The organism is Ferrimonas aestuarii (genome assembly GCF_005116665.1).
Taxonomy (GTDB): domain Bacteria; phylum Pseudomonadota; class Gammaproteobacteria; order Enterobacterales; family Shewanellaceae; genus Ferrimonas; species Ferrimonas aestuarii.
Window position 1 is genome coordinate 1 of sequence record NZ_SWCJ01000004.1, and the last position, 57,477, is coordinate 57,477.

Consider the following 57,477-nt stretch of genomic DNA (forward strand, 5'->3'; position numbering starts at 1 on the left):
CGGTCCGTAGGACTCGAAGCGTAATATTAACGCTTGGAGAACTGTGGACGACGACGTGCTTTACGCAGACCAACTTTCTTACGCTCAACCTCACGGGCGTCACGAGTAACGAAGCCAGCTTTACGCAGAACAGGACGCAGAGTCTCATCGTACTCCATCAGAGCACGAGTGATGCCGTGACGGATTGCACCAGCTTGGCCGGTAGTACCGCCGCCAGTTACAGTCACGTAGATGTCCAGCTTTTCTAGCATCTCAACCAGTTCAAGCGGCTGACGAACTACCATACGAGCAGTCTCACGACCAAAGTAGGTGTCCAGAGTACGCTTGTTTACGGTAATGTTACCGGAACCAGCTTTGATGAATACACGAGCGGTAGAGCTCTTGCGACGGCCAGTGCCGTAGTATTGAGTTTGTGCCATTGCCAAAATCTCCGTATTAGATGTCTAGTACTTGAGGCTGCTGAGCTGCGTGAGCATGCTCTGCACCTGCGTACACTTTCAGCTTACGGAACATGGCGCGACCCAGAGGGCCCTTCGGCAACATGCCCTTAACCGCTTTTTCGATGATCATTTCAGGCTTACGCGCTTGCAGATCAGCGAAGTTGATCTCTTTGATACCGCCAGGGTAACCAGAGTGGCTGTAGTACATCTTGTTCTGAGCCTTGTTACCGGTAACGGTAACTTTCTCAGCGTTGATGATTACGATGTAGTCACCGGTATCAACGTGAGGAGTGTATTCTGGCTTATGCTTGCCGCGCAGGCGACGAGCAACTTCAGTGGCCAGACGACCCAGAGTTTTGCCATCGGCATCGATGACGAACCAGTCGCGTTGTACGCTTTCTGGTTTTGCAGTAAAAGTTTTCATCAAACTAATAACCCAAATTAGCTGTTACACATCAGTATGAATGTCGGGGCCGACATCATACCCTATGATGGTTTATTCCGTGCCCCTTCGAACACGTCGAAACCGAGTGTTTGGTTGAATAATCAACCATACGTAACGTGGGCAGGGCGCGAATTATAGAGGAAGGTGAGGTAAAAATCACCCGTTTTTTGCGCTTTGGGCAAATTTTAGCGCTAACGGGGGATATCCAAAGTTTACGGCAGGTGCGGCCTCGCCAGATAGTCGTGACTTTGCATCTCCTGAAGTCGGCTTAGGCAGCGCTTAAACTCAAACTCCAATCCGCCATTTTGGTACAACTCCAGTAAAGGCACTTCGCTCGAGATAATCAATTTTACCCCTCGCTCATAGAACTCATCCACCAATGCCAGAAAACGTCTGGCGATATCGTCTCCGGTCAGCTGAGCTCCCATGGATTTCACGCCACTCAGCAGCACCGTATGGTAACAGCGAGCCAGCTCAATGTAGTCGCGCTGGCTGCGAGGACCATCACACAGAGCCAGAAAATCCACCAGCAGTACGCCATCAGCACAGCGGCGCACGGCAATCTCACGGCCTTCAATCTCAATACTACCGCCACAACTGCCCTCTTCTGGAGCCAGTTGCGCAAAGTAGCGATTTAAATTTTGGTCTGCTTGGTCATCCAAAGGCGAATGAAAAATCTCCGCCTGCTCCAGCGTGCGCAACCGATAGTCAATGCCACTGTCCACATTCACCACGCGACAATTCGCTTCGATAAGTTCAATGGCCGGTAAAAATCTGGCTCGTTGCAGACCATTTCGGTACAGGTTATGGGGCTCAATATTACTGGTAGCCACCAATACCACGCCCCGCTCAAACAAGGCTTCCATCAGCCCGCCGAGAATCATGGCATCGGTAATGTCAGAAACAAAAAACTCATCAAAGCAGATCACTTCCGCTTCTTCCGCTAGCCGGTCAGCCACTTTCAATAGCGGGTTTGTTTCCCCTTTAAGGTCATTGAGCTCGGCATGCACACGGTGCATAAAGCGGTGAAAGTGAGTACGTAATTTACGTTTCAAGGGCAGCAGTTCGAAAAAGGTATCGACCAGGTATGTTTTCCCTCGGCCAACACCGCCCCAAAAGTAGAGGCCTTCAACGTGAGGCTTTTGTGGCTGTTTACCCAAAAGCATCGCCGCCTTGTCCAGTAGGCCCGGCTGCCACTCATTGCGCTCAATCAAGGCCACAAACAGCTCTTGCAAACGCTTTACCGCCTGCTCTTGTGCTGAGTCATGGTGAAAATCATCTCGAGTCAGATCTTGGCGATAACGCTCTATGGGGGATAACTGCGGCACTTCCTTGGCCCTCACAACTGGTCTTAACTGAAGCAGGATTCGGCGGAGAATAGTACCACGACCGCCGCAGGCGAGGTATAGTTGGTATACACTAAAATCAGCAGCACCCTCTGGGATTAATAACAATTTAGTGGGTTAACTCAATCGGATAGCAGAAGCTGCCCTTATTGTGTATGGAGTGAGTATGAATGAAGTTTGGATCCTAGTGGCCTTTATTGGTGGTGTGGCAGCAGGTTATGCAATTCGTTGGTTCACCAGCAAACCGGGGAACGACAGCCAACAACTGCAGCAGAAGTTGGAAAAGACCCAATTTCAGTTGGAGCAACAGCGGCAAGATGCTGCCGACTACTTAGAGCAAGCACACGAAGCCCTGCTGCAGATCAGCCAGGGCGTTGATAAAGCCAGTCGCCTTTGGAATGAATCAGCAAAACAGTTAGCTGGCGAGCAGGTAAGTTGTGGTGAGCTACCAACCCAAGCCCCGGTGCTGGAAGCGGTCATCGAAGATGAGCGTCAACCCATGGACTATGCCCATGGCCCTCACGGCATCATCACGCCGACAAAGAAAGCGAGCTAAACTGACTCCATATTGATGACTTCAGGCGCCCAAGTGGCGCCTGTTTTATATCCGGCACTGAGAGAATCAATTCAAAAAGCGGAACTAAATCACATTGGCGAAGTCCGAAAGATACACAAGAAATTAGCTGAATTACGGAGCGTTTTTTAAATGAAAAAATCAGTAGCTTTGTTGTCCGCTGCATTAGTTTCAGCTGGACTTACGCTATTTCCCGCCACCTCTCAGGCGGCATTGCCATTGGCCGTCGATGGCCAAGCTCTGCCTAGCCTGGCGCCAATGATTAGTGAAGTAGGCCCTGCGGTGGTGTCGGTTTCGGTTAAGGGTACTCAGGTATCTAAGCAGCAATTGCCTGATGCGTTTCGTTACTTTTTTGGTCCAAACGCTCCCCGTGAACGGGTACAAGAGCGCCCATTCCAAGGTTTGGGCAGCGGCGTGATCATCGATGCCGATGACGGTTACATCGTCACTAACCACCATGTAATTGATGGCGCAGACGAGATTCTCGTCAGCCTTAACGATGGCAGAGAGTTCGAAGCCAAACTGATCGGCTCGGATCGCGGTAGCGACATCGCCCTACTTCAGATCGAAGCCGATGATCTGACCGAAGTGAAACTGGCCAGCTCCGACAATCTGCGCGTTGGCGATTTTGCCGTTGCCATTGGTAACCCATTTGGCCTAGGCCAAACGGTCACCTCCGGCATCGTATCGGCGCTAGGCAGAAGCGGCCTAAATATTGAAAGTCTCGAGAACTTCATCCAAACCGACGCCGCCATTAACAGTGGTAACTCCGGCGGTGCACTGGTTAACCTCAAAGGGGAGCTCATCGGCATCAATACCGCCATTCTGGCGCCCAGTGGCGGTAACGTTGGTATCGGCTTTGCGATTCCATCCAATATGGTCAAAGGGCTGACACAGCAGATCATTGAGTTTGGTGAAGTGCGCCGTGGCGTCTTAGGCGTACTAGGCCGCGAGCTGGACAACGAAACGGCCAAGCTGTTTGGACTAGAGTCCCAGCACGGCGCGTTTATAAGCCAGGTGGTGCCAGATTCTGCCGCCGACAAAGCTGGCCTAAAAGCGGGCGACATCATCGTTAGTGTCAACGGCAAGAAGATCAAAACCTTCTCCGAACTGCGGGCGAAAGTGGCGACCCTAGGCGCTGGAACCACAGTTAAGCTAGGCATCATTCGTGATGGTGACGAAGACACCTATAAAGTGACCCTCAGTGAAGCGGAGGGTGAAAATGTCCAAGCGTCGGTAGTGCACCCGGCTCTGGAAGGTGCCAAGCTGTCCACCTACAACCAAGACGGCATCAAAGGGGTGGTCATCTCTGAGATCGCTGAGCGCTCGCCGGCCGCGCGCCAAGGGCTGGAAGAGGGTGACGTCATTGTCGGCGTCAATCGCAAACGAATCGAAAGCCTTAAAGAGCTTCGTAACCTACTCGAAGACTATGAAGGTGCCTTAGCACTGAACATTCGTCGAGATGGAAGCAGCATGTACCTTATCGTACGATAAGCCTCATCTGTTACTAGAGAGCCAGCATTCGCTGGCTCTTTTCATTGTTCACTGTGATACCCTTTCGGTTTTAATCTGGTGCCACTATAAATGACTAAAGTACTGCTTTATTTAGTAAAACCTGTCATCGCCGGATTGGTGTTAGCCATCGCCATTGTGGCGCTGTCGCCCAATCTTCGCCAACAACTGCCAAACTTGCACCTATTTACCAGTCAAGTAGAGCGTAATAGCTTCGCCCATGCCGTGCAGAAAGCTGGGCCGGCGGTGGTGAATATCTATACCCGAAGCCAGATAAATAACGCGCCCAATCAGTTTCAAGATGCAGGCTTAGGTTCCGGCATTATTATGCATGAAGATGGCTACGTGCTGACTAACTATCACGTGGTTGCCAATGCCGATCTCATCTTTATCGCATTGCAAGATGGGCGCTTAGGTTCAGCTGTGATGATTGGTGCCGATCCGTGGACCGATCTGGCAGTGCTTTATATCGATACCGAAGGGCAAAAACTGCCAACCATTAAGTATGACCTAAACCGCAACACTCAGGTCGGCGATGCCGTGCTGGCCATTGGTAACCCATACAATCTTGGACAAACCATCACTCAGGGCATTATCAGCGCAACCGGTCGAACTGGATTAAGCTCTGGATATCAAGATTTTATCCAGACCGATGCCGCCATTAATCAGGGCAACTCTGGGGGCGCGCTTGTGGATGCCGATGGTTACCTAGTAGGGATTAATACCGCCAACTTCAGTATTGGCAACGACAATAACGTCGGTGTGGGAATCAACTTTGCCATTCCACTTCAGCTCGCGCATCAGGTGATGCAAAAGCTGATCAAGGACGGTCGAGTCATTCGGGGACATCTTGGCGTTACCGCCCGTCCAATCGACCCTACCCAAGCTCGCCTGATGGGAATAAACACCGGCGCCCTTATCTCCGACGTTGATCTCAATGGGCCTGCAGCCCGCAGTGGTATTCGACCCAATGACGTAATATTGATGCTAAACGGTGAACCCATTGCCAGCGTGAATTCATTAATGGATAACATTGCAGAGACGCCCCCAGGAACCGAGGTCAACATTACCCTGTATCGCAATGGCAAAGCATTACAGATTCCAGTTACGGTTGGTGAGCAACCTCCATACCGAGGCCAAAGACGCTGAGCCTCGCTCTCAAGACAAGGTTCCCCTCAGAAATGAAGGGAACCTTACCCCATCGTGATGATTTGCCCCCCAGCATCACCTATCTTGCCCCTGTTGCCACTGAATCAGTTTAGTGGCCATTACTGCCAACATAAGCTAAATGGCCCATTGAGCTCTTTTGTCGCCAGCAGTAATCTAGTCTATGACTACCATTGCATTGAGAATCAGGACTCTAACAGTGAATGCTCCCTTCATCGTTGCAGACATCGGTGGGACCAATGGTCGCTTTGCCATCGCTACCCCGTCTAATGGCGGCCACCAATTCAGCGAAATTCGCTACTTAGATAGCCCCAGCTATCCAAGTTTGGTCGCCATCCTTAAGGCCTATATGGAGTCTTTAGAAGACAATGTGCCTTTTCGCGCCTGCGTCGCCATCGCAGGTCCGGTTACGGGCAATTATGTCAAAGGCACCAATTTAGGTTGGTATGTCGATATTGAAGCGGATCGCAGGGCGCTAGGGTTGTCTCAGCTTAAGGTCATCAATGATTTTCAGGCTGCTGCGTTGGGGTTAACTCAGCTTAAAAAAGGCGAGCGTCGGATTATCAAAAAGGGCAACCCTCTGCCGGATGCGCCTATTGCCGTTCTGGGGCCAGGAACCGGTCTAGGCGTCGCCTGCTTAATGCCTGACAGCAACGGCTACCAAGCGGTTGCTTGCGAAGGTGGCCACGCCACTCTTGCCGCCAACACCGAACTGCAACTGCAGATCTTAACTCAGCTCAAATCCACCAACCCTAATGACCATCTGTGTGCGGAAACTCTGCTGTGCGGCTCAGGTATCCCGCTGCTTTACCAAAGTTACTGCGCCATCAAAAAGCTCCCTCACAGCCAACTGTCGGCAGCGGAGATCAACGTCAAGGCCCACAATGGTGATCCCGCGGCGCTGGCCTGCCTGACTCTATTTTGCGAATGGCTGGGCAGTTTCGCCAGCGACATGGCGCTGGCTCAAGGAGCCCGAGGCGGGGTGTGGTTGGCTGGAGGCGTTTTGCCTAAGATTGAATCCATCTTACATCGGAGCCAATTTAATCACGCTTTCGTAAACAAAGGCGCGGTGAAAGAGTTGCTGTGGGAGACCCCAATCACCCTGGCGCTAAATACCGATGTGGCGCTCCAAGGCGCAGCCTATCACATGATGCGTTCGTGACGCAGTAATTGCTGCTTCACCTCCAACCCACCCGCGTAACCCGTCAAACTGCCATCTTTACCTATTACCCGGTGGCAAGGAACAATGATGGCAATGGGGTTACGACCGTTAGCCGCGCCAACCGCCCGCATTGATTTGGGTCGACCGATGTCATGGGCGATATCAGCATAGCTTCGAGATTCACCGTAGGGGATCGCCGCAAGGGCTTGCCATACCTGACATTGGAATTCAGTACCTTGAGGATCCAGAGGCAAGGTAAACTGCTGCCGCTTACCCTCATAATATTCCTGCAGTTGCCGCTTCAGTTCGCTAACGGCATCGATGTCTCTTTCCCACGTGTCTGGAATCGACACAGGGTGGTCTCCCTGCTGATAAGTCACCTGGGTCACGCCCTTGTCACTTACCGCCAGCAATAACTCGCCCCACGGGCTCTGCCATAGATCGTATTTCATCGTTTCCTCTACTCATTTGTTGGCGTTGACGCCAAACTGTGCCACAGCGCCATCACCCCATAGCTTCGCCAAGGACGCCACTCCTGCGCCACCCGCAACGTTTGCGCTGGCGTGCCCTTTTCCAGCTGTAAGCCATGATAAAGCCCAAGATCAGATGCTGGAAACGCGTCAGTTTCTCGCAACGCTCGCATACACACGTAGTTCGCAGTCCAATCCCCAACCCCTGTAAGCTGGCACAGGCGCTTCACCCGTTGTTCCAGATCCCCCTCTCCGGCACCAAACCCGTTGGCGTACTCGCTAGCAATGCCATCAAGCCACGCCGCTCGGGTTTTGGTCAGGCCCAAACCAGCAAGGTCCTGCTGTGAAAGTTGCGCCGGCGTTGGAAACCAGCGCCGGCAGGAAGCTGTTTCGGATTCACGGCCACCAACTTCACTATGACCATAGCACTGTGCCAATCGCCCTAAGATGGTTCGTGCCGCAGAGACACTGATCTGCTGGCCCACAAGCCCTCGAACCACCGCCTCAAATTCACTCCAGATGCCAGCGATTCGAAGCCCAGGGTGGTTCTGAATCGTCTTATCAAGGTGAGGGCAGCGGCTAAGGTGATCCAGCGCTTGGGGATCAAAATCCAGATCAAACATCTGCCGAATTCTCTGCATAACGGACAACAAGGTTTTGGGCTCAGACCAACTTAGGGTGAGATGAAGAAGGGGCTTAGTGGCATCGGGCTCAACCTCGAACCAACCGCGAACTCCCAACCAATCTATGGTTCGACCGTACTTACTGCCTTCGACCCACTCCACACCAGCAACCGCCCGCAGACGTAAAAACGCCAACATCGCCTCCCAATCCAGAGGCGGTCGGTAGTTAAGTTTTAGCTTGAGAGTTGGGCCAGTCTCGCCGCTGCCTCGGCGTATGTCCGAAGGCGTTAACGAAAACTGAGAGATAAATGCATCATTAAAACGTCGGCGTGATTGGAAACCAGAGGCAAAAGCCACATCAAGCACTGGCAGTGTGGTTTCCGCGAGCAACTGCTTGGCAAACAGTAAACGGTGATTGAGTGCATAAGCCAAAGGTGCCACGCCAACGTGCTCTAGAAACAGACGTCTCAAGTGGCGATCGCTCACTCCGAGGCGCTCAGAAAACTCGGCGATGCCAGAGGTAAGTTCACCAGCATGAATCAAGGCCAATGCCCGCTTCACCGTGGTTTGGGTGCCTTGCCATGCTGGGCTCAGAGGCGCTGTCTCAGGGCGACAGCGCAGACAAGGCCGATATCCCGCTTCAGCGGCGGCGGCCGCGTGCTCAAAGTACTCAACGTTAGCTTCTTTCGGCGGCGGCGCTGGGCACACGGGGCGGCAATAGATGCCGGTCGTTTTTACCGCGGTAAAAAAGCGGCCATCAAACCGATGGTCGCGGGCTAATCTGGCTTGATGGCAATGGTCGATGTTCAGTTTCATCGTGGCAGAGTAACACAGACAAACACCGCCATAAGCCAGATCCGGACCTCAATAGCGACGATTAACGGCCGAGCATTCGAGTTAGAGTGCGATCCTTATCAATCCAGTGATGCTTCAGGGCACCAGCAACATGCAACACAACCACAGCAATCAACATGTAGCCCGCAAGCTCATGGAGAATGTGGCCCCATTCGGCAACGGTGGCATTAAGTGGAATCACTTCGCCAGGGTTAGCTGGATCTGGATTCATGGCCAATAACTGCCATCCGAAAATGGGTAATCCGTGCCCACCTGCGCCAGACATCATCATGCCTGAGATCGGCATAAGCAGGGTGCCGATGAGTAACATCCAATGCACCAAATGAGCCACTAATCGCATCCCTGGGCCGCTGTTGCCCACCGGCTTAGGCCAGCCGTTGCGCGAGCGCCAAAATACTCTAGCGAGTGCCACCAACACCAGTAGGATGCCAACGGACTTGTGTATTGGATACAGGGCATAAATCCCCGCCTCCTTCATCACCACGCCAGTAATCAACAGGGCGATAAAAGTTATGCCGACTAACCAGTGCAGACCGATAGTCCACTTCGAAAATTGTTGTTCTGAGTCTCTCATACGTCGTTCCTTTTACTTCTAGCTGTCAGGCCACAACTGCACACATTCAGCAAACACCTTGACCCATTCATTCCAGCACGAGTTATATCGCAGCAACGGTTAACAACGAGTTAACGCCAGTAAGGTATGACGTCACAAAAACAAAAATGCCAGTCATTGAGACTGGCATTTAACAACAATTCGGTGGCCGTTATTTCACTCGCACCACATTGGCGCCGAGGCCAGCCATCTTATCTTCGATGTGCTCATAGCCGCGGTCCAAATGATAGATGCGATCCACCGTGGTCACACCGTCAGCAACCAAACCCGCAATCACCAAGCAAGCCGATGCTCGAAGGTCCGTTGCCATCACCTGAGCACCCGTTAGGTTAGCACCGCCTTTGATGAGCGCGGTGTTCCCCTCCAAATCCACATTGGCGCCCATGCGCTGCAGTTCGGGGATGTGCATGAAGCGGTTCTCAAAAATGGTTTCTGTTACCTTACTCACCCCTTCTGCCACCACATTCAAGGTACAGAACTGGGCTTGCATGTCGGTTGGGAACGCTGGGTGAGGGGCGGTTTTGATGTCGACCGCTTTTGGCGCCTGACCTTGCATGTCCAAGCTGATCCAATCTGGGCCGCACTCGATGTTGGCGCCGGCTTCTTCCAGTTTCATCAACACCGCATCCATGGTATCTGGAGCCGCCTTACGACAAACAATGCTGCCACCGGTAACGGCCGCAGCCACCAGGTAAGTGCCGGTTTCGATACGATCTGGCATGACGTCGTAATAGATGCCCGACAGACGCTCTACGCCTTCAATCACCAGCGTATCGGTACCTGCACCCTTAACGTTTGCCCCCATGGCGTTGAGGCAATTTGCAAGATCCACCACTTCAGGTTCACGAGCCGCGTTTTCGATGGTAGTGGTACCTTCCGCCAGTGCCGCCGCCATCATCAGGTTCTCAGTGCCGGTCACCGACACCATGTCCATCAGAATGCGAGCACCTTGCAAACGACCGTCGATACGAGCCTTCACATAGCCCTCTTCCACCGTCACCGTTGCCCCCATGGCCTGCAGGCCCTGGATATGCAGATTGACTGGGCGAGCGCCAATGGCACAACCACCTGGAAGAGACACGTCTGCTTGACCGTATTTAGCCAGCAGCGGCCCCAAGATCATGATGGAAGCGCGCATGGTTTTCACCAGCTCGTAAGGGGCCACCTGATGATTGATGTGCTGAGGCTCGATGGCCACTACGCCCTGCTTGAGCTCACTGACTTTAGCACCTAGCTGACGAAGCAGTTCGCAGCTGGTATTCACGTCTCGCAGTGCAGGCATGTTACCGATGCGCATTTCGTCATCAGCCAACACCGATGCCATCAAGATAGGCAGCGCCGCATTTTTAGCACCAGAGATGGTGACTTCGCCGGAGAGAGGGCCGGCCGCCCGAATTTGTAATTTATCCACGCTAACTCTGTCGATTACAGGTTGAACATTTTTTCGCGGCGCCATTCCTCTGGCGTGAACGCTTTAATCGTTAAAGCGTGTAACGTTCCATCTGTAATGTGGGGCATCAATGGCCCATAGATCGCCTGCTGACGCTTGACTCGGCTCTGACCCTCAAAGCACTCACCCACGGCGATCACTTTGTAGTGGGTACCTTCCGAGGTCACTTTAACCTCATCCAAGGTCATGGCCTGTTTCAACAGGTCGGCAACTTCATTGTTTTGCATGCGATTCCCCTTTCAACGCCTTAGGATAGCGTTAAAAATTCAATATCATAAAGTTCGATCAGAGCCTGCATCCCTTTAGGAGGCGACACCAGATTGATTGTCTGACCCTGAGATTGTGCCTGCCCAATCCAGCGCAGCAACAGTGCTAAGCCGGCACTGTCGCAACGACTCACAGCGGCAAGGTCAATTTCAGTCACTTCCGCAGGCACGGTAAAACTCTTGGTAAGCTCAGGAACGGTATCCAAGGTCAACACCCCAGATAGCGTCATTCGCTCCCCTTGCTGGACATGGGTTAATGTCATTGGCTCTGCCCTGTGGTCGCCACAATACCTTTTCGATTGCGATCCGCCAACTGTTCTGTCACCGACTCAATGCCCTGCTGACGAATCAAACCGCCCAGCTCCGCCTGTTGAGATGCCAACAAACTGATGCCTTCTGCAACTAAATCAAACACCTTCCAATGGCCTTTCTTGTTGCGGCGCGATTTGAATTGCAGGTCGATGGGATCTCGACCTGGCTCCAACAATTTCACGTTGACCGCCACAATTTTAGCGTCGGCGAATGGCGTGTCGTTACCAAACTGCAGGGTTTGATCGGTGTACTTATCGAAAGCGCTGGCGAACGTGGCTAACATGTATTCTTTAAACTCTGCGGTAAAGGCCGCGCGCTGCTCTTTGGTGGCCCTACGAGCTTGCTGCCCCATCACTTTAAGGGCGGCGTACTTGTAATCGATGTAAGGCAAAAGCTCTTCATCAATCAACTGGCGAACCTTGGCCTTGTCGTGCTCTAGGGCGTCTCGCTCGGCACTGATACGCATCAGCGAGCGTTCAGTGACCTGCTTAAGCATCTCGTTTGGATCGCTGAACTGGGTAGGCTCAGCCACCACAGAAAAACAGGTCAAAACTAACAGTGCGGTTAACCAACGTTTGAACATCGTCTTAGCCCTCTTTACCCATGCTATACAGGAACTGACCAATCAGCTCTTCCAAAACAACGGCGCTGCGAGTGTCTTCCAGACGATCCCCATCGGCCAACAGTTCAGACTCGTCATCCATAAAGCCTGGGGTGATGCCAATGTACTGCTCACCCAATAATCCTGAAGTCAAAATTGACGCGCTGGAGCTGTCAGTAAACTGATCGAAACGGCTCTCAATCGCCATGGTAACCACAGGGAGCAGCAGTTCAGGATCAAGATCAATGGCGGTAACTCGACCCACAACCACGCCGCCCACTTTCACCGGAGAGCGCTCTTTCAGGCTGCCGATGTTGTCGAACTGTGCCGTTAACTTGTACACATTGGTGTGGGCACTCGGATCGATATCCGCCACTTTAAACACCAACACTAGGAAGGCGATCATGCCCGCCAACAGGAAGCCACCAACGGCCAATTCCGTATTTCGTTTAATCATCTTAATTTCCAAACATCATTGCCGTAAGTAAGAAATCCAGCCCCAACACCGCTAGGGACGCGTGCACCACAGTGTTGGTTGTGGCTTTGCCCAACCCCTCAGCTGTTGGTACCGCGTTGTAACCTTTGTAGGTTGCAATCCAGGTCACCACCACCGCAAAGACCACAGATTTAATCATGCAATTTACAATATCCTGACGCCACTCCACCTGAGAGTTCAGAATTGACCAGAATGCCCCGCTGTCGATGCCTTTCCATTCAACACCAACCAGATGACCACCCCATACGCCCAGCGCACAGAACATCAAGGTTAATAATGGCATGCTGATTACGCCCGCCCAGAACCGCGGTGCAATCACTCGGCGAAGCGGGTCCACCGCCATCATCTCTAAACTGGCTAACTGTTCCGTGGCCTTCATCAAGCCGATCTCAGCAGTTAAGGCAGAGCCTGCTCGGCCGGCAAACAGCAGCGCCGTCACTACCGGCCCGAGCTCACGCAGCAGCGATAGGGCAACCATGGGCCCTAAGCTCTCTTCGGTGCCAAAATCCACCAAAATGGTGTAACCCTGCAATCCCAGCACCAGACCGATAAACAAGCCAGAAATCAGGATAATCAACATGGAACGAACGCCCACGTTATATAGCTGAGCCACCAACAGTGGCGCCATCTTCTTGGGCTCTGGGCGATGGATTAGCGCCCCAGTCAGCATCAGGCCAGCTCGGCCTAATGAGGCCACCTTACCGATGCCGGTTTGTCCCAAAGATTGAATTTTATCGACGATCATTCTTCCAACAACTCCTTCTGGTAATCCTCAGCTGGGTAGTGGAATGCCACCGGACCATCCGCCTGCCCTTGAAGGAATTGCTGCAACATTGGCGAGGGGGCAGACAGCAACTCTTGGCTGTCTCCAGCCCCAATGACTCGTCCTTCGGCGATCACATAGGCGTAATCCGCAATAGACAGCACCTCTTGGACGTCATGACTAACCACCACGGACGTTAACGAGAGCGCTTGGCCCAACTCTTTGATCAATTTAACCAATACCGCCATAGAGATGGGATCTTGCCCCGCAAAGGGTTCGTCGTACATCACCAACTCGGGTTCCAGTGCGATGGCTCGTGCCAAGGCGGCGCGGCGCTGCATACCACCGGAAAGTTCCGATGGCATCAATTTATGCGCACCTCTAAGCCCCACAGCTTCCAGCTTCATCAGCACCAAGCGGCGAATTAGGCCTTCATCAAGGTCAGTGTGTTCACGCAGGGGAAACGCAACATTATCGAATACCGACATGTCGGTAAAAAGTGCACCGGATTGAAACAGCATGCTCATGCGCCGTCTCGAACGGAATAGGTCTTGGCGAGACAATTGATTCAGATCTCGACCATCAAACAGCACCTCACCAGAATCTGGCGTCAGTTGCGCTCCGATGAGCTTCAAAAGTGTTGTTTTACCGATGCCGGATGGCCCCATGATGGCGGTCACTTTGCCCTTGGGAATCACCAAGTCAAGGCCATCAAAAATTTTACGAGAGCCCCGACTGAAGGTTAGCCCTTTGACCTCAATGAGGTTGTTTTGAGATTCCACGTCGAATTATCTTCCCATTACTTTAGTCTGCCCAAAGCAGCCCAATAGATTAACAGTTCTGCTGCAGTGATTTAAGCATCTAACTGTTAAATATGATTTCTATGCTGAAATCCCAAGGGGGAGAATTTTCCCTTTCCATTGTCTTTTTGTCCCCAACAGCAATAGTAAGGTTCCCCTTGTGGACTCATTGTTAACATCACCGCCTATTGCCCTTTTCTTTTCAGCCACTTCGGGCGACAATGCAGGTTTTAACCGTTTTTACCCTCAAGGCCATGCTAATTAATCTCTTGATGCTGTTTGCCGGACTCGCCCTGCTAGTCTGGAGTGCAGACCGATTTGTTTACGGTGCCGCCGCCGTGGCTCGTAATTTTGGCCTTCCGTCAATGATCATCGGCTTAACCATCGTTTCCATGGGCTCATCGGCGCCAGAGATGATGGTCTCCGCGACCGCCGCTTTAGATGGCAAAGTTGATACCGCCATCGGTAACGTCATCGGCTCTAACATCGCCAACATCACCCTGATTCTCGGCGCCACCGCCCTGCTGCGCTCGTTAGCGGTCAATAGCCTGACATTAAAACGAGAGATGCCACTGATGATGGCCGCCAGTTTGTTGGCTGGCTATCTGCTGCATGATCTTGAGCTTAGCTTCCTCGATGGCATCCTGCTGCTGGTAGCGTTTGTCGGCGTGTTAACGTATTTAAGCGTCAGCGCCTATCGCAATCGCGATACCGATCCGTTGGCTCACGCCAATGATGATGACATCCCAGATAACCTTCCGACCTGGCAAGCGTTTGCTTGGTTGATTGTCGGCATGGCACTGCTTCCTTTGGCCTCGAACTGGATGGTGGATGGTGCAGTCGGCATTGCCAAATGGTTTGGCATGAGCGATCTGGTGATCGGCCTGACCATCATCGCCATCGGTACCAGCTTGCCTGAATTAGCGGCCTGCGTTGCCGGTGTACTCAAAGGCGAGTCCGACCTTGCCATCGGCAATGTGGTGGGGTCGAACCTGTTTAACATTCTGGCCGTGTTGGCCATTCCAGCACTGATCGCACCGGGAACAATCGACGCCAATGCGGCAGGTCGAGATCTCTACATTATGTTAGGCACCAGCCTGGCACCATTGGCGATACTGTGGATGAAGAAAAACCAACAGTTAGGACGACGAGAAGGCATCGCCCTGTTGGCGGTGTTCATCGCATACCAAAGCCTACTATTTGTGCAAGCTAGCTAAAGGATCAACGTAATACCATGGCTACCCCAAACGAGCTGTGCCAGTGGGCACGAGACGTTATCGACACTGAAATTGGCGCACTGAATGGCTTGAAACAGCAGATTAACCAAGCCTTTGTTGACGCCTGTGAACTAATTCAATCCTGCCGTGGCAAAGTCATCGTGATGGGCATGGGAAAGTCTGGCCACATTGGCCACAAGATTGCCGCTACATTGGCCAGCACTGGCACTCCCTCATTCTTTGTCCACCCAGGTGAAGCCAGTCATGGCGACCTTGGGATGATTAGCGATTCGGATGTGGTCATCGCCATCTCCAACTCAGGTGAAGCCAGCGAGATCATGACGCTGATGCCAGTAATTCGCCGCCATGACATCCAAGTAATCGCCATGACCGGCAACCCAGAATCCAGTCTCGCTAAGGTAGCCCAAATTCACCTGAACATTGCGGTAGAGAAAGAGGCCTGTCCTCTGGGATTAGCCCCCACCTCTTCCACCACGGCCACACTGGCGATGGGCGATGCCCTAGCCGTTGCTCTGCTTCAGGCGAAAGGCTTTACTGCCGATGATTTTGCCCTGTCTCACCCAGGAGGCGCATTGGGCCGTAAACTACTATTACGGGTAGACGACATCACCCACACAGGGGAACAATTGCCGGTCGTTGGCACCCAAGTGAGTATCTCCACCGCCCTACTTGAAGTTTCTGCCAAAGGGCTTGGCATGACCTGCATCGTCGATGACTATGGTGTCATGCAAGGGCTATTCACCGATGGCGACCTACGTCGAGTGCTCGATGCCCGCATCGACATCCACAGCACCAGCATTGGTGAGGTGATGACAAAAAAACCCATCGTCATTAGCGATAACCTGCTTGCGGCAGAAGCACTAAAGTTGATGGAGCAGAAAAACATTAATGGTTTGATTCGCGTGGATACTCAAGGCGCTCCCTTAGGCGCACTCAATATGATGGACATGCTAAAAGCCGGAGTACTCTAAATGAACCAAGTGGATACCGTTTACGGCCCTGTTTCAGAGACCGTGTTCCAAGCCGCCAAGCAGATTAGACTACTGATCTGCGATGTCGATGGTGTGTTCTCCGATGGCCGCATCTATTTAGGTAACGACGGTGAGGAGTTAAAGGCATTTCACACCAAAGATGGCTTTGGCATTAAGGCGCTTCAGAATAGCGGCGTTGCCGTCGCCATCATCACCGGCAGAAAGTCAGCCATCGTCGAAAATCGAATGACCAACCTTGGGGTGAAGCACATCTACCAAGGAGTGGACAACAAGCTCACCGCCTACGAGCAATTGAAGCGTGATCTCAACGTGGATGACTCTCAATGTGCCTACATTGGCGATGACATGGTGGACGCGCCAGTAATGCAACTCACCGGCTTAGGGGTTGCCGTCGAAGACGCCCACCCGATGCTGTTAAAAACCGCAGATCTTCGCACCTTTACCGCCGGTGGTTTTGGCGCCGTCCGCGAAGTGTGCGACCTTATCATGGCGGCTCAGGGAAACCTTGAGTCGGCACAGGGCATGAGTGTATGAAGCGAGAAGGGATCGCCATCGTCGTTCTGTTTGCTGCCGCGCTGTTTTTGACCTGGCGTTCCATGCAATTGAAGGACGAAGAGGTCGATAGCAGCTCCGGCTTGTATCAGCCTGACTTTACCGCCGAAAACCTAAGTAGCAGAATCTACTCAGACAAAGGTCACCTCAATGCGGAAGTCGAAGCGGAATACATGGAGCATTATCAGTCGCTAGCACTGACTCGGCTCAAACAACCCGTCTACCTGCTGTATCCAGAAAACAGCGATGGACAGTGGCAAATACAAGCCCGAGCGGGGCAATTGAGCGATGGGCGTCATGTGGTGCTTGAGAATGATGTTATCATCACAGCCATTGAGCCAAATGAGCCATTGAAAACATTAACCACCAGCTATTTAGAGTTGGACTTAGAAACCATGATCATGACCTCGAATAGGCGGATTGACGGCCAGGGAGAAGATTTCGAGATTCATGCAACAGGGTTGTGGGCTGACCTCAACCTAAATCAAATTGAACTGAAAAGTCAGGTAAATGCCATCTATGAAACCCGTTAAGCACCTACTGACCTCTTTGTTACTGGCAACCAGCCTAGGCGTATCGGCACTGGACAGCGACATCAACCAACCTGTTGATGTGAAATCTGACCACAGTAACGCCGACATTCAAAAGGGCGTATTGGTTTACTCAGGTCGCGTTCGGATCTCTCAGGGCACCATGTTGATTAAAGCCGATGAACTGCAGGCCAAGACCAACGACAAAAAGGTGCTAAAGGTACTCATTGCCACAGGCAATCCAGCCACCTATGAGCAGATGATGGAAAACGGCAAGCTCGCCAAGGCAGAAGCCAATGAGATTCGCTACGATGTGGCCCAGCGCACCCTGACCCTTTCCGGAGGGGCTCAGATGAGCCAAGCGGGTAGCTTGGTAACCGGTGACATCATCCGTTACGACCTCGATAAACAGCAACTGGATGCACAGGGCACCAAGGATCAACAGATCACCACCACCTTCCAGCCTGCTGCCGCAGAAAAGAAGTCGTCTGAATCTGAGAACGAGCCACAATGATGCACTCTACATTAACCGCCCTTCACTTAGCCAAAGCCTATAAGGGCCGTGAAGTAGTTAAGAACGTGAGCCTGCAGGTAAGTACCGGTCAGATCGTCGGTCTTCTTGGCCCTAACGGCGCTGGAAAAACCACCACGTTCTACATGGTGGTTGGCCTAGTTCAGAACGACCGCGGCTCAATTCAGATCGACAACGAAGAGATCACCCTGCTGCCAATGCACAGTCGCGCTCGCAAAGGGATCGGTTATCTGCCCCAAGAGTCATCCATCTTCCGTAAGCTGAGTGTGCACGACAACCTGATGGCAGTGCTTCAAACCCGTAAGCACCTGAGTAAAGGCCAGCGACAGCAAAAACTGGAGCAGCTACTGGAAGAGTTCAACATTACCCACATCCGCGACAGCTTAGGCATGAGCTTGTCCGGTGGTGAACGACGCCGAGTGGAGATCGCCCGCGCCTTGGCCGCCGACCCTAAGTTCATTCTGCTGGATGAGCCTTTTGCTGGGGTTGACCCGATTTCCGTTATCGACATTAAGAAGATCATCCAGCATCTGCGCGACCGTGGCCTTGGTGTATTGATCACCGACCACAACGTTCGCGAAACACTGGACGTCTGTGAACACGCCTACATCGTGTCTCACGGAGAGCTCATTGCTCAAGGTGAGCCCCAGGCCATTTTGAACAACAAGTTAGTGCGCTCTGTGTACCTGGGTGACCAGTTCAAGCTATAGTAATTCTTCTAATAACTATGCGAATGCAACGGGATAAAAAGGAAAATCGGATGGGTTGCAGTAAATGAAAGCCTCTCTACAGCTCAAATTAGGGCAACAGCTGACCATGACACCTCAGCTGCAACAAGCCATCAAGCTGTTGCAGTTGTCCACTTTGGATCTACAACAGGAGATCCAAGAAGCCTTGGAAGCGAACCCTTTACTGGAAGCTGACGAAGAGTACCAATCCGCCACCTCCGAGAGTACCAATTCTGAGGCAACCACCGCCAATGAACTGGATGCAGCCCCAGAGCCTGCTAGCTTGGATACCAGCGAAGCATTAAGCCAAACCGACATGCCAGAGGATCTGCAAGTGGATACCTCTTGGGATGAGTACTACACCTCGGCGCCTGTCTCCTCTTCGATGCCATCCCGTGATGACGATATGCCCTATCAAGGCAGCACCAGCGATTCACTGCAAGATCATCTTCTGTGGCAGATGGAACTGACCCCGATGAGCGATACCGATCGCGCCATCGCCATCGCCATCATTGATGCTACCGATGAGCGCGGCTACCTAACTCAAAGCGCTGACGACATCCTAGAAGCCTTGGGTGATGAAGAGGTAGAGCTCGACGAGATAGAAGCCGTCCTAAAGCGCGTACAACGGTTTGATCCCGTCGGCGTCTGTGCACGAGATCTGAGTGAGTGCCTACTGGTACAGCTAAGTCAATTCGCTAAAGAAACCCCTTGGAAAGCCGAAGCTGAGATGCTGATTCGTGAACACATGGATCTGCTTGCCAACCGTGACTTTCGCGGCTTGATGCGAAAAACCCGCCTAAAGGAAGATGAACTAAAAGCGGCGATGGACTTGATTCAAACCCTGAACCCTCGTCCTGGCAGTGCGCTGATCTCGGAAAACGATCAGTACGTGATTCCTGATGTGGCCGTCAGCAAACAGAAAGGTCGCTGGGTGGTTGAACTCAACCCAGACGCCATGCCGAAGATTCGCATTAACGAACAGTACGCCGCCCTTAGTCGTAATCGCTCCAACCAAGCAGACAGCCAATTTATTCGTGGCCACCTGCAGGAAGCAAAATGGTTCATTAAAAGCTTAGAAAGCCGCAATGAAACCCTACTGAAGGTATCGAACTGTATCGTGCAGTATCAACAGGGCTTTTTGGAGTATGGCGAAGAGGCGATGAAGCCAATGGTACTCAATGATGTTGCCGAAGCCGTCGACATGCATGAATCCACCATCTCCCGCGTAACCACCCAAAAGTACATGCACACCCCCCGTGGCATCTTCGAACTGAAGTACTTCTTCTCTAGCCACGTAGCAACGGAAAGCGGCGGCGAGTGCTCTTCGACCGCAATTCGTGCTTTAATTAAAAAGTTAGTTGCCGCTGAGAACCCAAGGAAACCTCTCAGCGACAGTAAAATGGCGGAGCTGCTTGCAGAGCAGGGCATCAAAGTCGCACGGCGAACCATCGCCAAGTACCGCGAGGCCCTCTCTATTGCTCCTTCCAACCAGAGGAAGAGCCTGTAACAGGCTGACAAAGGAGGAACCCTATGCAGATCAATCTTACCGGCCATCATGTCGACATTACTGAATCGCTACGGGACTATGTACATACGAAATTCGATAAGCTTGAACGGCATTTTGATCACATATCTAATGTGCACGTAGTACTCAATGTTGAGAAACTTCAGCAAACCGCCGAAGCCAAACTCCACCTCAGTGGCCGGGAAGTATTCGCCACCCACCAGCACGACAACATGTACGCAGCCATCGACGGTCTAATTGACAAGTTAGATAGGCAAGTCATTAAACACAAAGAGAAAATGTCACGTCACTAACATGGACATATCGAGCATACTAAGCCCGGAGTGCGCCACCATCGCCGCTCCGGGCATGAGTAAGAAACGGGCGTTGGAGTTGATTTCCCAACTGGCAAACCAGCGTCATCCTCAGTTGGATCAGCAGCAACTTTTTGAGAGCCTGCTCGCCCGTGAAAAAATGGGCAGCACAGGCATTGGTCAAGGTATTGCGCTTCCGCATGGACGTTTGCAAGAGGTGGACCAAGCCTTTGCCGTGTTCGTGAAGTGCGATGAAGCGATCCCTTACGATGCCATCGATGGCCAACCGGTTGATCTGCTGTTCGCTCTCTTTGTTCCAGAGGACAGTTGCAAACAACACCTGTCAACGCTGGCCTCAATGGCCGAGCGACTGAATAACAAAGAGACCTGCCGTTCACTCAGGAAAGCCCACAGCGAAGATGAGCTTTATCAATTGGTGACCGCGTGAAACTGATTATTCTGTCTGGCCGCTCCGGAGCAGGAAAATCCGTAGCCTTACGAGTCTTGGAAGATCTTGGCTGCTACTGCGTCGATAACCTCCCCGCAACTATGCTGGGAGATCTAGTTCAAGAGATGCGTCACAGCTGTGATACTCTGGCCGTCAGCCTCGACATCCGTAACCTTCCAGGCCACTCAGAGCGTATCCCGGAACTGCTCAAGGCGCTACCGCCTGAAGTGGAACAGCAGGTCTACTTCCTTGACGCCAAAGATGACACCCTAATTCGCCGCTACAGCGAAACTCGCCGTCTGCATCCGCTTTCGGTCAATGGCCGCTCACTGGCAGATGCCATTGCTGCAGAAGTTGAGATGCTAAAGCCTCTCAAAGCCATTGCCGACCATAGCTTCCTGACCGATCAACTTTCCGTCCATCAGTTAGCAGATGAAATTCGCACTCGATTGCTGGGGCAAACGGAACGCGAACTGCTGATGGTTTTCGAATCCTTCGGCTTTAAACACGGCATCGCCAACGACGCCGACTTCGTGTTTGATGTTCGCTTTCTGCCAAACCCTCACTGGGACCCAAAACTCAGGCCATTAACCGGTTTGGATAAGCCGGTACAAGAATACTTTGAGTCCGAATCGGAAGTGGCACGATTTATCGATCACACCCAAGCCTTTATCAACAACTGGCTACCCATGCTGCAACGCAACAACCGCGCTTACCTAACCATTGCCATCGGCTGTACCGGTGGTCAGCACCGCAGTGTCTACATTGCCCAGCAGTTGGCCAAACGCTTTAGCCAAAGCCAGCATCAAACGTCGGTACGTCACCGTGAACTCAATCAGCCTGACTAGGCGGCTCAAGGTCGTTAACCGCCTGGGGCTTCATGCCCGAGCCGCCACTCGGCTGGCACAGGTCGCCAACAGCTTCGATGCGGAGATTGAGGTCAGCCACGGAGATCAGCAAGCCAGTGCCAACAGCGTGCTAGCCCTATTAATGCTGCAAACCTGTCAAGGGGAAGAGGTCGAAGTACACTGCAGCGGCGAACAAGCGGAGCAGGCCATGGACGCGATAACTACCCTGTTCAGCAGCCGATTCGACGAAGAGGACTAAGCCGATTAGCCTCAGACGTATGATTTAACGCCGAATTGTTGGTACAACAAAAAAGGACGCATCGGCGTCCTTTTTTCCATATGCAGTCAACCCTGCTAGCTGCCCGCCACCTTCATCTCGCTGAGCAGTACCGAACCAATACCGATACTGGAACGAGGGTCACGGTCGGTGCCCACCATCACCAACTCTTGGTACATCTGCTTTAGATTGCCAGCAATGGTGATCTCATGCACCGGGTACTGAATCACGCCATTCTCAACCCAGAAACCGGCGGCGCCGCGGCTATAGTTGCCCGTTACCGTATTCACTCCCTGGCCCATCAACTCGGTCACATACAGCCCGGTGCCCAGCTGTTTAAGCATCGACTCCAAGTCACCACCATTGGCCTCAACCTGCCAGTTGTAGATGCCGCCAGCATGCCCTGTGGTGGTCATGCCAAGGCGCCGTGACGAATACGCGGTTAACAGGTAGCTCTGCAAAATACCGTCGGCGACGATATCGCGCTTGGAGGTCGCTACCCCTTCACCATCGAATGGTGCGCTGGATAAGCCACCCATCATATGAGGGTTTTCTTGGATATTGAACCAACTTGGTAGAATCTGAGTCCCTAAGCTGTTCATCAAGAACGATGACTCTCGGTACAACGCCGAGCCACTGATGGCGCCAACTAGGTGCCCGATCAGCCCAGTGGCGGTTTCCGCAGAAAACAGCACCGGCACTTTGCAGGTATTGATCTTACGCGCCCCTAAACGAGCTGCCACTTTGTCTGCGGCTTTGAGGCCTAGGCTTTCTGGAGTGTTAAGCTTGCTGAAATAGCGAGAGACGCTGTAATCGTAATCGCGCTCCATGCCCAGCTCGTCCTTACCGATTAGTACTACCGATAAGCTGTGACGAGAGGAGGCGTAGCTGCCCAAAAAACCATGACTGTTGCCATATACCTTAATGCCGCTGTGGCTGTTGCAACTGGCACCATCGGACATGGAAACTTTGCCACTGTCCAGTGCCGCCTGCTCACACGCTGCCGCCAACTCGATGCCATGCTCAGGGCTCAGTTCATGGGGATGATAGAGATCCAAATCCGGCAAGGTTTTCGCCATCAACTCAGCGTCGGCCAAGCCGTTGAATTTATCGGCAGTGGTGTATTTGGCAATGCCATCAGCGGCGCGCACCGCATCGACGATCGCCTGCTCACTGAGATCCGACGTTGAGGCATTGCCTTTGCGTCCCTCGCGGTAGAGAGAGATCCCTAGAGCACCATCTTTGTTAAACTCAACCGTCTCAACCTCACCCATGCGGGTCGAGACCGACAATCCCTGCTGCTTACTAATGGCCACTTCGGCGGCAGACACACCCAACTTGTTGGCTTCCTCTAGTGCAATGGAAACCGCTTGTTCAAGTTGTGCGCGCTGCTGTTCAATACTGAGTTGAGTCACGAAAACATCCCAAAAAACTGTGTTGCCTCAAAGGATAGCAAAGACCACCTAGGCTTCGATAGGGGCTTATCCGCCTCCGTTGAGCGATGGAGTTGCTAGTGACAAGCTCTGGGGGCTGGTAGAATAGGCAGATTAACCAATAGCGGAGAGAGACTATGGCGGCATCACGCCCATCCGATGAAGAACAACAGGAATGGATCAGCAAATCCGAGCTGAAGCGAGAAGCCGAAGAGCTACAGAAGATCGGCAATGAGATCGTGGCCTTAGGCAAAGGCGATCTGGCCAAAATCCCAATGGACGAAGAACTTGAGCTCGCCGTTGCTCTGGCACTGCGCCTCAAAGGCAAAAACGAGGCCCATCGCCGTCAGCTGCAATTTATCGGCAAGCTGCTGCGTTTTCGCGACGTTGAGCCCATTCGTGAAGCTCTGGATAAGATCCGCAACAAACATAACCAAGCCAGCCAGCATTTCCACAAAATGGAGCAATGGCGTGACCGCCTGATTGCTGAGGGAGACGACGCCATTCAAGCGCTGTTTGCAGAGTGCCCAGAGATGGAATCGGAGCGGCAGCGGGTTCGCCAGTTGGTACGTCAAGCCAACAAAGAAGCCAAGACCAGTAAGCTACCTAAGGCCAGTCGAGAGCTGTTTAAGCTGATCCGAGAGCATTTGGAAGACAAACTGTAGACTGCTCAATCAAATGCAAAAAAGGCGCCTGACGGCGCCTTTTTGATTTAGAACGTGAAGGTGGCTGACAAGCCTAATGCACTCTCTGCATCCACATCCAACTTACGGTTCTGCTGGCCGTGGTATTCCAAGTCACCATCGTCGCGGTAACCTAAGAACGCCGATAGGTGCCAATTTGTCTGCATGAAACTGGCTCGCAAGAAACTAATTGGCTGGCTGATTTCGACCGTGCCTTCGTCAATGGCAAATCGTTGCTGACGATAAGCACTACCAAACCCGAACTGCCACTCCGGCGACAGCTGATAGCTCAGCTCAAGTCCAGCTCGGCCGCTAAAGCCCGGCTCAAATGGGTTGTCCAGCGTCCAACGGTCATTGATCTCCCAGCGAATAAACAATACGGGAATCATCGATACCGCATAGGGATCATTGAAGTAGCCAAGGCCACCACCCAACACCAGGTTTTTCTTAACGGGATAGCTCGCTCCCGCCAGCAAACCGTAACCAAAACCATCACTAGCATCGGCAGTGTTGGCCCAAGCCCAATGGACACGAGGTCCAACAAACCAAGTCCAACTGTCTTTACTTGGCTTAACAAAGTTCAGGCCAAAGCCGAGGTCTTGCTGGTTATCCCAGTCCCGATAGCCCGCTAAGTTATACCCTTGGCCATCGAAATTGGTGTAATAGTAATCCATTGAGGTGGTCATCACCCACCCCTGCTGCACCGGCATGGTAAAGCTTAAGTCGAAGCCATAGTTGGCTTGTTCTAACTTACCATCAGGCTGTACCGATGTTTCCGGCATCTGCACGCCGTATACCGTTAACTCCCACGGTGTGAATGATGGCCGTTCCGAGGCCGATGTTGGCAGTGCCGTGATTGAGGCTGACACAACAAACGCGGCCAGTAAGCTACGTTGATTCATCCTGTTGTCCTTTTCTCTATCTCATTAATAAAACGAGCTAATTAAATAAACTACCTCAGCACTACGGGAATAAAAAGTGCTCAGTTCAATTTGGCAAAAAATAACAAAGCGAGCCGAAGCTCGCTTTGGGGCGCGGAATTTATCACTAAATAAACGTTCGAGCTATCGAATTTTACTCAGTGCCACCCACAGTCAGTCGATCCAGTTTTAGCGTCGGCTGGCCAACCCCAACCGGTACACTCTGGCCCTCTTTACCACATACGCCGACACCTTGGTCAAGGGAGAGATCGTTACCCACCATGCTGATGGTTTGCATCGCCTCAGGACCATTGCCAATCAAGGTGGCTCCTTTGACTGGCGTCGTCAGTTTGCCGTTTTCAATCAGATAAGCCTCACTGGCGGAGAACACAAATTTGCCGGACGTGATGTCCACTTGACCACCGCCAAAGTTGGGAGCGTAGATCCCCTGTTTCACCGACGCGATGATCTCCTCCGGGCAGTGCTCACCACCCAACATATAAGTGTTGGTCATCCGAGGCATTGGCATGTGGGCGTAGGACTCACGACGACCATTGCCCGTAGGGGCCATCCCCATCAGGCGCGCATTGAGCTTATCCTGCATGTACCCTTTCAAAATGCCATTTTCAATCAGCATGGTGTTCTGCGCTGGCGTGCCCTCATCGTCAATGGTTATGGAACCACGACGACCACTTAGGGTGCCGTCATCCACCACGGTGCACAATTCACTAGCAACCTTCTCGCCGATTCGGCCAGCAAACGCACTGGAGCCTTTACGGTTAAAGTCCCCTTCAAGTCCATGACCTACCGCTTCGTGAAGCAGAACCCCTGGCCAACCAGCCCCAAGCACCACCGGCATCTCACCCGCAGGGGCGTCCACCGCACGTAAGTTCACTTCCGCCATCTTGACCGCCTGCTGACATAACTGCAGCGCTTTGCGACGGTCTTGGTCATCGGTGACATCCAGCTGGGCATAATCGTAACGACCGCCCATGCCAGCACTGCCTCGTTCGCGGCGATCGCCATCCACCATGATCACCGAACAGTTCAGGCGCACCAAGGGGCGAATGTCACTGGCCAAGGTGCCATCGGATGCGGCGACCAGCACCTCTTCATACACCGCCGATAAGCTGGCCACCACCTGAGTAACCCGCGAGTCTAAAGAGCGTGCGTAAGCGTCCATCTCCTGCAGTAGCGACAACTTCTGCTGTTGTTCCCAGCTACCGATGGGGTCCAAAGCGCCATATCGCTCGGTTGCCGATACCGCCGAGAGGGCTTTCACGCGGCCCTCTCCGCCACTGGCAGCGATGCCTCGGGCAGCATCCGCGGATTGGAGCAACGCGTCTAAGGTAATCTCATCCGCATAGGCAAAACCGGTTTTCTCGCCATCAATGGCGCGGATACCAACGCCCTGCTCGATGTTGAAGCTGCCCTCTTTAACAATGCCATCTTCCAACACCCATGACTCATGACGAGCGGACTGAAGATAGATATCGGAATAATCCAGCTTATGCTGATGAATGCGGCCTAACGTTTCATGCAGATGATGCTGCTCTAAGCCTTGAGGTGCCAACAAGCTGTTGCTTACCGTCTTTAATGTCATAAGTTCACTTCTTTAACTGAGCCGCCGTAATCGGCATCCGAATATGCTGTTGAGTCGGCATCTGTTGCCGAATCTGATGAATTTTATCTGCGTCAAAGCTTGCCATGACCATCGAAGGAGATTGCTGTGCCTGGGCCAATACCTCTCCCCATGGACTTACAATCATCGACTGACCCCAGGTCATTCTGCCGTGGTCATGAGTGCCGCCCTGATTCGCCGCAATCAGATAACACTGATTTTCTATCGCCCTTGCCTGCAAAAGCGGTTGCCAGTGTGCCTCTCCGGTCACCTGGGTAAACGCCGATGGCAACGCGATGATCTGCGCTCCATTGGCAACCATTGCGCGAAACAGCTCTGGAAATCTTACGTCATAACAGACGGCAATTCCCAATTTTCCAAGCGGCGTATCAATGACTTCCACATGCTGACCCGGTGCGGTCGTGTCACTTTCACGATATCGACCCACCCCATCGGCAACATCCACATCAAACAGATGCAGCTTGTTGTAATGGCCAATGCGCCGCCCTGTGTCGTCGAACACCAAACAAGAAGCATAGAAACGACCATCGGGGGCATGAATGGGAATGGTGCCAGCAACCAAGGTGCAGCGGTGCTCCTGTGCCAGCTGCGACAAGGCCCGTTGCATGGAGCCCTCACCCAGAGGCTCACTCAGAGTCGCCATGGCGTCAGGTTCGCCATCGAAGCTCATGACGCACTCAGGCAGAACCACCAATTTGGGGCCAGACACCTCAGACAACGGTGCCATGACCTGCCGCAGCATCGCCAAGTTGGTCTCTAGCGAAGATGAGGAACACAACTGCACTGCATATAGCTTCATGATGACGGGTGACTCCTTGTCTGCATCTTTGATGATCGAAACCAATGAACGGCGTCCGCGCCGAATGGCTAATGACGCCAAAGCACTATTGGCCGACGCTCTGCCCTTGGGTATCCGGCAACGGCTCTGGCAACACCTCCATTGCTGGAGATTCTGTGGCCGACTCACCGGTTGTCGGCACAGAATCAGGCAATGGCTCGGGAAGCTCAGGCTCATAGGGGGTGCCGTTCACCGATGAGGTATCGGAACCCGGAATCGGTTTTTGCTCAGGCTGAGGTTGCACATCCGATGCGGCCTCCTCCTCAATACGAATCTCTTTCTTATCCCGTTCAAGCTCTTCAAGAATCGGCTCATCAAAGGTGCCGGTGAGTCGGAAATTAAGCTGAGTGATCACCTCGATAACCGGCTCTAGAATTTTCGACACCGCAAACGCGCCAACCCCAACGGTCAACGACGCCCCTGAGAGCAGCGCAACCGCTGGCACACTGGCGGTCAACGCTGGGGAGAAACTGATGTCATAATCCAGCTGCCTTGAGACCAAATTACTGGAGCCGCTGATCTTCATCACCCCAGCATCACCTTCAAGGCGAGTATTGTCGGTGGTCGCGATGCCGTCGTTAAAGCGAACATCCCCGCTAAACTCTTGATAATAGAAACCTTGGCCAAACACGTCGGTAAAGTCCAGCGACAACTTTCGAAGCAACGAGTCAAAACTGAAGATCGACAGTAACCGAACTCCTTTGTCGGATACCTCGCTCAGGTGGCCCTTCCCAAACTCGAACTGCAGCTCACCATTTAAGCTCTTGCTCTCATAGGCCCAAGGCGCGTTTTGCCAACTCACGTCGAAGTGGGTCTCCAGCGGTGACTCTTTTAAGCCGATGGGCCTATCTATCACCTGCTCCAGCGCCCCGAAATCGTCGGAGGTAAACTGCCCCTTCATATCAAACTGAGTCCCCTCACCTTTGGGGTACCACAAGCCAGAGCTCTTAAATTGGTGTACGCCCTTGGTCAGATCGAAGGTTTGTAAACGATAGCCTTCGGGTGTTTGCTGCAGAGCCAGATTAAGCTCACCAAGATCGTACTCTTGGATAAAGAAATTTTTCACCTTCGCAGACAGGGGCGGCATCGCCTCAATCAACTGGGCACCGGCGCGCTCCTGTTCACCACTATCCTTCTCTAGCCACTGCAGAGAAAGGTAGTCCGCCTGGATTCCTATGCCTTGGTTTTCCCAATCACTGTGGATAGTCAATGCCCCTTGGGCTTGGTCTGACTCCACATCAAACTGCCAACCGCCCTCCACGGGATAGCCGTTTAGGAAAGTTTGATCAAACAACAGATCGTAAATATCCAAGCGAGATAGGGAGCCTTTAACCTGAGTCAACGGCGGCACCACGCTACTGCCACTGGATTCAGAGCCGCTGTCAATAAAACGGGTAATCAGTGGAAGCCAATCGGTTAAGACCGCTTCCGACATGGCCAAATCGATGGAGCCTGAATCAACCCCAATCAAATTAGGCCGCTTCCCTAATGCCAATTGGTACCGTGTCCAATCAAAATCCCCTTGGCTGAAATCAAACTCGGCACGATATCCAAGGCGCCCCCCTTGGGTTGCAACAAGCTCAGCACCATCTTGGTCACCGCTGATCTCCAGTTGGCTACGTCGCCGCGCTTGAGCGGTTTTGCCAACCGGCTTGGGAAGGTCAATATGTAGGCCAACAAGGTCGGTATTCACCTTGGCAGCAAACTGATATTGGTTGTCTGGCGCAAAATTCAGATTCACTGAACCCTGCCAGTCCGCCGCCCCATCCAGATAGGCAAACAACGGGAAATTGTGCTCTGGCGTGAAATGCTCCGTACTCCAATGACCACCTAGAGTCAGATCGACCTGATAACCTTCAGGCTGTTGATCGCCATTGATCGACAGATCCGTAAACTGATTAAACAGTGTGGCCGACAGCATGGGCGCCTCGATGCGAGCGCTGTCGAAGGTCAGCAAACCGTTAAGATCCGTCAGCTCAACCCCTAAGGTCTTAAGAAATACTGGGTTGTCTTTAAAATTAACCGCCCCCAAAACCGATGGCGACTCGTCCGCCACGCCCTCTCCCAGAGGAAACATCAGATCCAACTCCACATCCACCGGGCCGGTAATCTGCACCTGCTCGAGGGTAGAGCCAACGGAATCTTTCAGAGAGGATTGCAGCATCAACTCGGTAGCCGCTTGTGCATCAGCGCCCAGCTTAGCAACCACGCCCAAGGTGGCATCGCGATTCAAGGTAGGAATAAACACTTGGGCGTTGCTGACTGGCACCGAGCCTAAGTTGCCCCTATCCAGCCACAAGTCCATGCGCTGATTTTCAAACAGGGCTCGTAAGGACAAATCCGTGACCGCTGGCCAAGACTCCAAAAACTGAAACTGCCCTTGCTCTAAAGTGAAGCCAGCCTGAAACACCCCTTCATTGGCTAGGTAGGGATACTGATTGAGGTCCCCATGCCACAAAAGCTGGACATTGTCGGCATGGCCCCCTTGAAGGGAGCGCTCTAGGTAGTTAGACAAACCGATGCCCATCGCCTGCCTTGGAAACAGCAGCCCAGCCTTATCAGCCTGCTTCAAACTGGCGTCGCCATATAGCTGCAGTCGAACCGGCCCTTCAGAAGGTAATCCTAGCGCCCACTGCAGGTCCGCATCGATGATGTCGCCTGCTAGGGTTAAGTTGTCACTGGTTAGCACTAAGCCGTCATCAAGGCGCAGATCAATGTCGGCACCAAATTGCTCCAGTTGCAGGGTCTCTCGAAACTGCCACGGCCAGTAGAATCGCAGTGGTTTGCGGTCAATGTGCAATCGGCCATGATCTTGATGCCAACGAAATTCCCCATTAAGCCCCGTTAGACCAGGCAGATCGCCACTCATGTCCCAGCCCAGATCACTGAATGAAACCGATGCAAGCCAGTTCTGCTGAGTTTGCTGAAGTTTCAGGTCGGTCAGATGACCACGACCGTTCACCTCCAGCAGTTGAACTAAGGTGTCATCGTCCAGACTTGGCACCAGCCCCAATAGTGGTTTGAGCTTATCCAGAGACAGCTGCTCCAACCACAGGTTAAAGCCGTTACCCTGCTTACGCAGCGCCAAACGGGTGTCGCTCCAAGGTTCACCATTACTAAACAGCTTAAGGTCATGGCTAACCAACTGGCCGCCATCTACCCGAGGTGACCAAGACAAACTGCCGCTCTCCAACGTCATGCGCTGGGATTGTGGCGTCTGCCAACTGAACTCACTGTGGCCAAACTCAACCTGAACCGTTCGCAGCCCAGCGTCATCGAAACTGCTCCAAGCCTTCAGATCTAAGGTGCCCTTGAACTGGCGACTGCCGTCTCCGAATTGACGAGCCAGCCAATCGCCGATATCCAGTTGATCCGCATGAACATAGGTACGGCCAAAAATATGGTCGTTATCGGAGCTCATCTCCACCGACAGCGTCAGTAGCTCATCCTCTTTTTGAGCCTGATCCAGATACAACAACCCCTGCCCAAGATGACGACGCCCTTGGTTGACCCACTGCAAACTGGCGATATGCACGGGCTCTGGCTGCTCATTAAGCTGATGAAAATAGATGCTGGCTTCATTCAGCTTAAGCTGCTTTAGGCCGTGTAGAAAGGTACTCTTAAATGCCTCGAGACCGCCGCCTCGATTCGAGTCAGCATTGTTATTCTGAGCGCCCAATGGTCCCAGAACATGGACCTCAACACCGTTAAAGGTGACGTCCTCAAAGCGCGGGTATTGATCGACAACCGAACGCCAAAAGTCCAGCTGTGCTACCGCCTCTTCGACGTCCACCGTGAGATTCAGATCTCCCTGGGGAGGCAGCTTAAACCCTCGAATGACCAACTGGGGGCCTTTGGGCTCCCAGCTGGCTCCCAATTCAGCAAAGCTCATCTCCAGTTGAGTGCGCTGCTGAATCTGAGCCACAAGATCGTCGCGGATGCTGTCCAATTTGGGCAGCAGAGTACGCACCGCACTCACAAGGAGTGCCAGCAAAACAATACAGGTTGCTAATGCATACCAGCAGACCCGAGCAATCCGCCAGAGGTGGCCCTTTAAGGTCACATCATCACCACGTCGAACTTATCTTGTTTGTACAGTGGTTCTGGTTGCAGTCGTACGCGTTTGCCAATGAATACCTCCAGCTCAGCTAAGCTATGGGCCTCATCGCCAATCAGCGCATCGTAAACTGACGGCGACACGTACACGGAGAACGAATCCGCATCGTATTGACGGTCAACTCGAATGATCTCTCGATACATTTCGTAGCAAACGGTCTCCACCGTTTTCATGTAACCGGTGCCCTTACAACTAGGACACTCGCCACACAGAACATGTTCCAAACTTTCGCGGGTACGCTTGCGAGTTACCTCAACGAGGCCCAAACGCGAGAAGCCGCTGATGCTGGTTTTGACTCGGTCTTGTGCCAACGCTTGCTCAAAGGTCGCCAACACACGCTTGCGGTGCTCTTCCGAGGCCATGTCGATGAAATCAACAATGATGATGCCGCCAAGGTTACGCAGCCTCAGTTGGTGGGCGATGGCTCGGCAAGCTTCAAGATTGGTATTGAAGATGGTCTCTTCCAGATTCCGGTGACCCACAAACGCACCGGTGTTGATGTCGATGGTGGTCATGGCTTCGGTTTGATCGATGATCAGGTAACCGCCATTTTTCAGCTCGACCTTGCGCTCAAGGGAGCGCTGGATGTCGCTTTCCACGTCAAACTGGTCAAACAGTGGAGATGGGCCATGATAGTGCTCCAGCACAGGTGCCACATCAGGAACAAACTCCTCAGCGAACTCCTTAAGTTCGTTGATGGCCATGCGAGAATCAACCTGAACGCGCTCAATGTTGAAGATCGCCAAGTCTCGCAGAATGCGTCGAGGTAAGGTCAAATCTTCATACAAAGGAGTCACTTTGCCTCCGGGACGGCGGCGACGTTCCGTCACTTTGCGCCAAACTCGACGCAAGAACGCGGCATCGTGGGCCAATTCGGTTTCCGTTGCGCCCTCGGCGGCAGTACGAATAATAAAGCCACCGTCGGTGTCCACAAACTGGCCAACAATGGCTTTCAAACGATCCCGCTCCTGCTCGGACTCCACCCGCTGGGATACCCCAACGTGGGCAGCCCCTGGCATAAACACCAGATAGCGTGACGGCAAGGTGATGTCTGTGGTTAGTCGAGCGCCTTTGGTGCCAATGGGATCCTTGGTCACCTGCACCATGATGTCTTGACCAGGACGCACCAAGCTGGCGATGTCCTGAGCCTGAAACTGAGCTTTTTCCCCTTCGGCCACACACTCGGTGTGAGGAATGATGTCAGAGGCGTGCAAAAACGCCGCTTTCTCCTGGCCGATGTCCACGAAAGCCGCCTGCATCCCTGGTAACACTCGGGTCACCTTGCCCCGATAGATGTTACCCACAATGCCCATCTTGCCATTACGCTCGATGTGCACCTCCTGGAGCTGGCCACGCTCTAGCAGCGCAACGCGATTCTCAGTAGGGGTAACATTAATTAATAGTTCGGTTCCAACAACGGATGAGGGATGCACACAGGCCTCCTAAATATGGGGTTCAAGCAGCTCGCGGGTCTCCACGAGCGGCAGGCCAACTACGGCAGAGTAGCTGCCATCGATGCGGCGGATAAAGGCGCCGCCCAGCCCTTGGATGCCGTAACTGCCGGCTTTATCCATCGGCTCTTGGCTGGCGACGTATTGCTGAATCTGTGCTGGGCTCATGTCACAGAAGGTCACGTCGGTCACCACCAATTTATGGGAGGTGCCCTTGTCGTGTGCACACGCGATGGCAGTCATCACTTGGTGGCTGCGGCCAGACAACCGGGCCAAGGTTGCCTTGGCATCTTCGGCATCTTTCGGCTTACCTAGAATCTGGCCGTCTAACACCACAATGGTGTCGGAGCCCAGCACCGGCCGCTTGCCATCGGTCAACCCGTGCCCAGCTTCGGCTTTGGCAATGGCCAAACGACACACGTAATCTGCCGCCAACTCTGCGGCCAGCGGCGTTTCGTCCACTTGCGGTGCCACCGCGTCAAAGCGGTAGCCCAGATGCGCGAGCAGTTCACGGCGACGGGGTGAAGTTGAAGCCAGAATGCAATCCAGTTTTTCCATCTTATTTCACCTTGTAGTGGCGTCGAGTTCGGCGCAGCAGCCAGAATACCCAAGGCCACAGCAGCGGGGTTAAAATCACGGGGCGCAGGTATTCAAAGGTCAGCTCGATACCCGTATTCAAGGTTTCAACGGCGTAGACCATCAGGTGCATCGCCAAACTTAAACTGGCAATAATGCCCATCTGCTGAACCCAAGAGTAATGGCGCAATTTCTGATACTGGATGGCCACCAGATAGATAGCCACTGACAAGGCTAACGAGCGCACACCCATGGTGGCACCTAGCAGTACATCTAGAAACAACCCCATCAGAAAGGCCGTTAACACGCCGACTCGGTTTGGTAACGCCATGGTCCAATAAGCCAGCGCCAGCAGCACCCAATCTGGGCGCCAACTGGATACCGCTTGAGGCAGTGGCATGATCTGCAAAAACAGCGCCACCAGCAGGCTGATCCAGATAACGCTATAACGATGAGCCCTATCCATTGTCGGACTCCAAAGCTTGTTGATTAACTTCTTGTTGCCACAGCAGCAGCAAGTAACGAATTCGCTCTAAATCCGCCACTGGCTCAGCGGTCACGGTGGCCCAAGTCATCCCTTCATCGCGTACCACGCTCGATACCCTCGCCACGGGATAGCCCTCGGGGAAACGTTGGCCCAAGCCAGAGGAGATCAGCAGGTCGCCTTCACGAATGTCGGTGCTCATGGCCACATTGGAAAGCTCCAGTTGATTCAGCTTACCTTTGCCGTGAGCCACAGCTCGGACATCATTACGGGCTACGCGAACCGGAATAGCATGGGTGTAATCGGCGATCAGCAGCACCCGCGCCGTGGTTGGTGATACGTCGGTCACCTGACCGACCACCCCAGCTTCGTTCAACACGGGCTGACCGATATACACGCCTTCATTGAGGCCCTTATCAATCAACACCTGATCTTTGAACGGATCACGGTCAACGTACATCACCTCAGCCACCATGCGGCGAGATTCGGTTCTGACTTCCGAACGCAGCAAAGCCCGCAAGCGAGCATTTTCCTGCTGCAGGTTGGCCATCTTCAACAACTGCTCACTCATCAGCAGCTGTCGATGATGCAGTCGTTGGTTTTCCGCAAGGATGTCGGTGCGGCTGGAGAGGTTGGTCGCCATCGAGTCCATCATCTGCGCAGGCAGATTCGCAAGGTGCTGTAATGGGCTCGCCAAGGTCGCTAATGCCAAACGCAGCGGCATGAGTCGATCGTTAGCGAGTATCAACACCAGAGACAGCAATACCGCCAGAAACAGACGGTATTGTGGAGAGGCGCCTCGTATAAAAAAGGGCTTCATCGGAACGCTTACTCGTCAGCGAACAGATCACCACCGTGGATGTCGATCATCTCTAGGGCTTTACCGCCCCCCAGAGCCACGCAGGTCAGTGGATCTTCCGCGATCACCACTGGAATGCCGGTCTCCTCCTGAAGCAGGTGGTCCAGGTCACGCAACATGGCGCCACCACCAGTCAGTACCATACCGCGCTCGGAGATATCCGACGCCAGCTCTGGTGGCGACTGCTCCAGAGCGGTCATCACCGCGCTAACAATACCGGACAGCGGCTCTTGCAGCGCTTCTAGAATTTCGTTGCTGTTCAGGGTAAAGCTGCGCGGCACACCCTCAGCCAAGTTACGGCCGCGAACTTCGATTTCACGAACCTCTTCACCTGGATAAGCGGAACCAATTTCGTGCTTGATGCGCTCGGCGGTGGCTTCACCAATCAAACTGCCATAGTTGCGACGAACGTAGTTGATGATGGCATCATCAAACTTGTCACCGCCCACACGAGCGGAAGCGGAGTAAACCACACCGTTCAAGGAGATGATGGCCACTTCGGTGGTACCACCACCGATATCCACCACCATGGAGCCGGTCGCTTCGGATACTGGCAAGCCAGCACCAATGGCCGCCGCCATAGGTTCGTCGATCAGATACACTTCGCGAGCACCAGCACCCAGCGCCGATTCACGAATGGCGCGACGCTCAACCTGTGTGGAACCACAAGGAACACAGATAAGTACTCGAGGACTTGGACGGAAAATCCCGCTGTCATGCACAGATTTAATGAAGTGCTGTAGCATCTTCTCACACACCATGAAGTCGGCGATCACGCCGTCTTTCATAGGGCGAATCGCCTTGATGTTGCCAGGGGTACGCCCCAGCATCTGTTTAGCTGCACTACCAACTGCGGCCACGCTCTTGGCGCTAGGCCCCTCTTGACGAATCGCAACTACAGACGGTTCATTCAAGACAATCCCTTGATCTTTAACGTAAATCAAAGTGTTGGCGGTACCGAGATCGATAGATAGGTCGTTGGAAAATACTCCACGAAGCTTTTTAAACATGTACCAGCCCTGTATGCATAAGGTAAGAAATGCGGAAATTAGGTAACTTTACCAACGCCCCGACCATTCCACAACCCGCTAATACACTAGGGTTGAGGCTTATTTCACAGTGTCGAAATGTTGTCGAGTTACTTTTTTATGGCACTTAGACGCCAAGATAGCGCTAAAGTGCCATTTAACCGGATCAATTGCTACCAAAAACCTCACGACGATAGATCACTTTATCGTGTCCACGGAAACGCCCCAAAGTCACATTGGCACTGGGGTTGGTCATGGTATTTCCTCGCCACGTCCACTGTAACCAGGTGGGGGCTTCCGTTGCTTGATTTGGGAACTGACAGCCATTGATGCCGTCAAAACCAAGCTGATCCAATTGATAGCTAAGCGTAATTGGTGAGTCTTCTGGGGTGACGCGGCCATCGCCAACCACCGTGATGCCGTCATACTCTCCCTGTTCCCAACTGCCATTCACATTGGTGAGTGGCAACGGGTCAAGACTTCCCGCCAAGCTCAGGCGAGCATTATTGACGTTAAAGCCGTTATCCAGGGTATTGGTCACAAAACGCTGGCCATTGAAATACTCCATGCGCATTGGAACCAGCACCTGCTGCAGCTCAGTACCAAAGGCACTGTCGAGCACCATGCGCCCATAACGAAGCTGCGGCCCAGTAACATAGCCAAGGAAAGGCGCGCTGCTGGCGCTGTCGAAACTCAAGCCTTCACAACTGCCCCAGGTACCGACACACACTTTGTCACCAGCAACACTCAAATCCTCCGCCGCAATGGTGATGCCAAAGCTGGCATCATCGGCGCCATTATTGGGAATGCGAGCATAATCCACAGGAGCCAAAGGCGTATCTGGGCGCTTAAATCGAAGCCAGTTTTCCGTGAGTCGATAACGTCGACTGCCGTCGCCATCATTGGCCCCGAGCACCTCAGTCGTTTGCCCCGCCGGTTCAATCACCTCGATTCCGGTAACGCCAGTTTGATACTCCCTCGCGGTCATCGGGTTGGGCAGATTCCAGAACTCACTGTCAAAGTTATTGGTCACCTGATTGTTCAGATTTCGAGCCATCACCTCGAACTGAGGTAGGGTACTGAACGCCACCGGTTGCCCGAAGTAACTGCTGCCCTGACAATAGGGCTGCAGCGACAACGGCTGCGCCACCACCTCTAGGGTTGCAGGTGTAATGCGACCGATGGTACGACTGCTGAAATTCGATAGAGAAGCACCAAGATAGTCCACCGATTCAGCCAGTTTAAATCGAAATGCCCCCACCTCAGTTAAGGTGCGATCAACACTTCCTTGGCCGCCAGCAGTAATGGACACTGTGCCGCCATCATCCCCAGAATTGCTTCCTGGATCCGGAGCAATGAGCTCTGGTGCCAGTCGAATATCGGACTTCTGGAAATTACGGGTGATCGGATTATCAGAGAGGTCTTGGTCATTATCGCCAACCCAGCAGCGAGCGCTCACCTCGACAGGAAAAGCCTCTCCCGCCTTTTTAAACGCCCCACACTGAGTGAAATTGCTGTCACAAGCCTGATTTTGCGCCTGAATATGGAACCCAACAGGAACCCAGTCCAGATCCACTTCGCCAGTGAACGTCTTCTGCTGGCCACCGACGCCGCGAGTTAAACTGGCCGACACCTTAAGTCGACCCGCCTCTTGGTATCGCAGTGGCAACTCGGCCACCCCTTGCGCGTCAAAAGTCACCGCCGCTACCTGAGCTTCACCGGCTTTTAAGGTCAAACTTCCTAGGCCAAGATCCGCAGCCACCTCAGGCGATTGAGGCACACGATATTGGAAGCTGAAACTGACATTCTCCGTTCCTTGGGTGATCACAAGGCACTGCTTCGGATCGCTGCTGTTGGTTTCCACCACCCCAAGCTGAAGTTGGTATTGGGTATGGCAGGCAAGCAGATCCGCTTGTTCCAGATCACCCACAACCGGGGTTAACACTAAGCCACTGTCACTAAAGCCAATTTCACAATCATTTTGGCCGCTGCCAGACTCACAAACAAAATCATAATTACCCACACCAATCTCAACTACGGAGGGTGTCGCTTGCCACAGCTGTAACCTGTCACCATGTTTAACCGTTTGGCTATTGCCAATGGTGCCCGTAGTAAGGTGCTGCCACTCTGAGGTCGGCGTTGCCGTAAGATCTAAGGTGTAACTGCTTTGTGTATCGAAACTGGTGCAACTGGAATCGCTGCAGATCTGCACTTCAACCTGGGCGCCCACGCAGTTAATGGCAGAGCCAGGGTGCACAAGGCGGATAGTTACCGGCTCAACGGTGGGCGCAGTACCTACGGCTAAATAACTGAAATACTCGCCATAATGCTTACGTTCGTTATCGTCAGCAAGGTCCTCGTCCACCACCACGTTAAATTGTGAATCGGACACGTGGCACGCACGAGCCCAACCACCATCGCCGCCATAGCGAGTTCGTTTGGTTGAATAGAACAGCGGTGTCGACGCAAACGGCGTCTGGAAATTGAAATGATTACTAGCACTGCATTGCTCGGCCAAACTTCGAGTGCTGTTGTAGTTATTACCCGAAAACTTGTAGCTTTGCAGGCCATTTCCGGACTCAATTCGTCGCATCTCACCGTTGATCTCAACGGTGCCACTGCCCTCAACCGCAAGATAGGCAATGGTATCGTCACGCTTAAACTTACCATTGCCGCGTTGGTTGTAAGCCTCACTGCCCTCTAGGCCAATGTAGAAGCCAGCACTGCTGACCGACTCAACCCGAGCGGAATAAAACTCACCACCGTTATTAAAGGTTTGCAGTTGTGCCAACACCGCGGTACCTGACGACCAGCCACTGGGCAAGTTTTGCCACACCGATGACTCATCGCAGTTACCGTTGCCATCACTGTACTTGCCCTTGTAGTCACAGGTCTTAACGGTGCCCGCCGATAGCCTAACCTGGGTGTTGCCAAATTCGTCTTTTAGCTGGTAATCGCCGCCGCCAACCACGATGTAATCTACCTTGGAAACCGAAGTACGATTGACACCACTGCCGCCGTAATAGTTAGGCGCAACCCACAACTCCACATCGGCTTGGCTAGTAGACGCAGAGGTGACGCGCATCTGTGCGGGTAGCTCTTTCTCCACCTGATTTGACTCAATGGGCGTCATCAAAAACACCAAAGGCGGCTCATCACCCTGATAATCTGAATAGTTAATGGTGCCGGTGAGCGTGCCTCTGGAATTGGAACTCAGGTTCACCGACCCAAACTTCAGGTAGTTGTCAGAGCCATCTGGCGGAGTACCCGGCAGACATAGATTTGAATAATCTGCATCTCTGACATCGGTGCTGCCCACCACCAAGTTGTAATCATCCAAATGGATGTTTTTACCACTGGCAATCCCAGTTAGGGCGGTGTAGCCGCTATAGGAGCGAAAATCCACATCCCCCTCGGCATACACTACACCTCGAATGGTGGACCATTCTCGAGTAGTTATCTCTTTCTTGGAAAACAGCATCCATTGCCGAGGCGGGGCCGTTGGATTCATCCGGACTTGGCGGCTAAGATCAACATCGTCTTCCACAAACAGGCGCACACTACCGGCCCCTAGGGGCTCCATTGAGATCTGCTGATAGCGTTCACTGAATCTCAGCTTTTCAAGATGATAATCGCCAGTGTTAAAACGAATCCTTTGTTCACGATTTTCACCAAAATGGAACTCTTCCGCGTTGGTCGGCAACATCCGTAAACTGTGGCTGCCGCTGCCATGCAAATGCATGTTTTTATAAACTTTGGTGGGGGCACCATCGCCATTATGGAATAGGTTGGCGGCATTCTCAGTTTTCAGCTCATCCACATGCAGTGAGCCGATCTGGTTCAAATTCACTTGGCCACCAAACACCTCCATCTTCTTAATGGTGTGCTGACCGCTGCTGAAATTGGCGTTGGCATTACCTTCCATTTTAAATTCATCAAGGTAGACGGCATGGAAGTTAGCCTCTAGGTTGGAGCTGCCATCAATTTTCACTGACTGGTAGCCAAACGTGGTTAACCAACCACTGGCGATGCGCGCCGCCCCCTCCAATGACAGGTCATAAGCATATAACTCAGAGGCAGTGTTGGCCGAGATGTACCCGGAGTTCTTAACTTCTAAATCTTCAACAAACAGGCGCTGCCCATTTAGATAGAGTCGACCAGAGCCCTCAACAATGAGCTTTTCAACGCCGAGATCACTCCAAAAAACGGAGTCAATGGTCAAAGAGCAACTGCCACTGACCTTAATCTCATCGTAGCTGCCAAAACTCAACAGATCCCATGTAAGAGAGTGGTTACCGCTGCTACATGAGTAATCCGAGCTGCCGTTAATATTTGGAAACGCCCCGGGATCGTCGGGAAATTGATCACGACCGGGAAAATCGGGAAGGTCTAACGACTTAGCGGGCTTGCCACTGACAGAACAATTTTGGCCGAAACAATGATTATTACCGCTTTGGGTGAGGTGCTTAAACTCAAACACATTGTCGCTGTCGTAGCGAACACTGGATCCTCGGTCCAGGGTCAAACGAGAGCCATTATGAGCACTTTGCAACACACTGGGGAACACCTCTTCACAATAAGGCAGCGCCGCAGCTCCAGCTGAGTAGCTGGCCACAAGTAAACAGGCAATAATGCGGTTGCGCTTCATTGTTGGTGTTCCCTAATCAAATGCTTGGGTTTCAAATTGTCGACTTACTGCCATCCCAGTTGGGCCGCACTGCGCATCGGCGCCAATAACGAAACCATTGGTCTGGCTATTCCCCAAGTCATATTCGGTATGCTGGCAGCTCATGGTCACTCGGCAGCGGTGAAACCCAGAGTTTGTATTAGGTAACCCCGCTCCTTCGCTTAATACCGAAGTGTTCACCGCCGTACAGGCATCAATGGCGCTGTCTCCTACGGTATCTCGATTCAACACTCGCCCCAACCCCCATTCCAAGCCACTTTGGCCAGCGGCCCAAGCGCGGCTGCCGTTCACTTCAAGGACAATCTGCTCGCTCTGATTACTCAGCATCCGAATCAGCCCAAAACCCAACATCAGCACCACAATGAGCACAAACAGTGCCACCATCAGGGTGCTGCCTCTCTGGTTACGGCAGGTTTTCAATTTGAACCTCCTGCACAAAACGCTGGGATTGATCGGCTTGGGACAGCCAGAACTGCAGTTGCAGTACACTGTTTCGATTCAAGGTCGGTGGCTGCTCCAGAAACGGACAGTGAGCATTATCACGCTGATTCAGATTGCACTGGCTAAGATCATTGGCAAAGCCATCGGCCATCAAGCTACTACTTCCCTGACTGCTACGAGTCAGTTGACCGCTGCTATTGAGGCAATACGCCACGGTACTGCCCGCCGCGTAAAATCGCTGCCCAGGAGAGTAATCGCCATCGGCTAAATTTGCCGACAGGGTCATTTGACACAAGTTGCTGCTATCGCATTGGGAGCTGGCCACGGTTGGTAGTGGGTCCGGTAACTGATAACCATTTAATAACGCTACTCCGGCACCGTTACCGCTGCTAAAGCAGTCGTCACAGTCATTACCGACGCAACAAGACATGCGATAGAAGGAAACCTGATTGGCGCTGTTCAACATGGGGGCGGCAATGAAGCGGCCACTTTGCTCGATGGGTGAAAAGCTCAAACAGTAGCCCGCCGAGCCATTGGCGATCGCCACACTGCCGGGAACCGCATCACGCAGTTCACGGCTAAGACGCTGCAAACCATAACGATGCTGACTGACCGCTTGGCCCCATTGCTGACCATCAAGATAGATCTTCATGGCAAAGTTGATGAACTGAGTTACCCCAATGGCCAAGGCGCCCATCATGGCGATAACCACCACCATCTCCATCAGGGTAAAACCACGATTGCTGCGCATCAGTAGTTCCCCCTCATCAGTTCAAATTCGAAACTGGAACCCTCAGGTGCAGTAATGGTGACTAGAGCGCGTTTGCTGCCCTGAGACCAGGCAACGCTGCCCACGGTACTGGAATAGCAATCAACCTGAATGGCGATGCGATAGCGATCGAAGTTGGCCCCAAGCCAATCGTTAGCATCCCCATTAAAGCCATTAAAATCTTCAAAAAACTGCCACTGTTTTGGGTCGGTTCCCGTCGACACCTTAGTACAGTTCAAGCTGGAAACTGCGCCGCCACCGTTGGGAGTGTTGCGATCAAAACTTCGTCCCATCAGCTCAGCCATTACCATTTCAGACAGTTGGGCAGCTCGAGCCTGACTGATGTTTTGAGCGCTGCGCTGTGCTTGGGGAAAGATAACCGAAGCCAGCATCACCAAAGCGATGGCCAACATAATCAAGCCAACCACCATCTCCATCAAAGTAAAACCGCGCTTAGCATTCATGGATGAAGCCCTCGGTTTCGATGCAGAGATTTAAGGTTTCCAGACCGCTAACTTGTAACTGGCAACCACTGGCTCGGCACTGAGTCACGCGCCCAAGGCTGTCGAAGGTCAAAGCGAAACTTTGATTGCCAGACAGGGTAATTGCAACGTTGTTGCTACACAGACCATTAGAAATGGTTGCGCCGCTATCGCATCGGGTTTGACTGGCTTGTCGCTCAGGGGAGCCGCAGTTTCCCGGTAACCAAAAGCCGTCGCTGGAAAAGGTCAGTGAACACTGATTTTGGCCGGCTAGTGCCAGTTGCTGGGCGTAATGGAGTTCAGAAAGGAGAGAAAATTGAACGTCGGTACCGCTAAATGCATCGCGACCGACAAAACGACTGATGGCCACCACCGATAAGATGGTGACCACAATCAAAGTGACAATAAGCTCTACGAGGGTGAAACCTCTTTGGCTGTCATTCACCGAAGGCCTTAGCAGTCAGTATCGACCACAGTTACTACAGGACCAACCGTCGCACTGGTTGCGGCCTTGTAAGTCACATAGCACTCTTTAGTGGCCTTATTCGAAGCCGCTTCGATGCTGAAGCTTTGAGGGTAGATCAGCGCGTCCGCAGTGCCATTTTTCGGGCCGTTGGTGGTATCAATGGTCCAGTCACCGGTGTTTGCGGTGGTGTCCAGATCCAGAGCGGTAGTTAAGTTAGCCGCCAGCAGGTAGCCATACTCCGCTTGGAAATCAGTGCCATCCACGGTGATGTCATCACAGGTAACATTACTGTCACTGCACTGCTTGCTTTCATCGCCATTAATCGCCGCTTTGGCGTAGATCATGCTGTTGGCGCTTTGTACTGACGCCTTAACGCCTTCCAAGGTTGCAGCACGAGCGTCATTCTGCAGATCAATAAACTTAGGGGCTGCGGTCACGGCCAGAATGCCCAAAACAATGATCACAACGACCAACTCAATTAGGGTAAAACCAGATTGTCTTTTCATCTTTGGTCCCTTAATTCTCACTATTCGATGGTTATTTTTATCTGGGCTCAATGAGCCCAGTCTATTAGCAGCCGCCGGTAACCAGGGCGTACTTAGGCGCGTCTGATGAGGTGGCTGGTGTGTAGATTAGGTGACAGCTGTCGCCATCGGCGTCGGTGACGTCTTCGTCAAAAGTGGCGCCAACAGGATGGATGTAAGTCAAGTCGGTATTGCTGTCGGTGTTGTCAACGATGGTCCAGTCTGCGGTATCCAGATCCAATACCTTGGCCAATTCTGTCGCGTCGGCTTTCATGTAACCGAACAGAGGCACGGTAGTTTCAGTGCCATCCAGATTGATGGTTTTGGTACCACTCGCAGTTTGCTCTTCTAAACCGGCAATCGCAGACTTGGCGAATACCATGCTATTAGCACCTTGCAAAGACGCCTTAGCGCCTTCCAGAGTTGCGGCACGAGCATCGTTTTGCAGATCAATAAATTTAGGCGCTGCAGTTACGGCCAGAATACCCAGCACAATGATCACTACAACAAGTTCAATCAGGGTAAAACCGGACTGTTTTTGCATCTATCTATACCTTAAAAATGACTACGCACGAGAAAGGGCTAGCGCACCTAGCCCTAACCAATAATTAGTTAGAGAAGCTGGCGATCTGGCCAGTTCCAGGGTTGTAGGTAAAGCCTTTGCCTACCCCTTGACCACCAGTAAACAGGGTTCCATGAACGCCGTTGCCGTTCAACGTCAAGGTTGCCACCTGAGAGTATACGCACAGGTCGATGCCATTCAGGTTTGTGCCATCAGGCTGAATTACACTGCCGCCTTGGTTGTTGGCGACGTCAACAGCATAGCGATCGTCATTGAGATCGTTACCATTGCTGGTATCGTCGTGCTCAGCCGCAGGCGGTGGGCTCTGCAGAATTTGATTGAATACCGCTAAACAAGCAGTTTGGGTCATCACATTTGGACCTAAGCTGTCGGTACCTGAAGGATAACCAAATTGGTTAACAGAGACGCTCTGGCCATCAAGCACAACGTTACCGTCGGTTGGGCGACCTTCCACTTCCCACTGCGCACGGGTGATACCTACGGCGGAAGCAAAACCACCTGCAACACCTTCCGCAGCAGCGTCTTCCGCTTGATCGGTGATATCAATAAAACGTGGCAGTGCGGTTGCAGCCAATAGGCCCAAAACCACCACAACAATAATCAATTCGACTAATGAGAAACCCGCTTGTCTCTTCATGATGACCCTACCCCTTTAGGCTGAAAAATAAAATAATATCTGTAAGTTACACTGTACTACGCATAACATTAAATACAAATCTAGCACATCAAAAGCGTCAACTAATCTGACCTTGTCAATAATATGACGCTGCCGGTGGCGCTATGATACTGCAATTGCCATGCCTGTATCGAATAAAAACACACCTTAGCGCCGCTAACACGGCTAACCTGTTGTTCACTCACGTCCAAATCTAAGGTTTCAGGGGCCTCCCCCATCAGTTGGCTATACAGTTGGTTACAACCTGATTTAGCCATTGGCCACCCGTGGGCATTCATCGACAACCACGCGGCTTGGTCACTGCCGGGCACCTGCCATTGCAACCGGGAAGGCCTACCGTCCATCAACCACTGCCCCTTCGCCAAGTTGACGCTGGTTAAAAAACGCTGCTGAGCGACACGAAGCAAACGATCTTCAATATACGGCTGCGTGCGTAAAAAATTTATCAAAACGACAAAAATGACCAGCAGTATCACCACCACCGCGACTAAGCGGCTTAGCCAAGGGCGAAACTGAACTTCGGGTTGCGCTGTCATCACGCTACCCCTTATAAGCGTTGAACATGTCCCACATCGGCAGGTAGATACCCAGTGCTAACACCGCCACCATGGCAGCCACCACCGTCAGCAAAATCGGTTCGATTCGCGCGGTGAGAGTTTTCAGATCGTAATCCACTTCCCGCTCATAATACTCGGCGGCATCGTCCAACAGCTCGTCGATACGACCGGTCTCCTCCCCCACCGACAGCATCTGCAACACCAGAGGTGTAAACAGGTTTGAGTTGATGGCGGTACGAGTAATCGTCTCCCCGCCCTCAATGCCGCGACGCATCTCAACAATCCTGTCGTGCATAAAGCGGTTGTCCACCGCATCGGCAACCAGTGACAGAGATTGGTTTACCGGCACGCCGCCCCGAAGCATCATCGCCAAACTGCGAGAGAAGCGAGACAGCGACGCTCGTTCTAAGATGGTTCCCGCGATGGGCATCTTGAGCTTGAACCGGTCAAATTGCAGCCGCCCGTTGTCTGAGTTCAGATACAGCTTGAAACCAATCACCGCGCTTAAGAAACCAAACAGCAGCATCGGCCAATAGTGAACAAAGAACTGGGAGGTCTCGAGCAAAATTCGCGTAGGCAGTGGCAATTCCGCATTAAACTTGGCAAACATCTGGGCGAATTTTGGAATCACCATGATGTTTAGGATCACCATTGCCAGCACGATAAACAGCACCACAAAGATCGGGTACCGCAATGCCGATTTAATCCGTCTTCGAGTGTCTTGCTCGGTCTCTAAGTGGATCGCCAAGCGCTCAAAGGCTTGATCCAGCTGACCTGTGTTCTCCCCTACGTGTACCATGGCTACATAGAGTTCACTGAAGATATGGGGGTGTTGATTCAATGCCGATGACAATGAATGGCCCGCGGTAAGCTGAGTCACCACCTCTTTCAGAGCCCTTGATAAGGTTTTGCTATGGGTGCTGTCCGACAAGCCGGAGATGGCTCGCAGCAGAGGAATACCGGATCGAGTCAGAGACAGCATCTGCCTGGTAAACATCTGCAGGTCCGCCATCTTCACCCGCGGCCTCAAAAGCGCCTGCCAATCGATCGCCTTGGCTCGCACCGGCTCAATCAACACCGGCACGATGGTTTTACGCATCAGTTGATCGGCCACTGCCGCTTCATTAGCGGCATCAATCTGCCCCTCAACTTGAGCGCCGCTGGCCTCTCTGCCTCGATAATGAAATAGCGGCATTTACTAGCTCCTTGGCAAATCTGAGTCGATGAGCTGCTGACTCAAAGGCGCGGCAATCTCGCTGACGTCTTCGGCCAAACGCATGGCATCGGCGATGCTGGTCACGCCATTTGCAGCATACTCCAAGGCGCTCACCACCAAGGGACGGAACTGGCCACTCTCTTTCACCGCTTTGGCAAAAGCCTCTGGGTTACCGGTACGCAGTGCTTCCACCATATGCTCGTCCAGCTCCAACATCTCGAACACCCCGATACGACCTCGGTAGCCCGTATGGTTGCAGTGTTGGCAGCCTCGGCCTTTTCGATACCCTTGTTGCAGATGGTCCACATCCGGCTGGATGTGTTTTAGCCAAGCCAAGTCGCCGGCATTTGGCACGTAAGGCTCGGCGCAGCGATCACAGATTCGGCGCACCAATCGCTGTGCAATGATGGCTCGCAGTGCACTGGCCACCAAATAGGGCGCCGCTCCCATGTCGATCAGACGCAGAGTGGAGGTGATGGCATCGTTGGTGTGCAAAGTCGACAGCACTAAGTGACCGGTAATCGCGCCCCGAAGGCCGATCTCAGCGGTCTCCTGATCCCGCATCTCACCTACCATGATGATGTCAGGATCCTGACGCAAGGTGGTACGCAAAACGTCAGAGAACCCCAAGCCAATTTTGGTGTTCACCTGCACCTGGTTGACCCGCTTAAGCCGGTATTCCACCGGATCCTCTACGGTAATGATCTTGGTATTGGCTTTATTCAGTTCATTCAATACCGCGTACAGGGTGGTGGTTTTACCGGAGCCCGTTGGTCCAGTCACCAGAATCATGCCGTGGGGACGGCCAATCTGATGGCGAACCCGCCGAATGATGCTCTCTGGCATCCCTGTCTGCTCTAACTGAAGTAGCCCAGCAGACTGATCCAACAATCGCATCACCACCGACTCACCAAACTGCACTGGCATGGTTGACACCCGCACATCCAGTTGGTGGTTGGCCACCTCAAAATGGAAACGGCCATCTTGGGGAATGCGCTTCTCAGAGATATCTAGATTTGCCATCAGTTTGATGCGCAGCACCAAGGCGTTGGCAACGCCATATTCCGTCAATACGGTTTCCTGAAGCTCACCATCAACGCGCTGACGAATGCGCAGCTCTTTGTCTCCAGGTTCGATGTGAATGTCCGAAGCACGAATGCGGATGGCATCCTCAAAGATGGAATTCAGCAGCCTCACTACCGTGGCTTCGTTGTCGGCGTCCTGAGCGGTAATGGAGGCCAGATCAAAGGCCTGCTCCTGCGCCTGCTCCTGTTGCAGCTCCCCAGCAATGGAGGCAATGCGATCCGTTTGACGGTATAGGTTGTCGATGCCTTCAAACAGTTGGCTTTCAACAATCAGCGCCAACTCAACCTTACGGGGTGACAACAAACTGACTAGGGAGTCATAAGCGCTGAGATCCGCTGGATCGCTCATGGCCACCGTCACTTGGCGATCGTCGCCATCGATAACCAGAGCTCGGAAGCGGCGCGCCTGTATTTCAGGCAGCAGCTTGATGACGTTGGGGTCAAGACGGCGTTCGCTAATATCAACGAAAGGCAACTCTAGCTGCTTCGACAGGAACGACAGCAGCTGCGATTCCGAGATAAAGCCCATATCAATTAAGGTTCGGCCCAGCTTACGGCCACCTTTGCGCTGCGCCTGCAGGGCTTGCATCAGCTGATCTTCAGTGATGATCTGTTGACCCACCAACAGATCACCTAGTCGTTGCTTAAGTTGATGTTTCATTAAGAACCTCGAAGTTGCTGCAAACGCGCTAAAACAAATTCTCGAGCCGCTCCGGAAAGAGAGCCCAGCTCGATGGCACGGCGATAGTGTTCAATGGCAGCCGGGTATTGCCCCAACTGATCTAGGTTATACGCCAGCCCAAGCCACCAGCGGCTCTGGGTTGGCTGTTGTTCCGTCAGCACTCGGTAATCCGTCGACGCCAGCTCAAATTGCTGCAACTGCTGTGCAAGGGCGGCGCGGCGAACGCGATGTTCCAGCGTCAACGGTAAACTGGCGGTTTTAGCCAGCCACAGCTTAGCTTGCTCTGGTTGGCCAAGCGTCTGAGACAGCTCCGCTGCCATCAGCGCATATTGGCCTTGAGCAGGGAACTGAGAAAATCCTTGTGCGGCCTCCATCAATGCCAGTTGAGGATCCAAGCCGCTCCAAGTAGCAATCAGTTGCAAGCGCGCCTGATGGTAGTCAGGGGTTAACGCCAACGCTCGCTGCAACAGCTCAACACTCAGCTGAGAGTCTGGCTGCACCTGAGCTTCTGCCATCAACTGCTGTGCCTGCTCCTGAGGAGTCAGTGGCACTGGCGTTACCGTCATGACCGGCTCGGGTTTGACTGGAATCTCCGGCTCTCTATTGGGCTGAAGCTCTGGTTCTCCCTTCGCCGGCACATCGGCGGTGTTGGGTGTTACGACCGACAAATTCGGCTCTAGTGCACTTGCCACTTGCTCAGGCTTAGGCTGCAGCAACGCCTGTGAGGGCTTTGTGATCGCCGTAGTAGAGGGCTTAGCCTCAGCATCTGCACTTGGCTGAATCGCCGTCACCTCAGTAGCAGCAACAGGGGTCGTCACCGCCTCGGAAACAGCTTCAACTTGGTTCCCAGGCTCAGGCTCAGGCTCAAGTTCAGGCTCAAGTTCAGGCTCAAGTTCAGGCTCAAGTTCAGGCTCAAGTTCAGGCTCAAGTTCAGGCTCAAGTTCAGAGCCAGGCGGCTCAATGAACACAGGCTCAACCGCCGTTTCAATGGATGGCTTAACGTCAGCAGATGTTGCAACCGGTTGAGGCAGCGATGGCGTCAATTTTTGCCACAGAACCACCGCACTGCCCACAAACAAAGTAATACTCAATAACAGCAATGCGCTCATCCACGGGCGGTGTTTCACACTGGGAGCCACCGTGGCCATTCGGGTCAGATGAGGCTGCACAATGCGATCCTTCTGCTGCTGATCCAGATCCTGAAGCATCTTGTTGATCACGCTCATTGACCGGCCTCCATGTAAAAGCTCAGCCACCAGCCCAAGCCGGTCAGTGCCAACAGAGTTAACGATGCCAGCAACAGCAAATTTTCTCGCCACCATGACGGCAACGCCAAGGCCGATTCGGTATCCGCTACCGCTGCCTTGACCATCTCATTGGCGATGGCCCCGGTTTGCCCCGCACCATAGGCCAACATCAACGTCTTATGGCACAGCACATTGAGTATCCGCGGCACGCCGCCACTGGCCTTATGCAACCAAGCAAATTGCTGCCAACTAAACAGACCATTGCCTTGATATCCGGCCACTTGCAGCCGGTGCTCAATGTAGCAGCAGCTCTCCTCTAGGGTCAGTTTTCGCAGCTGATAACTGAAGGTGATGCGCTGACGTAACTGGCGAAACTGTGCCTGTGCCAAACGGCGATCCAGCTCTGGCTGGCCAAACAACACCACCTGCATCAACTTGGAGCGTTCCGTTTCCAGATTGGTAAACAGCCTTAGGGCTTCCAAGCTTTCATCAGGCAAGGCCTGGGCCTCATCCAAAATCAGTACCACCTGTTTACCTTGCTGCGCCAGCTCCAGCAATTTTTGGCTAATGAGCTCCGTCAGACTGACCCCGTCGCGGGGCTTAATTCCTAGCTCACTGGCAACGCTGCGTCTGAGCTCATCGGCTTTAAGGCAAGGGTTGGGCAGATACGCCACCTGATAGTTGCTACCAAGTTCATTGAGCAACTTGCGGCACAATAAGGTTTTGCCAGTGCCCACTTCGCCACACACTTTGATAAACCCTTCTCCGGCCGCCAACGCGGTATGCAAAACCTGAAGCGCCTCAACATGAGGCGCCAGCTGCAGGAAAAACTGGGTATTGGGAGTCAGCGAAAATGGCAACTCCCGCAAACCAAAGTGGTACAGATACATGTTTACTCGTTAGGGTACCAATTGTTGATAAGGCTCTGAGATTGACGCAGTTGCTGCTCCCAAGTGCCTGGCTCAATGATCGTTGGCTTAATCAAAATCACCAGTTCCGTCTTGGACTCGCTCTGAGCAACGTTAGTAAACAGCGCGCCCAGCCCGGGGAGATCACCCAGCAGTGGCACTTTGGACTCAACGTCTTTATTCACGGTTTTCATCAATCCACCGATCACCACCACATCACCACTGCGGGCGCGAATCATGGTGTCTGATTCGCGGATGTCACTTTGGGCCAGTGGCAACTCCAGGGTGTCGTCTAGCACGTTGATGGTCTTCACCTGCTCCGTGATGTCGGTGACCGAAGGATGGACATGCAGCAGCACATCGCCGCTTTCGGAGATCTGCGGGGTTACGTCCAATGCGATGCCGGAGAAGAACGGCGTCAGTTCCACCTCAGGAGAAGTGACCGGGGTGGTAGACGCCACTGTGGTTGATGAGATCTCCGTAACGAAGTACTCATCGGTGCCCACTTTGATCACCGCTTTCTGGTTGTTGGTGGCAGTCACTCGCGGACTGGACAGCGTATCCACATCACCCTGAGTATCCAGCAAGTTGATCACCGCGGTGAAATCGCTGTTGCTGAAGTTCAATGTGGTCACGTTACCAATGGCGCTGGAGATCTGATCCGTAAGAGTTCCTCCGGAGGTTCCACCGCCAACCAAACCAGTGTTACCACCATCAGAGTTGATCAAATTCCACTCGATGCCCTGCTGGAAACCTTCATTGAGGCTTACTTCAAGAATCCGAGCTTCCAGAATCACTTGGCGTTGCAGGTGGTTTTCTGCCGTGTGTAAAAACTCTTTTACCTGACGAATTTCATCAGGGAAGGCACGTACGGTCACCAAACCAGCCTGCGGCAACATCACCACTGAACGCCCTTGACCGGTGCCGATAAGGGATGCCAGCGTGGTTTGCAGATCGGTCCACAGATCATTCTCATTTCGAGTTTCAATGCGGGTACCGTTATAGCTGCTGTCACTGTTACTGTCTGAATTGCTGTTGTTATTGCTGCTATTACTGCTGTTGTTGGAGCTGCTGTTATTGTTGCTGCTGCCGCTGCCGTTGTTCTGGTTGTCGTCAGTCAAACGACCAGAGTTCACACTGGTCACCGAGACACCATTACGCTGCATGTGCAGGTAGTTCACCGAGAAGGTCTCTGTGCGCATGCCCGTTGGGTAGATCTGAAGCACCTTGCCACTGCGGCGCACATCGTAGCCATAGATATCTTCCACGGTCTTGAGCACCTCATCCACCGTCACCTGTTTCAGGTTTAGGGAGATGGTGCCACTGACTCCGGGATGAATCGCGGCGCTGTATGGCGTGCCTTCCACCAAACTGGCAAAAAACGCCGAGGCTTCCACACCATTAGCGGCCACATCAATACGTGGCATGGTTGGTGCCAGTTTCGGTTTTGCAGGCAACGCTTGCAGCTCACTGGCCACGCTGGCAGGCAGTGGCGACGGTGGCACCACGGCGGGTTTCTTCGCGGCATTGACCGCTTCGGTAAGCACTCGCTTAGACTCAACGGGGTCCTGACGTCCGTGAGGCGTAGACTGACACCCCATCAGCAGCAGTGAAGGCAGTAACCACAGCCCGATTTGATACCTAACATTCATAACGATTTCCCTAATTTCGGAAACAGTACCAGTTCTCTGCCGTCACTTAGGCGAACTCGGTCTCTGGTGATGGTGCTAATGGTGGATCCCATCAAAGGATCACTTTCTCGATATTTTTCGCCACTCACCACAGCAATTCGGGACTGACCATTGATTAAAATGGACTGCAGAACCCCAGCATTGGGTGACCGCTTTTCAACGCTGGCGCTAGGTTGCATCCAACTTGGAGGCCGAGTCGGATCCTGTAACGGTTGAGCCTGAACACTGGCGCACAGCAGCAGGCTAGGAATCAAAAGAGCGCGAACCAACACGTATTAACTCCTTCTCGGTACCTAAGGTGTAAATCTCTAATGTCATCAATGCATTGGGGTACGCATCCACCCGATACTCGACACTGTGCCAATAAAACTGTTGTGGCAATGCTTCCATCGCCTTCAACACTTTCATTAAATCAAAATATTTGCCGCGCAGTTGCAGCGTTAACCCATGCTGATACAGCCCTTCCGACAGCGCCGTTGGTGTATTGGATACCAGGGAGACCAACTCAACATGGCGGGTGCTTACCAACATCTGCGCCAATACCGCCGGCATCTGTTCCGGCAGAATTAATCCCATCACTCGCTGACCAAGTGCCTGCTGTTTCGCTTCAATTTCATGGTTCAAGGCGTCAATCGCGTTGTTGTCCGCTTCGTTGACGTCCAAACTCAAACGATCGCTGAGCTCCAACACTTGAGCACTGTACTCTGGCAATTGCTGCTGCAGACTGCTGATCTTGCGCTTCTGGTTGTCAATCTCCAACCAACGAGGTTCCAAAACCAAGGTGTAGAACAGCAGCAGGATAACCACTGGCAGCGCCACAAAGATCATCAACCGCTCGCGGTCACTCAGCTCAGAGAATTTGGTTTGTAGTTCCTGCCACTGCTTCATGATTGTGGCTCCTTCAACTCATGGCCAATGGCAAAACTGAAAGGGCCATTAAGGTCGCCAGTTAAACGAAATTCGCTCAACGACTGCCCTTGCAATGAAGGCTTTTGCCCAAGCTGATGCAACCAATTGGGTACTGCATCGGCGGTCTGAGCCATCCCCTTCATCGACACCCCCTCTTCCGCCAATTTGAAGTGTTGCAGCCACACTTGGTTATCGCTGGCTTCAGCAAGGTCGCGCATTAGGTTAGAGAAGCCAGGGTTGGCCATCACACTGCGGTTGTCCAGCTCATCCGCCAGTTCCGTCAATGCTTGGCTTTGTCGCGTTAACAGCTCTATCTGCTGCGCCAGACTTTGATCCGGTTTGCGCGCCGCCACTTGCTCGGACAGGGTTTCGATCTGACTCTGCATCCGTTTATTTTGACGCTCATAATCTGAAATCAGATCCTGATTGCGGTCAATTTGCTGACCCAGAAAAACCTGCCCAGCCACCAAACCCACTAAGGTCACCACCAGCACGATGGCCAGGTTAGTCAAGCTGAGGCGCTGCTTTTTCGGCAGCAAGGATGCATTGAAGAGATTGACTCTACGCTTCATCTCTTACCTCCAACGATTCAAGGCTGGCCGCCAATGCCAGATTGTGCTGGACGCTCCTATCGAGGCTGGTCAATGAGGAAACGGGCAGGTCAAACATGGTCTGAATTTGTGGAGCCAACCACTGCTGAATGTCCACGGGCAGCAACAACGACAACGCCGTTGGCGGTGCTAGCCTTAACTGCCGGTCCAGATAATCCAACGAGCGCTGCATCTCCAGAATCAGAGAATCAAACTGCATCTGGCGGTCCAGTTCCGTTTGCCCCTCTTTAAACTCGATGCCACTAATAGGACGATTGAAAACGAACTCGCCCTCCATCGACACCACCAAGTTCAAACTCTGCTCTTGGGTTTGGCACAGCAGCATCTGTGGGGTGGGCTCATTGGCCAGTAAGTTGGTTAAGGCCAACTCCTCAATGGTGATCAATTCCGGCGTGATTTTCAGCTTATCCAGCGCCAATACCATCGGCTGAATACGACGCTTATCGGTAACCACCACTTGAAGTTTGGGAGCGCCTGAGGGCTGATGTTTCAACTCAAAGTAGTCGATGAGTTGGTGCTCTAATGGGATGTTGGTGAGATCTTTTACCGCCCAGGTTAAGGCAGCACTGAGTTCATTCTCCTCCACATTGGGTCGGTCGATGCTGATCACTTCATACAGCTCGCTGCTCAGCGCCAAGCGTAAGCCGATACCACGCTTAGGAAGCGAGGCAAGCGCCGCTTTCCAGCTATCGACGCTGTTGATTTGGGCCGGAGTAAACGCCAGCGAATCGGTTGCCAAATAGCATAAATTGCCATCGACAAACCCTCCCAGAACCGAACTCTGGGCCTGCTTTTTTGAAAACAGCGCCATCTTCACCACCCCAAAGCGATACCTTGATATTGTTATGATGCCCATGCTCTCACATGGGGTTTAAAGGCGAATGTTATCACAATTCGCCCAGTTTTAAGTCGTTCCTACTCTAGTACGGGGTATTACTTGGTGATGGGAAACGCCCGTTTCAGATCATCCAAGTTATCCGTGGCGTGCCCAGCAAGGGCTCCTTGATAGCCACTCACATCCAGCATTTGTAACCGCTGACGCTCTGCAGAGCTCTCTACACCTTCGGCGTAGATCTTGACTGGATGATACACCAAGCTGCGCACTAAGCTTCCTATAACTAGCTGATTCTCCGGCCTTATATGTATTTTTTGCGACAAGCTGGCATGCAGCTTAATGATATCGATGCCGAAGTTTTCAATGTAATCGAGGGATTCCACCGTCTGGCCAACCCCATCCACCGCCAGCAAACAGTCGGCGCTTTTTAGCTGCTTAAGTGGTCCAGCTAGCTCATCGGCGTGGGTAACCAGCTCCTTTTCATTGAGCTCCACAATCAGCTGTTGGCGGCGACTGCTGTAACTGGCGAGTAGCATCTTAAGTCGTTTGATAAAACGGTCGTGCATCAGCGACTGCGCTTTAACGTTCACCGACACCGCTGCTGGCCACTGCTGATCCCGAAGCTGCCTTAGGGCAATCTCGATCAGTCTCAGTTCAATCTGAGGCAGCAAACCACAGCGCCAAGCCATTGGCCGATATAGGCTTGCCCGAACCAGCTCCCCTTGGGCATTACGCATGCGGCTAAACACCTCTAGGTGTTGCAGCTTGCCCTGCTGATTGACCACAGGTGCCATCTCGGTCACCAAGCCATCGCGGTTGAGGGCATTCTCAATCATGCTGCGCCAGCGAACCGACCCCTGAGCCAGTTCCCGATCGACGGCGCCTTTGTCATACATGAACCAGCCGCTGTCTCCCTGAAGCTGTGCCGCTCTGAGCGCCATCTCCGCTTCGGAGATCACTTGGTCCACCTCATCACCGCGGTTGTAGTAGGCCACACCGATGTGCACTGCCTCATCCTTATCAACCCCTTTGGGCAGGTTCAGCAGTGGAATCGCTTTAACCAACTTAGCAATTAGGGTTTCGCCATCTTTCAGAGGCAATTGAGGTATCAAAATCGCCAACTCTAAGGTTGAGCGACTGGCAAATACCGCATCAAAATGAGTGCTTAAGATCGGCTGGGCCAGCTCAATAAATTGTTTAATCACCGTCAGTTGGTTGTGGCCATCTTCTCCCTCAAGGCCATCAAACTGAACCAGCAACACCATCCCCTGCTGACGCATCTCCCCCTCTTTAGCGAATGCGTGCAGGCGGTGTTCGAAGAAACTGCGGTTGCCAATGCCTAAGTTGGCATCGAGAAAAGTGTTGGCGCGAATGTAGTGATCCAGACTCTTCTTGGCTTCTCGCTCATGGCGCCAGCTTCGATACAACTTACTTATCGCCCGAGAGGCACTGATGGGGCGCTCCCCTTTTTCAGCGTGGGCCGCAGCCTCCATGTCACCCTCGAGGATGCGCCTTGTCCTCGCCGCTAGGCGCTCAACCCCATCCATCTCACTGGACAGCCAGAAAAACCCGACCACCACCATCGCAAACGCCGCCACCAGGCCAGCAGCAATAATGGCGAACTCTCTGGCACTAAAGCCGCTGATGATCCGAGGCTTAGGCATGGTGATGTGCATCCGCACTTCGTTAGACAGGCGCACGTCATAGCTGTTTTGCCGTTTTTGTTGGGGATAGGGCGCTTGCCAACGATAGAGATCGTCGCCATCTAGGCTGAGCCTGAATCGTGAAAATTCGTAACTCAATAGCAGATCCGGCAACCATTTATCTAAGGCACTCAGATCGGCATTACGAAAAAACTGGCGCTCCATGGTGGCCGCCATGTACTTAACATTCTGTTCTTGTGTGCGATTAGCATGAGAAAACGCTGCCGTCCATGAGCTGGCCAGCAGTGCTAATACCACTATGGTCAGCGACGCAATCCAAAATGCGATCAATCGCTGGGTTTGTTCCCTGGTTTTCTTCATTACCAACCCCGATCCAGTCGTTCACCACTCCCTGGCAATCATGCTGTCATCCAGACAGGATCAAGGTATCGAAAAAACACAACTAAATCTAAGATTTAATTCGATATTCGCTGAAAAAGTCCGGTTTGTGCACCGATCCAAATTCAAAACCAAGTGTGACTTAAGAAGCCATCGCACCACAGTTAATAGTCAAAGCCGATGAAACGCATCCAATAGCTGTTTTGACGCTAGTCTGGGGTTATCGGAATGGCAGATCGCCGAAACCAAAGCAACGCCTGCACAGCCGGTGGCGGCCACCTGTGCCACGTTGTTGAGCGTCAGGCCGCCAATGGCCACCACAGGCAGAGAGCACTCCTTTACCGCTTGAGCCAACCCCGCCAAGCCCCAGTGGGTTTTGGTGTTGGTTTTCGTTGGCGTAGGAAAGATGGCACTCAGGCCGATGTAATCGATGGGCAACTGGCGACAATCGGCCAGTTGCTGCTCGGTTTCAATGGAGAGCCCGAGGATCTTATCCGGGCCGATGAGCCTGCGCGCCAGCGTCGCCGGCATGTCACTTTGCCCAAGGTGTACCCCATCGGCATCCACCGCCAGAGCGACATCAACGCGGTCGTTGATGATGAGCGGCACACCGCTGCCCAACAGCGCCTGCTTTAGGATCTTAGCCCGGTCAATGAACGCTCGAACGTCGCCATGTTTCTCTCTAAGCTGAACCGCAGTCACTCCACCGGCGACCGCTTGACGAACCACCCACTCCATCTCCTCGATGGACTGATGGTCATCGGTGACCAGATACAAAGCGTACGGGTGTTGAGTCGCAGCCATCATGCCCCCTTAATTCACTACCGAGAGCTTTAACCGAAGCTCCAACTGTTCCGGCGTTAACTGATACAGCTCGTCCAGCAAGTTCACCTGCAAACTGCCAGGGCCCGCCGCATGGCTGGAGGCCTCCTGCCCCGCCACTCCCATGACCGCAGTGGCAGCCAAGCCCGTAGTTTCACCAATGGCGGCAAAGGCACCGGTGATGGCGGTATGAGAACAGCCCATGCCGGTAACAAAAGGCATCAGCGAGTTGCCGTTTTCCAACTTCACTACCTCGGTTGCGGTCACCACAAAATCAGTGGCACCTGAGATCACCACGTTGGCACCATAACTGGTGACCAGAGCCTTAGCAGCCATCACGGCACTTTGGCTG

General features: G+C 52.9%; 60 protein-coding genes (1 of these 60 only partly in view). 16 read left to right on the forward strand and 44 right to left on the reverse strand.

Annotated elements, in window-relative coordinates; translation table 11 throughout:
• Positions 1–26: 26 nt before the first annotated feature.
• From rpsI to zapE, 3 genes are all read right to left on the reverse strand, one after another.
• Complete coding sequence (gene rpsI / locus FCL42_RS06935; RefSeq protein ID WP_136862676.1) at positions 27–419, reverse strand: 30S ribosomal protein S9; 393 nt, start codon at positions 417–419, stop codon at positions 27–29.
• Positions 420–435: 16 nt separating this feature from the next.
• The gene (gene rplM, locus FCL42_RS06940; protein ID WP_028107757.1) at positions 436–864 is read right to left on the reverse strand and encodes a 50S ribosomal protein L13; all 429 of its coding nucleotides are present in this window, start codon (positions 862–864) and stop codon (positions 436–438) included.
• Between the two features lie 233 nt (positions 865–1,097).
• Entirely contained in the window at positions 1,098–2,213 is a 1,116-nt protein-coding gene (gene zapE / locus FCL42_RS06945; RefSeq protein ID WP_136862677.1) for a cell division protein ZapE, read from the reverse strand.
• 184 nt (positions 2,214–2,397) lie between these two features.
• Between zapE and FCL42_RS06950 the strand changes: the two genes are divergently transcribed.
• The 4 genes from FCL42_RS06950 (at position 2,398) to glk (ending at position 6,646) form a co-directional block, all read left to right on the forward strand.
• Positions 2,398–2,787 carry a YhcB family protein gene (locus FCL42_RS06950; protein WP_136862678.1) on the forward strand — a complete coding sequence of 130 codons (390 nt, stop codon included), beginning with the start codon at positions 2,398–2,400 and terminating at the stop codon, positions 2,785–2,787.
• Positions 2,788–2,937: 150 nt separating this feature from the next.
• On the forward strand, positions 2,938–4,299 hold the full coding sequence (locus FCL42_RS06955; RefSeq protein ID WP_136862679.1) for a Do family serine endopeptidase: 1,362 nt from the start codon (positions 2,938–2,940) through the stop codon (positions 4,297–4,299).
• 90 nt (positions 4,300–4,389) lie between these two features.
• Positions 4,390–5,466, forward strand: coding sequence for an outer membrane-stress sensor serine endopeptidase DegS (gene degS, locus FCL42_RS06960; RefSeq protein WP_136862680.1), 1,077 nt, complete (start codon positions 4,390–4,392; stop codon positions 5,464–5,466).
• A 217-nt stretch (positions 5,467–5,683) separates the two neighbouring features.
• Positions 5,684–6,646 (forward strand): glucokinase, encoded by a 963-nt coding sequence (glk, locus tag FCL42_RS06965; RefSeq protein ID WP_169308316.1) that lies wholly within the window; start codon positions 5,684–5,686, stop codon positions 6,644–6,646.
• Here the strand turns inward: glk and FCL42_RS06970 are convergent.
• The 10 genes from FCL42_RS06970 to FCL42_RS07015 all read right to left on the reverse strand — a co-directional run bounded on the left by FCL42_RS06970 (position 6,628) and on the right by FCL42_RS07015 (position 13,877).
• Entirely contained in the window at positions 6,628–7,098 is a 471-nt protein-coding gene (locus FCL42_RS06970) for a methylated-DNA--[protein]-cysteine S-methyltransferase (protein ID WP_136862682.1), read from the reverse strand. The two genes, glk and FCL42_RS06970, sit on opposite strands and share 19 nt — an antisense overlap.
• Before the next feature lie 8 nt (positions 7,099–7,106).
• Positions 7,107–8,555 (reverse strand): DNA-3-methyladenine glycosylase 2, encoded by a 1,449-nt coding sequence (locus FCL42_RS06975; protein WP_136862683.1) that lies wholly within the window; start codon positions 8,553–8,555, stop codon positions 7,107–7,109.
• A 61-nt stretch (positions 8,556–8,616) separates the two neighbouring features.
• Positions 8,617–9,168: a cytochrome b gene (locus tag FCL42_RS06980; protein WP_136862684.1), complete on the reverse strand. Its 552-nt coding sequence runs from the start codon at positions 9,166–9,168 to the stop codon at positions 8,617–8,619.
• 190 nt (positions 9,169–9,358) lie between these two features.
• Complete coding sequence (murA, locus tag FCL42_RS06985; RefSeq protein WP_136862685.1) at positions 9,359–10,618, reverse strand: UDP-N-acetylglucosamine 1-carboxyvinyltransferase; 1,260 nt, start codon at positions 10,616–10,618, stop codon at positions 9,359–9,361.
• Between the two features lie 14 nt (positions 10,619–10,632).
• Positions 10,633–10,884 carry a BolA family protein gene (locus tag FCL42_RS06990; RefSeq protein WP_136862686.1) on the reverse strand — a complete coding sequence of 84 codons (252 nt, stop codon included), beginning with the start codon at positions 10,882–10,884 and terminating at the stop codon, positions 10,633–10,635.
• Positions 10,885–10,904: 20 nt separating this feature from the next.
• Positions 10,905–11,186, reverse strand: a complete 282-nt coding sequence (locus FCL42_RS06995) for an STAS domain-containing protein (RefSeq protein WP_136862687.1) — start codon at positions 11,184–11,186, stop codon at positions 10,905–10,907.
• A complete protein-coding gene (locus FCL42_RS07000) occupies positions 11,183–11,818 on the reverse strand; it encodes an MlaC/ttg2D family ABC transporter substrate-binding protein (RefSeq protein WP_136862688.1) in 636 nt (211 codons plus the stop codon). Before FCL42_RS07000 ends, FCL42_RS06995 begins: the two co-directional genes overlap by 4 nt.
• Before the next feature lie 4 nt (positions 11,819–11,822).
• Positions 11,823–12,293, reverse strand: coding sequence for an outer membrane lipid asymmetry maintenance protein MlaD (gene mlaD / locus FCL42_RS07005; RefSeq protein WP_136862689.1), 471 nt, complete (start codon positions 12,291–12,293; stop codon positions 11,823–11,825).
• 1 nt (position 12,294) lies between these two features.
• Positions 12,295–13,077, reverse strand: a complete 783-nt coding sequence (gene mlaE, locus FCL42_RS07010; RefSeq protein ID WP_136862690.1) for a lipid asymmetry maintenance ABC transporter permease subunit MlaE — start codon at positions 13,075–13,077, stop codon at positions 12,295–12,297.
• Complete coding sequence (locus tag FCL42_RS07015) at positions 13,074–13,877, reverse strand: ATP-binding cassette domain-containing protein (RefSeq protein ID WP_136862691.1); 804 nt, start codon at positions 13,875–13,877, stop codon at positions 13,074–13,076. The genes mlaE and FCL42_RS07015 overlap by 4 nt, the downstream gene beginning before the upstream one ends.
• A gap of 272 nt (positions 13,878–14,149) precedes the next feature.
• Between FCL42_RS07015 and FCL42_RS07020 the strand changes: the two genes are divergently transcribed.
• From FCL42_RS07020 to FCL42_RS07070, 11 genes are all read left to right on the forward strand, one after another.
• Positions 14,150–15,112 carry a calcium/sodium antiporter gene (locus tag FCL42_RS07020; protein ID WP_136862692.1) on the forward strand — a complete coding sequence of 321 codons (963 nt, stop codon included), beginning with the start codon at positions 14,150–14,152 and terminating at the stop codon, positions 15,110–15,112.
• A gap of 17 nt (positions 15,113–15,129) precedes the next feature.
• A complete protein-coding gene (locus FCL42_RS07025; protein WP_136862693.1) occupies positions 15,130–16,104 on the forward strand; it encodes a KpsF/GutQ family sugar-phosphate isomerase in 975 nt (324 codons plus the stop codon).
• Positions 16,105–16,659 (forward strand): 3-deoxy-manno-octulosonate-8-phosphatase KdsC, encoded by a 555-nt coding sequence (gene kdsC / locus FCL42_RS07030; protein ID WP_136862694.1) that lies wholly within the window; start codon positions 16,105–16,107, stop codon positions 16,657–16,659.
• Entirely contained in the window at positions 16,656–17,210 is a 555-nt protein-coding gene (gene lptC / locus FCL42_RS07035; RefSeq protein ID WP_136862695.1) for an LPS export ABC transporter periplasmic protein LptC, read from the forward strand. The genes kdsC and lptC overlap by 4 nt, the downstream gene beginning before the upstream one ends.
• Positions 17,197–17,721, forward strand: coding sequence for a lipopolysaccharide transport periplasmic protein LptA (lptA, locus tag FCL42_RS07040; RefSeq protein WP_169308317.1), 525 nt, complete (start codon positions 17,197–17,199; stop codon positions 17,719–17,721). Before lptC ends, lptA begins: the two co-directional genes overlap by 14 nt.
• Positions 17,718–18,449: an LPS export ABC transporter ATP-binding protein gene (lptB, locus tag FCL42_RS07045; RefSeq protein ID WP_136862697.1), complete on the forward strand. Its 732-nt coding sequence runs from the start codon at positions 17,718–17,720 to the stop codon at positions 18,447–18,449. The genes lptA and lptB overlap by 4 nt, the downstream gene beginning before the upstream one ends.
• Positions 18,450–18,513: 64 nt before the next feature.
• On the forward strand, positions 18,514–19,977 hold the full coding sequence (locus FCL42_RS07050; protein ID WP_136862698.1) for an RNA polymerase factor sigma-54: 1,464 nt from the start codon (positions 18,514–18,516) through the stop codon (positions 19,975–19,977).
• A gap of 23 nt (positions 19,978–20,000) precedes the next feature.
• The gene (gene hpf / locus FCL42_RS07055) at positions 20,001–20,288 is read left to right on the forward strand and encodes a ribosome hibernation promoting factor (protein WP_136862699.1); all 288 of its coding nucleotides are present in this window, start codon (positions 20,001–20,003) and stop codon (positions 20,286–20,288) included.
• A gap of 1 nt (position 20,289) precedes the next feature.
• Positions 20,290–20,736 (forward strand): PTS IIA-like nitrogen regulatory protein PtsN, encoded by a 447-nt coding sequence (ptsN, locus tag FCL42_RS07060; RefSeq protein WP_136862700.1) that lies wholly within the window; start codon positions 20,290–20,292, stop codon positions 20,734–20,736.
• Positions 20,733–21,584 carry an RNase adapter RapZ gene (rapZ, locus tag FCL42_RS07065; RefSeq protein WP_136862701.1) on the forward strand — a complete coding sequence of 284 codons (852 nt, stop codon included), beginning with the start codon at positions 20,733–20,735 and terminating at the stop codon, positions 21,582–21,584. The genes ptsN and rapZ overlap by 4 nt, the downstream gene beginning before the upstream one ends.
• Positions 21,562–21,843: an HPr family phosphocarrier protein gene (locus FCL42_RS07070; protein WP_324612867.1), complete on the forward strand. Its 282-nt coding sequence runs from the start codon at positions 21,562–21,564 to the stop codon at positions 21,841–21,843. Before rapZ ends, FCL42_RS07070 begins: the two co-directional genes overlap by 23 nt.
• 95 nt (positions 21,844–21,938) lie before the next feature.
• On the opposite strand, the gene pmbA is transcribed toward FCL42_RS07070, so the two are convergent.
• Positions 21,939–23,276: a metalloprotease PmbA gene (gene pmbA, locus FCL42_RS07075; protein ID WP_136862702.1), complete on the reverse strand. Its 1,338-nt coding sequence runs from the start codon at positions 23,274–23,276 to the stop codon at positions 21,939–21,941.
• 155 nt (positions 23,277–23,431) lie between these two features.
• Between pmbA and yjgA the strand changes: the two genes are divergently transcribed.
• On the forward strand, positions 23,432–23,959 hold the full coding sequence (yjgA, locus tag FCL42_RS07080; RefSeq protein ID WP_136862703.1) for a ribosome biogenesis factor YjgA: 528 nt from the start codon (positions 23,432–23,434) through the stop codon (positions 23,957–23,959).
• Positions 23,960–24,006: 47 nt separating this feature from the next.
• On the opposite strand, the gene FCL42_RS07085 is transcribed toward yjgA, so the two are convergent.
• The 30 genes from FCL42_RS07085 to thiM all read right to left on the reverse strand — a co-directional run.
• Positions 24,007–24,879, reverse strand: coding sequence for a DUF6268 family outer membrane beta-barrel protein (locus tag FCL42_RS07085; RefSeq protein WP_136862704.1), 873 nt, complete (start codon positions 24,877–24,879; stop codon positions 24,007–24,009).
• 172 nt (positions 24,880–25,051) lie between these two features.
• Positions 25,052–26,500 (reverse strand): metalloprotease TldD, encoded by a 1,449-nt coding sequence (tldD, locus tag FCL42_RS07090; RefSeq protein ID WP_136862705.1) that lies wholly within the window; start codon positions 26,498–26,500, stop codon positions 25,052–25,054.
• Between the two features lie 4 nt (positions 26,501–26,504).
• Positions 26,505–27,338, reverse strand: a complete 834-nt coding sequence (locus tag FCL42_RS07095; protein ID WP_136862706.1) for a carbon-nitrogen hydrolase family protein — start codon at positions 27,336–27,338, stop codon at positions 26,505–26,507.
• A gap of 85 nt (positions 27,339–27,423) precedes the next feature.
• Positions 27,424–31,440 carry a YhdP family protein gene (locus tag FCL42_RS07100; RefSeq protein ID WP_136862707.1) on the reverse strand — a complete coding sequence of 1,339 codons (4,017 nt, stop codon included), beginning with the start codon at positions 31,438–31,440 and terminating at the stop codon, positions 27,424–27,426.
• On the reverse strand, positions 31,437–32,927 hold the full coding sequence (gene rng, locus FCL42_RS07105; RefSeq protein ID WP_136862708.1) for a ribonuclease G: 1,491 nt from the start codon (positions 32,925–32,927) through the stop codon (positions 31,437–31,439). The genes FCL42_RS07100 and rng overlap by 4 nt, the downstream gene beginning before the upstream one ends.
• A gap of 9 nt (positions 32,928–32,936) precedes the next feature.
• Positions 32,937–33,494 carry a Maf family protein gene (locus tag FCL42_RS07110; RefSeq protein ID WP_169308338.1) on the reverse strand — a complete coding sequence of 186 codons (558 nt, stop codon included), beginning with the start codon at positions 33,492–33,494 and terminating at the stop codon, positions 32,937–32,939.
• Positions 33,495–33,504: 10 nt separating this feature from the next.
• Positions 33,505–33,987: a rod shape-determining protein MreD gene (gene mreD, locus FCL42_RS07115; RefSeq protein WP_136862710.1), complete on the reverse strand. Its 483-nt coding sequence runs from the start codon at positions 33,985–33,987 to the stop codon at positions 33,505–33,507.
• Complete coding sequence (gene mreC / locus FCL42_RS07120) at positions 33,980–34,825, reverse strand: rod shape-determining protein MreC (protein WP_136862711.1); 846 nt, start codon at positions 34,823–34,825, stop codon at positions 33,980–33,982. Before mreC ends, mreD begins: the two co-directional genes overlap by 8 nt.
• An 8-nt stretch (positions 34,826–34,833) precedes the next feature.
• Positions 34,834–35,874: a rod shape-determining protein gene (locus FCL42_RS07125; protein ID WP_136862712.1), complete on the reverse strand. Its 1,041-nt coding sequence runs from the start codon at positions 35,872–35,874 to the stop codon at positions 34,834–34,836.
• Positions 35,875–36,058: 184 nt separating this feature from the next.
• A complete protein-coding gene (locus tag FCL42_RS07130) occupies positions 36,059–40,540 on the reverse strand; it encodes a DUF6701 domain-containing protein (protein WP_136862713.1) in 4,482 nt (1,493 codons plus the stop codon).
• 12 nt (positions 40,541–40,552) lie between these two features.
• A complete protein-coding gene (locus tag FCL42_RS07135) occupies positions 40,553–40,999 on the reverse strand; it encodes a pilus assembly PilX family protein (protein ID WP_136862714.1) in 447 nt (148 codons plus the stop codon).
• Complete coding sequence (locus tag FCL42_RS07140; RefSeq protein WP_136862715.1) at positions 40,983–41,771, reverse strand: PulJ/GspJ family protein; 789 nt, start codon at positions 41,769–41,771, stop codon at positions 40,983–40,985. Before FCL42_RS07140 ends, FCL42_RS07135 begins: the two co-directional genes overlap by 17 nt.
• Positions 41,771–42,253 carry a PulJ/GspJ family protein gene (locus FCL42_RS07145; RefSeq protein ID WP_136862716.1) on the reverse strand — a complete coding sequence of 161 codons (483 nt, stop codon included), beginning with the start codon at positions 42,251–42,253 and terminating at the stop codon, positions 41,771–41,773. The genes FCL42_RS07140 and FCL42_RS07145 overlap by 1 nt, the downstream gene beginning before the upstream one ends.
• Entirely contained in the window at positions 42,243–42,716 is a 474-nt protein-coding gene (locus FCL42_RS07150; protein ID WP_169308318.1) for a pilus assembly FimT family protein, read from the reverse strand. The genes FCL42_RS07145 and FCL42_RS07150 overlap by 11 nt, the downstream gene beginning before the upstream one ends.
• 8 nt (positions 42,717–42,724) lie before the next feature.
• Positions 42,725–43,243 carry a type II secretion system protein gene (locus tag FCL42_RS07155; protein WP_136862718.1) on the reverse strand — a complete coding sequence of 173 codons (519 nt, stop codon included), beginning with the start codon at positions 43,241–43,243 and terminating at the stop codon, positions 42,725–42,727.
• A 64-nt stretch (positions 43,244–43,307) separates the two neighbouring features.
• On the reverse strand, positions 43,308–43,805 hold the full coding sequence (locus FCL42_RS07160; RefSeq protein ID WP_136862719.1) for a type II secretion system protein: 498 nt from the start codon (positions 43,803–43,805) through the stop codon (positions 43,308–43,310).
• A 64-nt stretch (positions 43,806–43,869) separates the two neighbouring features.
• Positions 43,870–44,481 carry a prepilin-type N-terminal cleavage/methylation domain-containing protein gene (locus FCL42_RS07165; RefSeq protein ID WP_136862720.1) on the reverse strand — a complete coding sequence of 204 codons (612 nt, stop codon included), beginning with the start codon at positions 44,479–44,481 and terminating at the stop codon, positions 43,870–43,872.
• Between the two features lie 101 nt (positions 44,482–44,582).
• Positions 44,583–45,056 (reverse strand): hypothetical protein, encoded by a 474-nt coding sequence (locus FCL42_RS07170; protein WP_136862721.1) that lies wholly within the window; start codon positions 45,054–45,056, stop codon positions 44,583–44,585.
• Positions 45,057–45,060: 4 nt separating this feature from the next.
• Positions 45,061–46,272, reverse strand: coding sequence for a type II secretion system F family protein (locus tag FCL42_RS07175; protein ID WP_136862722.1), 1,212 nt, complete (start codon positions 46,270–46,272; stop codon positions 45,061–45,063).
• Between the two features lie 3 nt (positions 46,273–46,275).
• On the reverse strand, positions 46,276–48,039 hold the full coding sequence (locus FCL42_RS07180) for a GspE/PulE family protein (RefSeq protein WP_136862723.1): 1,764 nt from the start codon (positions 48,037–48,039) through the stop codon (positions 46,276–46,278).
• Entirely contained in the window at positions 48,039–49,286 is a 1,248-nt protein-coding gene (locus FCL42_RS07185; RefSeq protein ID WP_136862724.1) for a tetratricopeptide repeat protein, read from the reverse strand. Before FCL42_RS07185 ends, FCL42_RS07180 begins: the two co-directional genes overlap by 1 nt.
• Entirely contained in the window at positions 49,283–50,197 is a 915-nt protein-coding gene (locus FCL42_RS07190; RefSeq protein WP_136862725.1) for an ExeA family protein, read from the reverse strand. The genes FCL42_RS07185 and FCL42_RS07190 overlap by 4 nt, the downstream gene beginning before the upstream one ends.
• Positions 50,198–50,199: 2 nt before the next feature.
• Entirely contained in the window at positions 50,200–51,867 is a 1,668-nt protein-coding gene (gene mshL, locus FCL42_RS07195) for a pilus (MSHA type) biogenesis protein MshL (protein ID WP_136862726.1), read from the reverse strand.
• On the reverse strand, positions 51,864–52,178 hold the full coding sequence (locus tag FCL42_RS07200) for a hypothetical protein (RefSeq protein ID WP_136862727.1): 315 nt from the start codon (positions 52,176–52,178) through the stop codon (positions 51,864–51,866). The genes mshL and FCL42_RS07200 overlap by 4 nt, the downstream gene beginning before the upstream one ends.
• Complete coding sequence (gene gspM / locus FCL42_RS07205) at positions 52,150–52,794, reverse strand: type II secretion system protein GspM (protein WP_136862728.1); 645 nt, start codon at positions 52,792–52,794, stop codon at positions 52,150–52,152. The genes FCL42_RS07200 and gspM overlap by 29 nt, the downstream gene beginning before the upstream one ends.
• Positions 52,791–53,387 (reverse strand): PilN domain-containing protein, encoded by a 597-nt coding sequence (locus tag FCL42_RS07210; protein WP_136862729.1) that lies wholly within the window; start codon positions 53,385–53,387, stop codon positions 52,791–52,793. Before FCL42_RS07210 ends, gspM begins: the two co-directional genes overlap by 4 nt.
• The gene (locus tag FCL42_RS07215; protein ID WP_136862730.1) at positions 53,377–54,237 is read right to left on the reverse strand and encodes a type IV pilus biogenesis protein PilM; all 861 of its coding nucleotides are present in this window, start codon (positions 54,235–54,237) and stop codon (positions 53,377–53,379) included. The genes FCL42_RS07210 and FCL42_RS07215 overlap by 11 nt, the downstream gene beginning before the upstream one ends.
• 122 nt (positions 54,238–54,359) lie before the next feature.
• Complete coding sequence (locus FCL42_RS07220; RefSeq protein ID WP_136862731.1) at positions 54,360–56,285, reverse strand: EAL domain-containing protein; 1,926 nt, start codon at positions 56,283–56,285, stop codon at positions 54,360–54,362.
• A 189-nt stretch (positions 56,286–56,474) separates the two neighbouring features.
• Positions 56,475–57,107 carry a thiamine phosphate synthase gene (thiE, locus tag FCL42_RS07225; RefSeq protein WP_136862732.1) on the reverse strand — a complete coding sequence of 211 codons (633 nt, stop codon included), beginning with the start codon at positions 57,105–57,107 and terminating at the stop codon, positions 56,475–56,477.
• A gap of 9 nt (positions 57,108–57,116) precedes the next feature.
• On the reverse strand, positions 57,117–57,477 hold the 3' portion of the coding sequence (thiM, locus tag FCL42_RS07230) for a hydroxyethylthiazole kinase (protein WP_136862733.1). It continues 446 nt past the right edge of the window; only the last 361 of its 807 coding nucleotides appear in the window; the start codon falls outside the window, past its right edge — the gene reads right to left on this strand; it ends in the stop codon at positions 57,117–57,119.

What these genes read in the sequence shown, in the direction of transcription:
- FCL42_RS06950 (WP_136862678.1), top strand. Translation starts at nt 2,398, where the DNA reads ATGAATGAAGTTTGGATCCTAGTGGCCTTTATTGGTGGTGTGGCAGCA.
- FCL42_RS07170 (WP_136862721.1), bottom strand. Translation starts at nt 45,056, where the DNA reads ATGACAGCGCAACCCGAAGTTCAGTTTCGCCCTTGGCTAAGCCGCTTA.
- mreD (WP_136862710.1), bottom strand. Translation starts at nt 33,987, where the DNA reads ATGGATAGGGCTCATCGTTATAGCGTTATCTGGATCAGCCTGCTGGTG.
- FCL42_RS06995 (WP_136862687.1), bottom strand. Translation starts at nt 11,186, where the DNA reads ATGACATTAACCCATGTCCAGCAAGGGGAGCGAATGACGCTATCTGGG.
- gspM (WP_136862728.1), bottom strand. Translation starts at nt 52,794, where the DNA reads ATGAAGCAGTGGCAGGAACTACAAACCAAATTCTCTGAGCTGAGTGAC.
- tldD (WP_136862705.1), bottom strand. Translation starts at nt 26,500, where the DNA reads ATGACATTAAAGACGGTAAGCAACAGCTTGTTGGCACCTCAAGGCTTA.
- degS (WP_136862680.1), top strand. Translation starts at nt 4,390, where the DNA reads ATGACTAAAGTACTGCTTTATTTAGTAAAACCTGTCATCGCCGGATTG.
- mshL (WP_136862726.1), bottom strand. Translation starts at nt 51,867, where the DNA reads ATGAATGTTAGGTATCAAATCGGGCTGTGGTTACTGCCTTCACTGCTG.
- FCL42_RS07185 (WP_136862724.1), bottom strand. Translation starts at nt 49,286, where the DNA reads ATGAGCGTGATCAACAAGATGCTTCAGGATCTGGATCAGCAGCAGAAG.
- lptA (WP_169308317.1), top strand. Translation starts at nt 17,197, where the DNA reads ATGAAACCCGTTAAGCACCTACTGACCTCTTTGTTACTGGCAACCAGC.
- mlaE (WP_136862690.1), bottom strand. Translation starts at nt 13,077, where the DNA reads ATGATCGTCGATAAAATTCAATCTTTGGGACAAACCGGCATCGGTAAG.
- thiE (WP_136862732.1), bottom strand. Translation starts at nt 57,107, where the DNA reads ATGGCTGCGACTCAACACCCGTACGCTTTGTATCTGGTCACCGATGAC.
- FCL42_RS07140 (WP_136862715.1), bottom strand. Translation starts at nt 41,771, where the DNA reads ATGCGCAGCAATCGTGGTTTTACCCTGATGGAGATGGTGGTGGTTATC.
- FCL42_RS07130 (WP_136862713.1), bottom strand. Translation starts at nt 40,540, where the DNA reads ATGAAGCGCAACCGCATTATTGCCTGTTTACTTGTGGCCAGCTACTCA.
- FCL42_RS07190 (WP_136862725.1), bottom strand. Translation starts at nt 50,197, where the DNA reads ATGTATCTGTACCACTTTGGTTTGCGGGAGTTGCCATTTTCGCTGACT.
- FCL42_RS06970 (WP_136862682.1), bottom strand. Translation starts at nt 7,098, where the DNA reads ATGAAATACGATCTATGGCAGAGCCCGTGGGGCGAGTTATTGCTGGCG.
- FCL42_RS07095 (WP_136862706.1), bottom strand. Translation starts at nt 27,338, where the DNA reads ATGAAGCTATATGCAGTGCAGTTGTGTTCCTCATCTTCGCTAGAGACC.
- FCL42_RS07215 (WP_136862730.1), bottom strand. Translation starts at nt 54,237, where the DNA reads ATGGCGCTGTTTTCAAAAAAGCAGGCCCAGAGTTCGGTTCTGGGAGGG.
- FCL42_RS07220 (WP_136862731.1), bottom strand. Translation starts at nt 56,285, where the DNA reads ATGAAGAAAACCAGGGAACAAACCCAGCGATTGATCGCATTTTGGATT.
- lptB (WP_136862697.1), top strand. Translation starts at nt 17,718, where the DNA reads ATGATGCACTCTACATTAACCGCCCTTCACTTAGCCAAAGCCTATAAG.
- FCL42_RS07050 (WP_136862698.1), top strand. Translation starts at nt 18,514, where the DNA reads ATGAAAGCCTCTCTACAGCTCAAATTAGGGCAACAGCTGACCATGACA.
- FCL42_RS07165 (WP_136862720.1), bottom strand. Translation starts at nt 44,481, where the DNA reads ATGAAGAGACAAGCGGGTTTCTCATTAGTCGAATTGATTATTGTTGTG.
- FCL42_RS07125 (WP_136862712.1), bottom strand. Translation starts at nt 35,874, where the DNA reads ATGTTTAAAAAGCTTCGTGGAGTATTTTCCAACGACCTATCTATCGAT.
- kdsC (WP_136862694.1), top strand. Translation starts at nt 16,105, where the DNA reads ATGAACCAAGTGGATACCGTTTACGGCCCTGTTTCAGAGACCGTGTTC.
- mlaD (WP_136862689.1), bottom strand. Translation starts at nt 12,293, where the DNA reads ATGATTAAACGAAATACGGAATTGGCCGTTGGTGGCTTCCTGTTGGCG.
- yjgA (WP_136862703.1), top strand. Translation starts at nt 23,432, where the DNA reads ATGGCGGCATCACGCCCATCCGATGAAGAACAACAGGAATGGATCAGC.
- rplM (WP_028107757.1), bottom strand. Translation starts at nt 864, where the DNA reads ATGAAAACTTTTACTGCAAAACCAGAAAGCGTACAACGCGACTGGTTC.
- FCL42_RS06955 (WP_136862679.1), top strand. Translation starts at nt 2,938, where the DNA reads ATGAAAAAATCAGTAGCTTTGTTGTCCGCTGCATTAGTTTCAGCTGGA.
- FCL42_RS07085 (WP_136862704.1), bottom strand. Translation starts at nt 24,879, where the DNA reads ATGAATCAACGTAGCTTACTGGCCGCGTTTGTTGTGTCAGCCTCAATC.
- lptC (WP_136862695.1), top strand. Translation starts at nt 16,656, where the DNA reads ATGAAGCGAGAAGGGATCGCCATCGTCGTTCTGTTTGCTGCCGCGCTG.
- ptsN (WP_136862700.1), top strand. Translation starts at nt 20,290, where the DNA reads ATGGACATATCGAGCATACTAAGCCCGGAGTGCGCCACCATCGCCGCT.
- FCL42_RS07160 (WP_136862719.1), bottom strand. Translation starts at nt 43,805, where the DNA reads ATGCAAAAACAGTCCGGTTTTACCCTGATTGAACTTGTTGTAGTGATC.
- FCL42_RS06990 (WP_136862686.1), bottom strand. Translation starts at nt 10,884, where the DNA reads ATGCAAAACAATGAAGTTGCCGACCTGTTGAAACAGGCCATGACCTTG.
- FCL42_RS07020 (WP_136862692.1), top strand. Translation starts at nt 14,150, where the DNA reads ATGCTAATTAATCTCTTGATGCTGTTTGCCGGACTCGCCCTGCTAGTC.
- mreC (WP_136862711.1), bottom strand. Translation starts at nt 34,825, where the DNA reads ATGAAGCCCTTTTTTATACGAGGCGCCTCTCCACAATACCGTCTGTTT.
- FCL42_RS07145 (WP_136862716.1), bottom strand. Translation starts at nt 42,253, where the DNA reads ATGAATGCTAAGCGCGGTTTTACTTTGATGGAGATGGTGGTTGGCTTG.
- hpf (WP_136862699.1), top strand. Translation starts at nt 20,001, where the DNA reads ATGCAGATCAATCTTACCGGCCATCATGTCGACATTACTGAATCGCTA.
- rpsI (WP_136862676.1), bottom strand. Translation starts at nt 419, where the DNA reads ATGGCACAAACTCAATACTACGGCACTGGCCGTCGCAAGAGCTCTACC.
- FCL42_RS07210 (WP_136862729.1), bottom strand. Translation starts at nt 53,387, where the DNA reads ATGAAGCGTAGAGTCAATCTCTTCAATGCATCCTTGCTGCCGAAAAAG.
- FCL42_RS07155 (WP_136862718.1), bottom strand. Translation starts at nt 43,243, where the DNA reads ATGAAAAGACAATCTGGTTTTACCCTAATTGAGTTGGTCGTTGTGATC.
- FCL42_RS07025 (WP_136862693.1), top strand. Translation starts at nt 15,130, where the DNA reads ATGGCTACCCCAAACGAGCTGTGCCAGTGGGCACGAGACGTTATCGAC.
- FCL42_RS07175 (WP_136862722.1), bottom strand. Translation starts at nt 46,272, where the DNA reads ATGCCGCTATTTCATTATCGAGGCAGAGAGGCCAGCGGCGCTCAAGTT.
- FCL42_RS06980 (WP_136862684.1), bottom strand. Translation starts at nt 9,168, where the DNA reads ATGAGAGACTCAGAACAACAATTTTCGAAGTGGACTATCGGTCTGCAC.
- FCL42_RS07000 (WP_136862688.1), bottom strand. Translation starts at nt 11,818, where the DNA reads ATGTTCAAACGTTGGTTAACCGCACTGTTAGTTTTGACCTGTTTTTCT.
- FCL42_RS07180 (WP_136862723.1), bottom strand. Translation starts at nt 48,039, where the DNA reads ATGAAACATCAACTTAAGCAACGACTAGGTGATCTGTTGGTGGGTCAA.
- FCL42_RS06975 (WP_136862683.1), bottom strand. Translation starts at nt 8,555, where the DNA reads ATGAAACTGAACATCGACCATTGCCATCAAGCCAGATTAGCCCGCGAC.